This is a genomic window from Shewanella sp. ISS20 (assembly GCF_056522965.1).
This window is the reverse complement of sequence record NZ_JAWRZK010000001.1, coordinates 1,210,593-1,268,263: the sequence shown is the minus strand read 5'-3', so window position 1 is coordinate 1,268,263 and position 57,671 is coordinate 1,210,593. Positions and strand designations below refer to the sequence as shown.

Below are 57,671 nucleotides of genomic sequence, written 5' to 3'. Positions count from 1 at the left end.
AAGTGGCGCGCCATGTTATAGTCGCGTTGCCAATGATGGCGTTGCTTATTGGGAGAGGAATTGTATGTACAAAGTGTTGTTATCGTGCGGCATAGTGCTGTGTTTGTCGGCTTGCTCAAGCAAAGCGATTGCCCCCGCTTACTCGGTAACTCAAGCCGATTTTTTATTCATTGGCGCGACTAAGCCTAACGATCCAGAAGCCACGGTGACTGACGCGGGTTCTTATTGCTTACAAACTCGCGAACTGTGGAAAGAAGATGGTACTACCCCTGATGGGCAAATTATTTGGACTAAAGACAGTTTGCGTAAAGCTGTCCCTTGTAATTAATCGCTATTGTTAATGGTGTTGAAGCGGCTATGGCTCATTAACACTTAAAAAAATTGACGCTCCGATGAGCGTCAATTGGTTTTACTCGCCTGCAGCGGTGAATAAGGCGTATCTAAGTCTAGAACTAGATAAATGCTTAGGCCGCTAAGGCTTTAGTTGGCAGTGATGCCACTAAGGTGCGAGTCAAACGCCCAATTTCATCCCAATTCTTGGTCGCGATTAACTGACTATCGACAATCCATGAACTGCCGCAAGCCACTACATTATCTATCTTGAGATAGTCATTAATGTTATTGGCATTAATGCCACCCGAAGGCATGATGCTAAGTTGCTTAAATGGCCCGAGTAATGATTTCAGCATGTTAACGCCGCCTGAGGCTTCTGCTGGAAAGAATTTTAGGGCGGTTAAACCAAGCTCTAACGCTTGCTCAATACTGCTTGGATTGTTTATGCCTGGAATGATAGGCAAATCTATAGCTTGGCAGGCTTTAACTGTATTTGGGTTTAACCCTGGAGATACAGCAAAAGTAGCACCAGCATCTTTAGCGGCTTGCGCTTGCTCAGCAGTTAAAATGGTACCAGCACCAATTAACATATCTGGATAAGCGGTGCGCAGCAGCGCTATCGCTTCCACCGCAGCATCTGATCTAAAGGTAATTTCTGCCACAGGTAAGCCGTTATCATACAGTGCCTTACCTAATGGAATGATATCTTGGGCATCTTCAATAGCGATGACTGGAATAACTTGTAACTCGCTCATTTGCTGTATTAATTGTTGCATTGTCTTTCCTTAATCTTTCATTCAATACGGTTTATTTAATCAGGGCACCGGCTCAACCAATGCGCACAATGGGCTCGCGCGTGAGCAGGCCAAATTGAGAAATCACGCTGTCAGTGCTCACTTTTGGGATAATCGCGCCTTTATGCTGAATCACGCAGCCCGCCAGAGCGTGTCCCATGAGCGCGCAGGTCTTAGGGGGTTGCGCTTGCAAGTAACCACTTAAAAAACCAGCGTTAAAGGCATCTCCTGCCGAGGTAGTATCCACGACATGACTCACAGGGATAGTGGGGATAAGCTCAGCGCTAGGTGCTTGACTAAAGTCTTGATATAAACAGCCTTGAGCCCCCATTTTTACGACCGCCTTGCTAACCCCAGCTTGCTGTAAGCGGCTTAAGGTGGCATAGGCATCAAGATCGCCCCACAAGTGTTGTTCATCATCATCTGTGACTAATGCTAAGTGAGTAATGGCCAACACTTGCTCATAACACACCCTAGCTTGCTCTGGGCTTGACCATAATTTAGGGCGATAGTTGGTATCAAATACCAGCTCACAACCTTGTTGGCTGAGGCGTGTCAGCAGCGCAATTAGCGCCTCTTTATCAGCGTCAGGTAAAATCGCTAAACTAATGCCGCTTAAATAAATCACATCGCATTGTTCTAGGCTCTTGGCAACCTTGGCAAACTCAGGATGCTGCAACAAATAGCGTGCCGCAGACTGATTTCGCCAGTACATAAAGGTGCGCTCGCCTTGCTCATCCAATTGAATGAGATATAAACCGGGCTGACGCGTTTCATCTTGCAGTACTAACTGGGTATCGATGCCTTCTTGCTGCCAATGAGTCAGCATACCTTGGCTTAATGGGTCGTGACCTAAGGCGCTTACATATTGCACCTTAACTTTGCCTTGGCTGGCTCTGGCTAGATAAATAGCGCTGTTTAGGCTATCGCCACCAAAGGTTTGCATCATGGCGCCAAACGGCGCGCCATTAAGCTCAATCATGCATTCGCCAATGAGCGCTATGCGTTTCATGCTTGTGCTCCTAAGTGGGTCAGTTGAGGACGCTCAAAATACTGCTTGGCATTGTGATAACAAATGTTTTCCACCATTTGCCCCAATAACGCCATATCATTGGGCGCTTCACCGTCATGCACCCACTGGCCAAGCAAGTTACATAAAATACGGCGGAAATACTCGTGGCGGGTATAAGACAGTAAGCTACGCGAATCGGTGAGCATACCCACAAATTGGCTTAATAAACCTAATTGGGCTAACTGCTGCATTTGGCGCTGCATGCCATCTTTTTGATCGTTGAACCACCAACCTGAACCGAATTGAATCTTGCCCGCTATGCCTTCGCCTTGGAAGTTACCTATCATGGTGGCCAACATTTCGTTGTCCTTAGGATTTAAGCAATAGAGTATGGTTTTAGGCAGATTATCGCTCTTATCCATAGCATCAAGTAAGCGCGATAGCGGCAGGGCATAGCTTTGGTCGCCAATGGAATCAAAGCCCGCATCGCCACCAAGGCGCACTAACATGCGGCTATTATTGTTGCGCTGCGCCCCCATGTGCAGCTGCATTACCCAGCCAAGCTTGCAGTATTGCTCGGCGAGCCACACTTGCACGGCGGTTGAGAATTGCGCTACTTCGGTGTCAGTTAAGGTGTCACCGTTGAGGCGACGAGCTAACATGGCATCAAGGTTCGCTTCGGCAGGAATAGGCGCAAAACGCACTATTTCAATGCCATGGTCAGCGGCAAGGCAACCATGTTGATTGAAATGCTCTAAGCGGCGGCTTAACGCATCACATAAATCACTAAAACGCTGAATGTTAATGTCGGCCGACTCACCGAGCTTATGCATATAGTCAATAAAACCGTCATGCTCGATTTTAAAGGCGCGATCGGGTCGCCAGCTTGGCGCTACTTCAATATCAAAACTGCTGTCAGCGGCAATGGCTTTATGATGAATTAAGCTGTCAGCTGGGTCATCTGTGGTGCCCACCATCTTAACTTGCATCTGCTGCATTATGCCGCGCGCACTAAATTCTTCGGTGGCTAACAACTCATTGCATCTGTGCCAAATCGTTTCTGCTGATTGCGGGTTAAATAGGGTCTCGGTAATCCCAAATGGACGGCGCAGCTCTAAATGTGTCCAGTGATACAGAGGGTTACCTATGGTCTTAGGCACAGTATTCGCCCACGCCAGATACTTGTCATAATCACTCGCATCGCCAGTAATTAAGCGCTCGCTCACACCCGCGGTGCGCAGGGCGCGCCACTTGTAATGATCGCCTGCCAGCCAAATTTGGCTTAAGTTGTCAAAACGGCGGTTGTTGGCAATATCGGCAGGATTTAAATGACAGTGATAGTCATAAATCGGCATCTTAGCGGCATAGGTGTGATACAGGGTTTCTGCCGTGGTGTTTTGCAGTAAAAAATCGTCGCCTAAAAATGATTTCATGATAAGTCCTTGATGATCAGCGCGCTAAGGCATGAACTGTGGCTTTAGCACCTAAGTTCAGTAATTGCTGGTAGGCCGCTTCAACGGCATGAACGAAGCTTGGGTTTTGGCTAATCTCATGACCAAAAATAGCGTCGATAGCGAGCAGTGGCTTCACTACGCTGACATTGAGTCCATGCTCTTGATTAATGGCTTTAAATTGCGCCAGCATTGGGTCGCGCACATCTATACTATTGCCTTGCTCATCTTGACCGCTGACATAACGCATCCAGCCTGCTATGCCTAACGTCAGATGACGGTAGTGAGTTCCTTGCGCTAAGTGGAATTTGACGGAATCTATCATGCGCTGTGGCAGTTTTTGGCTGCCATCCATGGCGATTTGCCAAGTTTGGTGCTTAAGCGCTGGGTTCGTGAAGCGGGCAATTAACTGCTGCGCATAAGCCGCAATATCTGTGCCCTCAGGCATATTTAAGGTCGGCGCTTGCTCTAGCAGCATCATGTTTAAGGCTGCTTGACGTAAATCTGGATTAGTCATGGTATCGGCAATATGTTCATAGCCGCTGAGATACCCTAAATAGGCCAGCAAGGAGTGACTGCCATTGAGCATCCGCAGTTTCATTTGCTCAAAAGGAATCACGTCATCCACAAATTGTGCGCCATCGACGACATCCCAGTTAGGGCGACCGTTAACGAACTTATCTTCAATTACCCATTGTCTAAATGGCTCACAAGCGATAGCGCATGGATCTACTACCCCAAGTTGCTCATTAATTTGGGCAAACATCTCATCGGTAGCGGCCGGTACTATGCGGTCAACCATAGTGCAAGGGAAGGTCACATGGTCATTTATCCACTCGGCCAGTTGTGGGTCTAAAGCCTTGGCAAAGCCAAGCACAGCGGCTTTGGCCACATGACCATTTTCTTGAACATTGTCACACGACATCACAGTAAACGGCTGCAAACCTGCGTCGCGGCGCATTTTAAGGGCCGTGACTAGGTAACCAATGGCCGATTGCGGTGCATTAGGATGCTGTAAGTCATGTTGGATTAAGCTGTTGTTAATATCTAACTGGCCGCTGGCAGGGTCAGCGCAATAGCCTTTTTCGGTAATGGTTAATGACACTATCGAGACTTGTGGCTCAGCCATCTTGGCCAGAATGGTCTCTATACCATCAAGCTTAGGGTGCAGCGCTTCAGTCACTGCGCCCACGATTTTAAGTAAGCTGGCATCACTGCCTTTTTCTGCCACGGTAAATAAATAATCTTGTTGCTTTAGGCTGGCTAATAATTCTTCGCCGCCAAACAAGTTAACTTCACATATGCCCCAATCCGATTGAGTCTTAGCTAACATCTCACTGGTATACAGCGCTTGATGAGCACGATGAAAGGCGCCAAAGCCTAAATGGACTATGCGGCTTTTGAGCTGACTACGGTCAAAATTCGGCGTTACTACTGTTGCAGCTAATGGAGTATTGGCAATTGTTTTCATTTTTCTGTTTTCCTAACTGTTAGTTACCGTAGCCAAGAACTACACCAGGCAGCCATAGACTTAATTGGGGAATGTAAGTGACGGCCAGAAGCGCGAGCACCAGAGCGCCATAGAAAGGCAGCAGAGGTTTAATCACTTTATCGATAGAAATTTTGGCGACTGAGCAGCCAATAAAGAGGGCACTGCCCACCGGCGGAGTACAAATGCCAATGGCTAAGTTAAAGGTCATCATGATGCCAAAGTGCACTGGATCTATGCCTAAATCTAAAGCCACAGGTAAGAAGATAGGGGTGAAAATCAGTACCGCAGGCGTCATGTCCATAAAGATGCCAACAATCAAAAGAATGATGTTGATTAGTAGCAAGATCATCAAGGGGTTTTCAGACACAGCTAACAGCGCATCGGCAATCATGTAAGGGATGTCAGCATTCGCCATTGCCCAAGACATGCCCATAGAAGCACCAACCAGCAGTAATACGATAGAGGTGGTTACCGCTGATTCTAAAATAATCCCAGGTAACTGCCTAAATGACACTTCTTTATAGATGAGCACAGCGAGTATAAAGGTGTAGACCACGGCGATGGCAGAGGCTTCGGTAGCAGTAAAAATGCCGCCGATAATGCCGCCCATGATGATGAACACTAATAGCAATGAAGGCAGGGCTTTAACGGTAATGTCCCAAGCTTGCGCCATGGTTGGACGCGCAGCAACAGGATAACCGCGGCGTTTAGCAATAATGCCAGCCACTAACATTAAGCTTAAGCCCATGATTAAGCCTGGAATGTAACCGGCAAGGAACAAGGCGGCGACGGAGGTGCCGCCAGACACCAGTGAGAACACGATTAAGGTGTTGCTCGGCGGAATTAATAAGCCAGTGGGGCACGAGGTAATGTTTACCGCGGCGGAGAAGCCTTCATCGTAACCTTCTTTTTTCTGTAATGGCGCCATGGTGCCACCTACTGCAGCGGCTGATGCCACGGCAGAACCAGAGATTGAGCCAAACATCATGTTGGCCATGATATTCACATGAGCTAATGAGCCCGGTAAGCGGCCACACATGATTTTGGCTAAGTTAATCAAACGGGTGGCAATGCCGCCCTGATTCATTATGTTACCAGCCAAAATAAAAAACGGGATAGCCAGTAACGCAAAGTTATCTAGGCCAACGGCCATGCGCTGCGCCACCACAGTAATCGCGGTATCCCACGGCAAAGTCATGCCAATGGTTAGTAGTGATGATAAACCAATGGCGAAGGACACTGGAATGCCTAGCAGTAACAGCACAGCAAAGCTTCCAAACAGAGTGAGAATAATTTGCCAATCCATAATCTAATCCTTGTTATGTAAGCGATTTATGACTGCGCTTGCGGTTGTTTAATGAGGGTTATTAGGAAGTAGAGCGAATAGAAAATCATTAAGATGCCGCTGATAGGTAAGCATAAATATACATATCCCATGGACATATTCAGCGCCGGTGTGACTTGCCCAGAGGCCAAGGTATTGAGCGTTAACGTCATACCGCCATAGACTAAAACAATGGCGCTAAAGAGGGCGATGGCGATTTGAATTACGCCTTCTGCAATAGTTTTGCGCAGCCCCTTGAGGTGCATGGTCATAATATCAATCGCCAAGTGGCGTTTTTGACCTGTGGTATAGGCGGCGCCAATCATGGCCACCCACATAAATAGATAACGCGCTAATTCATCGGTCACAGTACTTGGCGCGCCGAGAATGTATCGTGAAGTAACTTGCCAGATCACGCAGCAGACTAAGAAGCACGACAGCGAGATAGTAAAGAGCGCGAGCCCTCGGTTGACAGCATTGACAACAGTTTGCATGACATCGATCCTTAACGTTCAACTGGTCAACCAATTATCGTTGTTGGTACCAATTTATTGGAGGAATTACGTTCGGTACGGATTATAGGCAGTGATAGCCGCTTAAAACAGTGAGCAAAGCCACAGCGTGACCAAGTTAACGCTCGCGATGGTCAATGTGTGATGCTGGTCAACCAATTTGACATTTTGCTTTGACGAATGTGCCAATGCTGGTCATTATTTTAGCGAATCAGGTTGTTCCCGTGGATTGGGATACCAATATGGAGATAGGATGATGGCCCGTAAACTCTTGTTAAGTGCGATAATTGGTAGCGTGTTTGCTATGACAGCCACAGGCGTCACAGCAGCGACCACCTTGAAGCTCAGTCACAACCACAGCCGCGATCATGCGGTGCATCAAGTGATGACTGATATGGCAAAAGACGTTAGAGATCAGACTGATGGCGAAGTTAGGATCCGTATCTATCCCGATGCACAATTGGGCAACCAAAGAGAATCCATGGAGCTGATGCAAAACGGCGCTCTAGATTTAGTGAAAAGTAATGCCGCTGAATTAGAAGCCTTTGGTCCTGCTTATTCGGCGTTTAACCTGCCTTACTTGTTTCGTGACAAAGATCACTATTATCAGATTAAGTCCGGCGAAATTGGCAAAGAAATTCTTAACTCTACAGCAGATAAAGGCTTTGTTGGCCTAACTTACTACGATGCCGGTGCTCGCAGTTTTTATTCCAACAAGCCAATTGTTAAGCCTGAAGATTTAAAAGGCATGAAAGTGCGAGTGCAACCTAGCCCAACCGCTATTGCCATGATTAAATCCTTAGGTGGCAACCCAACGCCATTAGCCTACGGTGAGTTATATACCGCTATGCAACAAGGGGTAGTCGATGCCGCTGAAAACAACATTCCCTCGTTTAGCTTGAGCCGCCACAGTGAAGTCTCTAAGTATTTCAGTATTGATGAACATACTATGGTGCCAGACGTTCTGGTGATTTCCACTAAGTCGCTGGCTAAATTAACCCCTGAACATCAACAAATTCTGATGACAGTGGCCGTTGAATCCGCTGAAAAAATGAAAGTGTTATGGGCTAAAGCGGAACAAACTGAGCAAGCTAAAGCAGAAAAATTAGGTGTGACTTTTGTGAGCACAGACAAAGAGGCGTTTGCCGCTGCGGTAGCTCCTATGTATCAGCAAATTCAAACCGATAATCCTGCTCTGCATCAGATGATTGAGCGCATTAAAGCAGAATAAACTCGGCAAAGTTTTAGGTGAAAGTGATCTATATCTATTACCCTGAGCGCTGTTGGCGGAGTAGAGTACTGACTGACTCCTATAGATCACTTAGTTAAAGGTTAGAAATCAGAATTATTATGAATGTTGAACCTAAAAGAGCCTACCAAGAAGTTGGATTGTTATTAAAGCAACAACTGCTTGATGGCCAATACAAAATTGGTGAGCGTCTTCCACCCGAACGGGAAATCGCTGAGCATTTAGGTGTCAGCAGAACGTTAGTGCGCGAAGCATTAATTATGCTCGAATTACAAAATTTAATTGAAGTCCGTAAAGGCTCTGGTGTGTATGTGCTTAATTTACGCAGCGCCGAGCAAGAGTCTAAGACGCCTATGAATGTTGCAGGCCCATTTGAAATGTTGCAGGCGCGGCAATTACTAGAAAGTAATATTGCTGAATTTGCGGCAAGGCAAGTGACGGCCTTTGATATTAGCGCCATGAAAAAAGCCTTAGTGTTAGAGCAGCAAGATTTGACTGGCCATAGCGAAGGTGAGGGCGATAAGGCATTTCATTTGGCGGTAGCGGCGGCGACTCAAAATAGCACCTTAATAGAATTGGTGGAGCAGTCGTGGCAATGGCGTGATAATAATCCTATGTGGCAAAAGTTACATACGCGCATTTCTGATAGCCAATATCAGAATGATTGGATTGGCGATCACCAACTTATTTTAAATGCCATTATGCGTCGTAATCCGCACGCTGCTAAAAAAGCCATGTGGCAACATTTAGAAAATGTGAAATTGCGTTTAATGGAATTATCTGATGTTGACGATCCTGATTTTGATGGTTATTTATTTGATTCTTATCCAGTCGACATTAAAGAGTAGCAATAAAAAGTAACTAGTAATAATTAACAGTGGCCACAGATAGTTGGCCACTGCTATCACATTATTCAAATGCAATTTTCTCAGTGATTAAGTCTTTCTGCAATGAACTATCCTGCAGGCGACTTATTGGTTGTTGATAAATAAAATTTGCACATATTATTAATTTTATATCGTAAATATAATGGTAGGAAATAATCATGGAACAAACATGGCGTTGGTATGGACCGAAAGATCCAGTTTCTTTAGATGATATTAAACAAGCGGGCGCAACCGGTATTGTTAATGCACTACATCATATTGCCAATGGCGAAGTTTGGCCGGTAGAAGAAATATTAGCGCGTAAGGCAATCATTGAAGCGAAAGGCTTAACTTGGTCTGTGGTTGAAAGTGTCCCTGTCCATGAAGAAATTAAAACCCACAGCGGTAATTATCAGTTATGGATTGATAACTATAAGCAGACTCTGATCAATTTAGCTAAGTGTGGCATAGATACTGTGTGTTATAACTTTATGCCCGTGCTGGATTGGACACGCACCGATTTAGCCTATGTATTGCCTGATGGTTCACGGGCGCTGCGCTTTGATCAAATTGCTTTTGCCGCTTTTGAGTTGCATATACTAAAGCGTCCTAATGCTGGTGATGATTATAGCGACGCCGAAAAATCGGAAGCGAAATCTTATTTTGATGCCATGACCCCTGAGCACATTGTGCGCTTAACAGCGACTATTATCGCAGGTCTGCCAGGCGCTGAAGAAGGTTACACCTTAATAGAATTTCAAGCTCAGCTTGACCGTTATCAAGCCATAGATAAAGATTGTTTACGCCACAATATGGCTTATTTCTTAAATGAATTAATGCCTATTTGTGAGCAATACGGCTTGCGTATGGCGGTGCACCCTGACGATCCACCGCGCCCAATTTTAGGTTTGCCAAGAATTGTATCAACAATTGAAGATTTAGAGTGGCTAACCACTGCTGTGCCATCAGCGATGAACGGCATTACCATGTGTACTGGTTCTTACGGTGTGCGCGGTGACAATGATTTAGTCAATATGATTAAGCAATACGGCCCACGTATTTACTTTACGCATTTGCGTTCAACTAAGCGTGAAGCAAATCCAAAAACATTCCATGAAGCGGCGCATTTGGACGGTGATGTGGATATGTATAAGGTAGTGCTTGAAATTGTACGAGAAGAAGCGCGCCGTCAAGCGGCCGGTGATAACCGTCGTATTCCAATGCGCCCAGATCATGGTCATCAAATGATTGATGACTTAAAGAAGCAAACTAATCCAGGTTATTCTTGTATTGGCCGCTTAAAAGGCTTAGCAGAAGTTCGCGGTTTAGAGTTAGGTATTAAACGCGCGTTATTTTCATAATAGTGATAAAGGCTGCCTAGGTAACTAATGCAGCCTTTTTCTTTTGACGTTTATTAATAGTTAGTTGTTATACAATCAATTGTTGCATCTATTTTATTTAATGCTGATGCGTTGTTTTAAAGCGTACCTCAAATTTGTCTAATGCTGTTTGTTTGCTGAATCCAATAAAACAGGTGCTATGTTTTTTTCGGTAAATCTTGCGGCGATAAATACTATTGCAGCCCCCTTGTTGCACTAAATAAAATCATAGCAGTTGTGTTTATTGTTTTCATAAAGGATGTGTCATGAATAAGCAGTTGTCATTATTATCTATAGCCATTGGTCTTGCATTTTCTTCTGCGTGTGTCAGCGCAAATCAAATCGAAAAAAATGCAGCAGATATTGCCGCCTTACAACAACAATTAAATACAGTGGCTGATGATATTCAATTCCATGGTTATATGCGCGCTGGTTTTGCGGTTAATGAAAATGGTTCGTCTGCAGGTAATGCCCCAATTAAAGCGGCTCACACCGATGGTTTTTATCGCTTAGGTGGCAGTGAAAGTAATTATGCCGCATGGAATTTAAGCAAGGGCTTTACGTCCGAATCGGGCGCGTGGGCTCGAGCCTATATTGGTTATGTGTATGAAGATAGAGATGCACGTCGCTGGCCATTTGATGGTCAGGGCGAAGCTAACTTTATGGAAAAAGCCTATGTCGAAATGGGCAACTTGGATTTCGCGCCAGAAGCGATTTTTTGGGGCGGACGCGTTAACTTCAGCCGCGATATTCATATGTTAGATTTGAAGTTATATGAAATCCGCTCACCAGGTGTGGGTGTGCGCGGCTTGAATTTAGGTGAGGGTAAGTTTGATGCCTTCGTGGTTGCCCATGAAGCCGATAACGATACCAAATACACCACGAGCGATGGTATCACCATTCAATATCAAGATGGTGCGCGCCCTGAAATCCTGACCTTGGGTACTGAATACACCATAGGTAACTGGTGGTTGACCGCAAGTGTACAATCCAATAGCACGCCAGTGACTTTCCAAGTGACTGATACTTTTGGCACCAAACATAAAAGCACGGCTGCAGAAACGGGCGTGAGCGCCATGATCCATTACACCCAACCAAGTTTCTTTGGTTTAGGCGAAGGCCAAACTAAGTATGCAGTGCAATATGCACAGGGCACCTCGGCGGCAATGTTAGGCCGTATTGGTGATACCAATTTATCAAACAAAGATGGTCAAAATTATCGTGCTTCGATTGATGGCCGCATTCAGTTTGAAAATTGGGAAGTAAACACCGTCGTGTTAGCGCAGCACAAGCAAGACCAACTGTTTGATGGCCATGAAAATACTTGGTACAGCGTTGGCGCGCGTCCAGCATATTATGTGACTGAAAACTTTGCGATGCAGTTTGAGGCTGGCTACAACTGGAGTGATTTCTCTAACGGTGTGCAATCCACTTCAGGTGGTTTAGCCACCTTTACCATAGCGCCAACGTTAAAGCTCAAGTCTATGATGTCAGCTCGCCCTGAAATCCGCTTGTTTGCCACCTTTGCTAAGGCCACTGGTGATTACAATGTTGGTAACATCGGCGGCTACAATGACCAGCAACATGACGCCTTTATATTTGGCGCCCAAGTAGAGACTTGGTTCTAAGTGCTGCCGCGCCTTCTACTACCAAGAGTGGGGAAGGCGCTAATCTCGTCAGTATGACCACCTTTGCGCTGCTTGAGTTCGGATGGATTGACATTTATCCTTGAACCGTTCCCTAAATGAATTTTTGCTTCAGATCCGGGATTTTTTTTATTAATCATTGACTAAATTTTCTGTATCCGCACTTATCATCACTTAGTAAATCCGCTCGAATGCTGGCCCTTTATTTTCCTGCTAAATCCATCTTTAATTAACAGATGACAAGGATGTAAGGATACCCGCTATGTGCCGATTTTTAACCTATTCAGGTCCTGCGACCGTAATGTCGCCCTTAGTGTTTCAAGCGATTAATTCACTGGTTAGCCAAAGTAAATACGCCCAAAAGCGCACTGTGCCCACCAATGCTGATGGCTTTGGTTTAGGTTGGTATCCGCTGCATGATGACCCCATTCCTGCCACCTTTGTGAATGTTGACCCTGCTTGGAGTAATCGCAACTTAGCTATGATTGCGAGCAAGTTGCACACTAAACAGTATTTTGCCCATGTGCGTGATGCATCCCGAGGTATGCCGGTCAGCCAAGCTAACTGTCATCCATTTCAACATATGCAGTATCTATGGATGCATAACGGCTGTTTAGAGCAGTTTGATTGCTTTCGGCGCACCTTGCTTAATAGCTTATCTGATAGAGCATTTAGCTTAATCAAGGGCAACACTGACTCTGAATACGCCTTTGCGCTCTTTATGGATAAATTAGAATTTAACCCGGCAGCTACGGTAAGCGATCTTGAAGCAGCAATGGTGGCGACCATAGATAAAATCATGCAAATCCGAACTAGTTGCGGCGCCAATAAAAACGCCTTATTGAATTTTGCGGTGACAGATGGGGTTAATACCTTAGTGACTCGCTTTGCTACATCGGCCAGCGCCCAACCTGCGTCATTATTTTTTGCTCAAGGCCAACTCAACACCGACGAGCAAGGCGTGAATCTAGTATCCACTGAAGATGCCAGTCAGCGCTGCGTGATAGTGAGCTCAGAGCCGCTCACTCACGATGAACACATGTGGCGCAAGGTTGAGCGTAATCATCTTGTCATAGTCACAGCGGAGCAACACATCAGTCAAAAGCCTATATCGTTGGCGTACCAAACGGAATAATGGTTAGTCCTCATTACATGACCGCTTCTGCTAGCAAATACGAATAACATAGTCACTAGCCACGTCTGAGCGCGGCTTATGGTCAGCTCTTTTGTCAGAGATGACTTATAGGCAAAACAGTATCCGCAGATGTTATTCATTTGCCTAGGTCTGTATCTAGTTATTGTCCAATGCCTTAAGTGGATATTAAGTATCTTTGTGATAAAAGGATTGATGTTGTTGTTTTTTTAGGATAATTTGATTTGGCTTGGCTTATAAGCAGCCAACACTGACTCATGTGTTCTAAGGACGGGGCGTGCCAATATCAAATCTTACTGCGACAGAACTACGCTTAATGTTTGCCGAAATGCTCGCCTATTGGCAGGGACAAGTTCGCAATAAAGATTTACAGCAACAATTTATCATTAGCCGCCAACAAGCCTACCAAGATTTTCAGAACTATCAGTGCCGCTTTCCAAAGCACTTAATCAAATCCTGTAATGGTTATCGTGTTGCTGAAGGGACAGTCCCACATTTCTATCCAACTGACTTAGGTAGCTACCTCCATTGGTTACTTATTAAAGAATTTAATGCTTATCTGCAGCAACCTTATCAAACAGGCACTTTTGCTTTAAACATCTCAACAAAGCAAGTATCCCTGCTAGTTGTCGCCGCATTTACTCATGGCATCGCTCATCAATTACGGGTAGGCGTGGGATATGTATCACTAGCTAATCCCGACAGGAATGGCAGAGTTTTGTATCCCCATACCTATGTTAAAACTGGTTTGCGTTGGCGTGTCATGGAGGCTGATATAGCCCGGCAAACCTTGATTGAACTGATATTGATTCCAGACCTTAAGCTTAGCCCTGAGCAGCAGGCTGTTATCGCTCATGATTATCAAATGCAGCTGGAGCAATGGGGAACCACATACGCGCGGCGATGGCCAATTACCTCCTTCTATATATCTACAAATTAATACTAACTACCTTGCTGGCACCCCAGAAGCGCAACAACTGGTGTTGGTTAACCGAACTGACGTTAAGCCATGGTTTTTTAATGGATAGTCTTAATCAGCACTTGAAAATTGGCAGCATAGGTAAAATGAGTTTACTTGAGGATTGTTACAGGCTTGCCAGTCAGTTTTTAATCACTAAAGTGGCAAGCAGCGCCATCACTAAATTAACAACAGAATACTGATTATGGATAATTTTTCACCCTCAGACTTAAAAACAATTCTGCACTCAAAGCGCGCCAACATGTATTACTTGGAATATTGCCGTGTGATGCAAAAAGATGGCCGTGTGCTCTACTTGACCGAAGCCGATAAAGAAAATCTCTACTTCAATATACCCATTGCCAATACCACTGTTTTGCTACTAGGGAATGGCACATCTATCACCCAAGCAGCCATGCGCATGCTTGCTCAAGCTGGCGTTTTAGTTGGCTTTAGTGGCGGAGGCGGCACGCCCTTATACATGGGGTGTGAAATAGAATGGTTTACCCCACAAAGTGAATATCGCCCGACAGAATATCTACATGGGTGGATGAGGTTTTGGTTTGATGATGATAAGCGCCTTGCGGCAGCCAAGATTTTTCAACATGCGCGGATTGATTACTTACAAAAAGTGTGGCGTTCAGATCGTGACCTAGCATTAGAAAAATTTAATGTGCAGGATGATGTAATAATGCAATCGTTGGCGACTTTTTATCAAAGAACCGATGCCGTCAGTAAACAATCGGAGCTATTACTCACCGAAGCACAACTGACCAAAGCCTTATACAAATACGCTGCCCATAATACTGGCAAAGACGGTTTTACTCGCCAGCACCAACCAGACAAAAAATGCACTGACAAAGCCAATGATTTTTTAAATCATGGCAACTACTTAGCCTATGGGCTTGCTGCCAGTTGCTTATGGGTATTGGGCATACCTCACGGCTTTGCCGTCATGCATGGCAAAACCCGAAGGGGAGCTTTAGTGTTCGATGTGGCGGATTTAATTAAAGATGCCATCGTGCTGCCGTGGGCGTTTGTTTGCGCTAAAGAAAACGCCACCGAACAAGAGTTTCGCCAACAAATACTGCAAGCTTTTACCGAGCATAAAGCGCTCGATTTTATGTTTGATACGGTTAAACACATAGCACTGCAAGATTACACAAAAGAAGACATTGAGGTGCAAGGCTTATGATGGTCACTTTTGTTTCGCAATGTGAAAAAAATGCACTCGCTAAAACCCGAAGGGTGCTCGACACCTTTGCCAACCGGATAGGTGACAACACCTGGCAAACCTTAATTACCGAAGATGGCCTATTAACCGTTAAAAAAATGCTACGCCAAACCGCCAGCAAAAGCACTGCGGTGAGTTGTCACTGGATGAGAAGTCGCGCACGCAGCCAGTTATTGTGGGTAGTAGGAAACAGATTGAAATTTAATGAACAAGGCATAGTGCCAGTGAATAGAACAGAAAAAGAGGTTTTGATGGATGTCATAACTGACAAACCAAAGGCTGGTGTACTTTACGCCAATACTAAATTACAGCCCTTAGCTGAGCATTTATTTGCAGTAGGTTATGTTGCTGAGCAACTACATCTGCAGTTATTTCCAGACAATACACAGCTTTCAATGACAAATTTTATTGCAGGTTGTTTGCATGATTTAGGGAAAATTGACCCTAAGTTTCAAGAGTGGGTCACTAATCCCAAAAAAAAGGACTTCATGGCCGAAGATGGCCAACATATTGATGATGCTAAATTTAGCTTCGACAAGCACCCAAGGCATAACGAAATCTCTCTGTTACTCTATCAATTACTCGATAGTCCAGAACTAAAATTTATAAATGTGCCAAATAAAGAACGACTCAAACACGCAATTTATTGGCATCATGCTAAACCATTTCGTAAAGAAAAAAGTGGTTTTGACACCTATAAAGACATCAGTAAAAAACTGGTGGCAAATCAAAAAGGGACAGATCTATCCGCCATAGTAGGTCAAGCTCAAACACTGCTTAAGCAGGTTATCGGTATTGATAAAAAATATCGATCTTTAGAAAGTTCATTTTTAGAAAAATCGCTTTTGCAAGAGGATATAACCGAGCTTGAGCATAAAATACCTGCATCCTTACATGTGCCCAGCTACAAAGAATATGAATTTGAAGATTCGGTATCGGCTAATAGCGCTAATGTTAAAGTCAATGCACTAAACAACATTGTGCGTGCTTGTTTGATCACTGCTGATCGTGCCATATCGGCATTAAGTGCAGCAGAGCTACACACTGCCATATTTGAGCGCCAGTTAGATCAAATAGTGACCGAGCTACTTGAAGTGGAAACCACACTTAGCTCTGATATTGATACTTGCTTAAGTGCCTTTTTCCCAATGAGTGAGCGCAGTAAAAAGCAACGCGATATCGCTACGCAACTAACCTCAGCTGAAGATATAGCAGTGCTCGCGGGGGCAGCAGGCTGTGGTAAAACCAAAATCGCCTTGGAGTGGGCTAAATTACAGGGCGCAAAACGGATTATTTGGGTTTGCCCACGCGTGCAAGTCTGCCAAGGATTGTTTTATGAATTGACCTCAGAGCAATACCTACCCAATAGCACTATAGAAATAAATACGGGTGAATTTAAATTCCATAATCAATGGGATAATCCTATTCCTGATGATGAAAATTTTTCCGGCGATATAGTGATAACCACCATAGATCAAATACTTGGCTCAGTAATAAGTCACACTAAAGCGAACACACTTATTGACTTTTTAAATGTGCATGTGGTGTTTGATGAGTTCCATGAATACGTCAATATGCCTGCTTTTAATTTGCTATTTGCAGAATTAATTGCCGCAAAAAAAATGCAACAAGATCAAGCTAAGACCTTATTAGTATCGGCAACACCGCATTATGTCTTTGTAGAGGATTTACTCGGTATTCACCCTGATGATATTAAAGTTATGCCATCGTTTAATCCGAGCCAGTATCAGATTGATTTTAAAATCTTTGATGATACAAATTTAAGCGAAACAAACCCGCTATTTGCTCAGCAAAGTGGTTGTACTTTCGTGATCAGTAACATGGCGCTAACGGCACAAAACAGTTTTATTGTAAATCAGCATAACGAGAATGCGGTATTACTACATTCAAAATTTATTAAGAGTGATAAGCATAAATGGTTTGGTGAAGTGTACGAGGCATACAAGCGCGGAGGTACTCGTAAATATGAAGTGCTACGCAGCGGACCTATTGTACAGGCGTCGCTTAATATCAGTTGTGATTATATGGTGGCCGAAATCACCAGTGCTGAAGATTGCTTACAGCGTTTAGGTCGTTTAGATCGCTTTGGTGAAAATAGTCACGTCAATACCTATACGTTAGCCGTTCCAGAATCCATCGCCAATGGCAAAGGTAAGAGTCCGGCGGCGGGATTTCTATCAAAAATGTATACCTTGAGTTCAGTTCGGGCTTGGTATCAGTTTTTACAGAATGAACTGGCAGGCAAGACTTTTACGTTGCCAGAGATTTATCAGCTTTATTTCGCATTTCATCACACAGAACGTAATCGAGGATTTATTGCAAGTGACTTAGTGGCCGCCCTAAAAAATAGTGTGCAACAAATCAACAATAAAGTGGTTGATCCTATTACCGTCCCACCAAAGAAAAGCAAAGATAAACAACGCACCAAGATCAGCAAAGTATCACTGCGTGGTGATAATCGGTTTGTGCAATTGGCAGTAGTAGATTTAACTCAAGCTAAGCCGGAATATATTGAATCTTACGCTTATTCAATTCCACTCGATGATATAAGTAATATCGACAATCTGACATACCCGACTAGTGCTATTTGTGGTTACGGCCAAAGCGATAAAGATTTACTATCCCACATGTTTAAAAAACATCACAACATTATGGGTGGCACGAGTAAAGCGTTTACCGATAAGATTTTACTCAATGAAGCGCGCGACCCAGAGTCACCGATTTATTTGAGTTACACCACTAATGATTTACTGCAAGTGGGCGGCGAAAGTGCTCGCCATCCTCATGCAATTTATTACGCCATTTGCGACAAACAAGCCATTGGCGCTATGTCCATTACACAAATTAATCAAACCACAGAAGATGAGGAATAAATTATGCAAAAAGTAACAGGGATTAAAAGTGTTGATTTTAAGATTAAAGCAGTAGGTCATGGTGTAGTAAATTGGAATGGGCCTACAACCTAACTGGAGATGATGGTAAAACAGTCGATAATCATACCTTGCCAAAATTGCGCGGCTATACAAACTTAACCGGTAAAGTGAAAGATGAAACTGGCTATAAATATAAAAAACAAGCAACGGACATTAATTTCAAAGAAACGCCACTGTATATAAGTCAGAATTGTATTCGCCATCATTTGTTTCGTGAACAAGCTTTTGATTTACATTTTGCAGGTGACAAAAACCTCAAAAATGTTCTCGCTTCAATTACTGGGTTGATCCGAGGTTATGTAGTTCCTGCAAGTCAATGTAAGCGCACCAGTCCACTATTGTTAGAAGATTTTGTTGATCAATTGGGGAATGGCAACTTTGAACAATATGGACAGGCAGGTGCTAGAGATAGTACATCATTTTTTTCAAAGACTACTTTTGGTGATACTGAATATATCTCTTATGGTTCTATCAGTATTGAACAGTTGCAGTTTATATCGTTGGATAAGAAGTTTGATCGTGCCGCAATGGTTATCAAAGAAGGCGAGGGTGAGGTTATTGCCGCTGAACTACAAAGCTATATTAAGTCACTTAATCCATGTTTAAACCCACGGGCTATTTTTCACGAAAATTACGTCAGAAGAGGAACTATATTCGAAGAGGGAGAGTGTGGCATTTTACTTAATGATGATGCAATCAAAGCGTTGGTCGCTGAAACATTAGATCGTTTAGCTAATTTGTCTATTCGTCAAGCGAAAGGTTATATGTATGTTGACGAAATTGCAGTTGATTATAACGATAGTCATAAAATGATGCGCATAAAGCGTGATGAATCAGAAATTATCAATGAACAACATACGCCATTTGCGCAGTATTTTTATGCAAAATAGGAGGTTGCATGAAAATAACCATAGAATATGACTCTAGTTGGCGTAATGCCTTTTTAGGTGGTTCAAATAATGAACCAGTGCCTAAAAAAGGTCGAGAGTTTTTAGGCTCAATGACGAGTTTAAAAAAGGAAGGCAATTTTAAGGTATGTGAAAATACCTTAAATACCGTAATGGGTATACTCAATCGTTTGATTGGTGACCAACGAAAGCTTTACCAGGCTCGAAGTAAAATGCACGAATCTGCTTATTACTTCGAAGCTCTTGAAGATAAAGTTAGCTTTATAGATAGGCCACAGTTGACTAATGAAGTAACATTTATTCGTAATATGAATGGCAGTACGGATCAGAATGCATTTACTGGAATGATCAAAGTTTCTGATCCTATTTTTACCTCTGAATATTCACAGAAATTTTGGGGAATATTGGCTTTAGATTTTACTCAGCTTTGTGATTTTATTATTATGCATACACAAGTTGCAGAGTATATTGAATTAAACCCGTTAAGCATTATTAGTCGCTTAGAAATCCTTAATCAGGAAAAAGCAGTAGAAAATAGCGGAGTTTTAGTTCAAGTGTTAAAAGTGCTAAATGAGAGTTTTCGAGATGTTGAATACTTAAATAGCAAGGGGTTAATTACACCCATCAGCATTTATTGCTCGGCGCTTTATCTTCAACTCGCCCGCTTAGAAGCCCATTTTAATATGAGTACAGCTAAGACGAAAGCTGGTGGAATTAGTGGAATATCAAAACGAGGGTTCACTAAAAAAGATTTTATGGATAGATATACCACCGGTCCCAAAAAAACAATTTGGGGTAACCCTTTTATCAAAAAGGAAAAGATAAAAGGACAGGGAGAAGTGACATCTATGCTGACCAAAGCCAGCGGGCAGTTGGAAATTAATATCGATGTGGATCGAGACAAAGCTCAAGAAATCAAAATGTTGATTGAAAATGCTGGGGTATCAAGCTTTTACCTGGGGAAAAAGGGACTGGCTTATGTTTCAAGCATTCGACTTTAGGAGCAATGATGGACGCATATATTGATATACGGCTGATGCCTGATGCTGAAATGCGTGAGGCAGAACTAAGTAGTAAAGTCTTTATTAAATTTCATAAAGCACTAGTGACGTTACAGAGCAATAAAATTGGTATTAGCTTTCCAGAAGCAAATATCAAGCTAGGGCGATTATTTCGTTTACATGGTGAAATGAGCGTACTGCATGATTTGCAGGGGTTAAATTGGTTAGGCCCTTTGGCAGGATATTGCAAGGTTACTACCGTTACTAATGTGCCAGACCAAGTGCAATATCGCATCATTTCAGTTAAACGCAGTAATTTAAGCAAAGCAAAGTTAACGCGTTTAATTGCCAGAGGTAGCATAGATAAAGACGGTGAGAAACGTTACAAGGTAAAAATGCTTAGCCAAGGGTTTGATAATCCATACCTTGATCTGTGTAGCAGTTCAACAGGGCAGGTGTACCGAAAATTCTTTGAGTTTAGTGATATTCAAGCTGAGCCAGTTGATGGGGAGTTTGATAGCTATGGTCTTAGCAAAACCGCTACAGTACCTTGGTTTTAACCCTTTATTTTTGCTCTTTAAAAATATACTTTAAATACAATTAGTTGCAACGGGTGGTTGTTAAGAAGGTAAAAAGATAATTTTTATCCTAACTGCCTGTTGTAACTTATTTTTATTGATTTATTCTATTGTTCACTGCCGCACAGGCAGCTTAGAAATTTGTGGCGATGAATATCGAAAGCATCGTTAAGTTCACTGCCGCACAGGCAGCTTAGAAAAAGGAGAGCCAAAAGGCGAAGGCAAGAGCGAAGTTCACTGCCGCACAGGCAGCTTAGAAATGGATAATACTGAACGGCAGCAAATGACCAGAGTTCACTGCCGCACAGGCAGCTTAGAAATTGAGTGGTTAGAGCATTTCCGAACGCCTGAAGTTCACTGCCGCACAGGCAGCTTAGAAAGATTGCTTTTAACGAGTTGTCACGGTGGACGTGTTCACTGCCGCACAGGCAGCTTAGAAAATCGTGTGTCGCGTCTATGTCTTTCATCACTTAGTTCACTGCCGCACAGGCAGCTTAGAAAACTTCCTGTAGCTTCATCTAATAGTTCAAGCCGTTCACTGCCGCACAGGCAGCTTAGAAAGAAACTGCGAGAAGAACCAAGGCGCAAACCTAGTTCACTGCCGCACAGGCAGCTTAGAAATGATATCGCGCATATACACTCGTTATATCGTTGTTCACTGCCGCACAGGCAGCTTAGAAAAAAAAACTTAGGTAATCATTAGCATTGCTAAAGTTCACTGCCGCACAGGCAGCTTAGAAAGTAAAGTTAACGGTAAAGCATTAACTGGTGACGTTCACTGCCGCACAGGCAGCTTAGAAAAACTTCACTATAGCTAGTTACATAACCTTTAAGTTCACTGCCGCACAGGCAGCTTAGAAATATCAGGTTAATTTATAAGTAAGGAAATTATAGTTCACTGCCGCACAGGCAGCTTAGAAATTTGGATTTGATAAAGAAAGGGGCTAGCTTTTGTTCACTGCCGCACAGGCAGCTTAGAAATGATGGGTCGGTTTTTTTGTGCCTGAAATAAAGTTCACTGCCGCACAGGCAGCTTAGAAAATAAACAAGCTCCTTATCTTTGTATTTATTAAGTTCACTGCCGCACAGGCAGCTTAGAAACACTCTTAGCGTTAAGGTTTAATGAGCGAGCAGTTCACTGCCGCACAGGCAGCTTAGAAAAGAGGAAAGCGATCCCATGGACAAAGAACAGTGTTCACTGCCGCACAGGCAGCTTAGAAACTGAAATGATTGAAAATGGTGATGATGAATATAGTTCACTGCCGCACAGGCAGCTTAGAAATCATGGGTTAGTGTTTTGGTTGTTGTATTAATGTTCACTGCCGCACAGGCAGCTTAGAAATTTTGAGTAGATACCGTTAGTAGGTACTTTAGGTTCACTGCCGCACAGGCAGCTTAGAAAATTGCTAGCAAAGGACTCAATTCAAGCTCTAAGTTCACTGCCGCACAGGCAGCTTAGAAATGGGTATTCTCACTCATTCAATGCACGTAATGGTTCACTGCCGCACAGGCAGCTTAGAAATGTTTCGGGTGCGGTAATCATAGTAACTTTAAGTTCACTGCCGCACAGGCAGCTTAGAAATTTCTTTTACTTACTACTTAACAAGGGTATCCGTTCACTGCCGCACAGGCAGCTTAGAAAAAAGAAAGCCATAGTAACTTTTATAAGTGTTGGTTCACTGCCGCACAGGCAGCTTAGAAAGGATGGGCAATGCTGACGCCGAAGATAGCAACGTTCACTGCCGCACAGGCAGCTTAGAAATACTAAGTGGTGAGTTTCGAATAGTTCTTTCATGTTCACTGCCGCACAGGCAGCTTAGAAAACGGTAAAGCTTTGGGTTTTTGGTTAGTAGTGGTTCACTGCCGCACAGGCAGCTTAGAAAATAGATGAAATTCACGATTATGAGTAGTGCTAGTTCACTGCCGCACAGGCAGCTTAGAAATTACGAAAAAGGATTGGTTACTGGTGGAATACGTTCACTGCCGCACAGGCAGCTTAGAAAGATGAGTAAGACGCTGGTTTGGAAGCCTCAGCGTTCACTGCCGCACAGGCAGCTTAGAAAAGATATGGTCATAGTCAGCCTTTGGCATGGCTGTTCACTGCCGCACAGGCAGCTTAGAAAGTGAAATATTGAGGTAGCCATTATCTAAAGACGTTCACTGCCGCACAGGCAGCTTAGAAATGGATTAATAAGCTGATAACCGAGTATCAAAAGTTCACTGCCGCACAGGCAGCTTAGAAATAAAACCTAAATAATGTGCGGATATGGTTGTTGTTCACTGCCGCACAGGCAGCTTAGAAAAGGCACCGAAGGAATTAGCAATACAGTTGCAAGTTCACTGCCGCACAGGCAGCTTAGAAATGCAACAGCATCATTTGCATGCTCAGCGGTGGGTTCACTGCCGCACAGGCAGCTTAGAAAAAGGCTAGCGCAGGCAAGCCGCGCATGAGCGTGTTCACTGCCGCACAGGCAGCTTAGAAAAGCTATAAATAACTGTCCTAGGTAAATCTGCCGTTCACTGCCGCACAGGCAGCTTAGAAATATCTGAGAAAGTACAGGCCGACATTACTACTGTTCACTGCCGCACAGGCAGCTTAGAAAGTCAATATCGGATGTTTTTTCTCCCTACTCTAGTTCACTGCCGCACAGGCAGCTTAGAAATTGAGTCTTACGTGAGCCCATTTGGAAACGCAGTTCACTGCCGCACAGGCAGCTTAGAAAGTGTCTATGGTGCCAATGAATACCCGCGCATGGTTCACTGCCGCACAGGCAGCTTAGAAACGCTTAACAAATTGCGCAAGACGAATGTGCTCGTTCACTGCCGCACAGGCAGCTTAGAAAAGTTTTGAAACCCTCAATTATTGAATAAGCAAGTTCACTGCCGCACAGGCAGCTTAGAAATTTAGCAGCAGACGCGCCAAAAATCAGGCTTGGTTCACTGCCGCACAGGCAGCTTAGAAAAATTCCCTGGGTTATGTCTTGCGCGTCCCGAAGTTCACTGCCGCACAGGCAGCTTAGAAATTTGGTACTGACCGATGGCTATGGCCGCAATTGTTCACTGCCGCACAGGCAGCTTAGAAACAGCGCTGATACGTGTTATCTAACTCATTCTCGTTCACTGCCGCACAGGCAGCTTAGAAATTCACTAATTGCATTTCACGCATCGAGTAATCGTTCACTGCCGCACAGGCAGCTTAGAAATGAACCAGTTGGCTTGCCCTCCCAGATATGGTGTTCACTGCCGCACAGGCAGCTTAGAAATAGCAAGTCAGATAAGCTAAGGATGGGCGAGCGTTCACTGCCGCACAGGCAGCTTAGAAAATTCAGGGCACGCTCTGAAGCTTCTCTAAGGTGTTCACTGCCGCACAGGCAGCTTAGAAACCCGCAAACTTGCTGCGGGGGCTTTCCCCCTGTGTCAGGATAGTTGTCGCCTCAGTTTTTAATACTATTGGACAGGAGGCGGAAGTTAGGTTTGAGTGAGACATTATCCTGAAGCGCACAAAAAAGCAGTCGTTAGTAAGTTGATGGAAAGCGGTTTATCATTGCGTCAGTTTTCACAGAGAGAAGGTATTAGTCTTTCTACTCTGTATGGTTGGCGGGAAAAGTATGCAGAGGCCGATTTCAGTTTGACAAAAAGTAATGAACCAGATGATTGGTCCGCGGAGCGGAAGTTTTCTGCGGTGATAGAAACGGCCGCAATGTCGGCAGTTGAGTTAAGTGAGTATTGTCGCAAGAAAGGACTGTTTCCTGAGCAAATCCAGCAATGGAAACTGAGCTGTATTTCAGGTAATCAGACCGAGGCACAGAAGCGCAAGCAGCAGGCACAAGAGCGTAAAGCCGACAAAAAACGCATTAAAGAGTTGGAGAGAGAGTTAAAACGGAAAGATGCAGCCTTGGCCGAAACCGCAGCTCTTCTGGTGCTCAGAAAAAAGTTAAATGCCTACTGGGGGGAAGACGAGGACAATTAACCACGCTCTCAGATAGGCAATACTATGTATCTTTGGTTGATGATGCTGTCAGCGCAGGTGCGAGAAAGCATAAAGCCTGTGCGGAAATCGGATTATCCCTACGCACATTACAACGATGGTTGGAAACGGGTTGTGTCAGTGCAGATAAACGGCCAGAGGCGGCCAGACCCGTGCCTGCTAACAAGTTAACAGAAGCGGAACAACAAGCCATATTAGACATCAGTAACCAGGAGCGATTTGCCAGCCTGTCACCCAGCCAAATCGTACCGATATTGGCTGATGAAGCCGTGTATCTGGGTTCGGAATCGAGCTTTTATCGTATCCTCAAAGCCCATAATCAGCTGAAACACAGGGGCAAGGCTAAACCTAAAGGGAGCATAGCAAAACCAAATGGGTTTACCGCTACAGGGCCTTGTGAAGTGTGGACTTGGGATATTTCGTATTGCCCCTCAACAGTCATTGGTCGGTTTTTCTATCTGTATATGATAATGGATATATTTAGCCGCAAAGTGGTGGGATGGGAAGTGCATGACAGCGAGTCGGGTGAGCATGCAGCCAACCTTCTGGAACGCACCTTATGGTCTGAGAAATGCGTCAATGAAAAGATTGTTTTGCACTCTGACAATGGCAGCCCAATGAAGAGTTTGACCATGCAAGCAAAGATGATGGAAATGGGAGTTGTTGGCTCACGTAGCCGACCAGGTGTCAGCAATGATAATCCTTACTCAGAATCCCTGTTTCGCACAGTCAAATACAGTCGTCGATGGCCGAGTGAAGGCTTTAAAACACTGGACGATGCCAGGGCCTGGGTCAGAGACTTTGTTCAATGGTACAACACTGAGCATCGTCACAGCAGGATAAAATTTGTCACCCCAGCGCAGCGACATAAAGGTGAGGATCAGGCAATACTGGCTAATCGTTCAGAGTTGTATGCAAAGGCAAGAACACTGAATCCAAATCGCTGGTCCAAAGAGGTTAGGAACTGGGATCATGTTGGCGATGTGGATCTAAATCCGGAGAGGAAAAAAGAGGCAGCTTAATAGCTCAAGCGACAACTACCTTGAAAAACACCGCTTTTGTTAGTGTTCACTGCCGCACAGGCAGCTTAGAAATTGGCAATATCCTGTTCTAGCGAGTCTTTGTTGTTCACTGCCGCACAGGCAGCTTAGAAATCTGGAGCGCTATCACTCCGACCGCAATCGGAGTTCACTGCCGCACAGGCAGCTTAGAAATGTCATAACCAGCCAGCCTAACCGCTGGCTTTGTTCACTGCCGCACAGGCAGCTTAGAAAGTCACGAGTCGCGCCGATAACGTGACCCACAGGTTCACTGCCGCACAGGCAGCTTAGAAAAGCATATGCGACACCATGATCAATAGCATTGCGTTCACTGCCGCACAGGCAGCTTAGAAATTTGCTATCAAAACCAACGCTTACCAATCCTTGTTCACTGCCGCACAGGCAGCTTAGAAAAGTGAGTAAGCAACTGGCTAGTGATTGTCTTAGTTCACTGCCGCACAGGCAGCTTAGAAAAATTCGTGACGCTATAGAAGTTAGGCGTGTCAGTTCACTGCCGCACAGGCAGCTTAGAAAATTAACAGTAACATCCTCTTTAACCATTTGCTGTTCACTGCCGCACAGGCAGCTTAGAAAATCCGCAATATTACCAAAGCCAACATTTAATTGTTCACTGCCGCACAGGCAGCTTAGAAAACTCTGTGCAAGATTGTCCAGTGAGTAAGCAAGTTCACTGCCGCACAGGCAGCTTAGAAAAAATTATGATTATGATATGTTAGCTAGTGTCAGTTCACTGCCGCACAGGCAGCTTAGAAAGTATCGAAATTGAACAAAGGCACCGTGGGTATGTTCACTGCCGCACAGGCAGCTTAGAAATGATACATGTTATCTAATAGCTGGGACTGATGGTTCACTGCCGCACAGGCAGCTTAGAAATGATGCCCATTCTCATAAAACTCACCAGTGATGTTCACTGCCGCACAGGCAGCTTAGAAACGACCCTATCCGTTTGAAATTGTTTATCATCGGTTCACTGCCGCACAGGCAGCTTAGAAATTAACAGAGACGCCTAGCACTTCTGAAGAGGGGGTCACTGCCGCACAGGCAGCTTAGAAATCTGCATAAATTCAAGTGCAAACTGTACAGCTGTTCACTGCCGCACAGGCAGCTTAGAAATGCACGACTTCAACTAGTGATTGCTCAAGTGTGTTCACTGCCGCACAGGCAGCTTAGAAATTCAATCCCTGAGTCTTTCACTTGCTTCTTGCGTTCACTGCCGCACAGGCAGCTTAGAAAGATGAGAATGTGGCGCCTTATACGCATGGATAGTTCACTGCCGCACAGGCAGCTTAGAAATTGCTGATGGTCATTCTTTTTGAAGCATTTATGTTCACTGCCGCACAGGCAGCTTAGAAATGTTGCTGGGTCAATAAATGCAACTCTGCCATGTTCACTGCCGCACAGGCAGCTTAGAAAATGCCGACGTGGGCACATTGGCTGGCGCTACGGTTCACTGCCGCACAGGCAGCTTAGAAAGACAGGCGCCCAGTGAAACCAACGCGACAAAAGTTCACTGCCGCACAGGCAGCTTAGAAAAATAGGTGGCTAGCGTCCGAGGAAAAGTACCGCTTCACTGTCGCTCAGTAATTTTTTGGGAGTCATTGCGGTAATAAACACAAACGCTAGAAAGCAAAAAGGCTCACTATGAAGTGAGCCTTTTCACAAGAATTTGGTCGGTATGAGAGGATTCGAACCTCCGACCCCTGACACCCCATGACAGTGCGCTACCGGGCTGCGCTACATACCGAAAACCAAATCAGTGGGCTGAGCCGCAACTGATGGCAAGAACTTTAGCAAGAGCCAGATAGCAGTGCAAGAACAAAATGCAATAAATTCAGTTAACTGGCTATTTTGCCACCGTCATTAATGTATGCAAAAATTAAGCTTAATGTTTGTATAAACGTCGGCCTTCGCGCATCACTTGGATAAGCTCTGGTGCGCTCAGTTTCTTATGTAATTGCTGCTGATAAGCTTTGTCGTAGATAGAATATTGACCATGACGATTAATTATCGTGATTTCAGCTGGCTGGTAAATCGCAAAAATTCGGTTATCACCAATATAAATCCATGGGTCTTGATTCGGGCTTAATAGTTTGCGCCCAGCAGTGTATTGCAAGCTGGCTTCATCACAGTTTAATACTTGCTGCATCAAGGTATTAACTAAGCCATGGTGACTGGTCGCATAGCTAATTTGCTGCGCAGGTTTACCAGCCCAATGGATGATCATCGGCACTTTGACATTATCAGGTGATAACTCGCGGTTTTCATCCTGATTTAGGCTAAAGACTTTGCCAGAAATACCAGTAATTATGACTAAGGTATTGTCATTGATGCTGGGTAACAGCGCCGCTAATTGCTGGTCAATAAAGTTAAGTGATTGACGGTATTGATTGAATAACACTCGCTCCGCGGCTTTTAGTTCAGTCGGTGGGCTCACTGTTGGTATACCAACAAAACCGACCGGTGTGTCATAGCTTTCTGGCGATGCTAAATCCACTAAGGCAAACCATGGGGTAGTTTCTTTGGCTTTCCAAGCCGAAAACGCGCTAAGGGATTGCAAGTCAGCATCAGCAATACTGGCGTTTGAGTCACTTTGATGCAGACTAAAGTCGTTAAATATGGCCTTAGGCTCAGGGGCATTCAGGCTTGGCGATTGCGCAAATAATCCGAGCTGGTAACCTGCGTGCTTTAAGGTTTGGGTCAGTAGCGGGCTCATATTTTGAAATTCAACGGCGTCTAAATAGCTGCCTTGTAAGCCATAAAGCAGTGAGAACATAGCGCTAGAAGAATCAACGCCACCACTGTAATGGTCTGTAAAAGCAATATTGTTAGCTGCATACTGATTTAAAAATGGCATAGTGCTTGGCGTAACAAAATCTGCGCGTAGGCCATCAATAGTAATCAGTAAGATATTAGGTTTAGTGGTCACATCGCATTGCAAGGCTTGCGCTGGATAGTGCAACTGAATATCTAGTTTCATATTGCGATTTCGGGAGTCATTTTCGATGCCGTGGCGCGCCATAAAGGTGCGAGCGGTGGCAGGGTATGACAAGGGGTAGGTTTGATCGTAACGGGTAATAGGTGTGACATCGGTAGCATCAGCCCAAATATGGATCACATGGCTGGCGATAAAACACAGTCCGACTAAGGCTACAACTTTAGGGCCAATATGGCGCTTTTGGATTTTATCGATACGCTTCCATAAGAAATTCGCCGCCGTTAACTCCAGTGCTAAAATGACGATAGGCGTCACTATATAGCTGGTGCCTTTGAGTAAGGAATGTAAGTCAACCCACGCTAAATCAAACACAAATGGACTAAGGTGCAGACCATAGTCATCAAAAATAATGGTGTCATATAACAAGATACATAAGCATAAGGTGGCCACAATGGCGCTATAGCCGCGTAATATCTTGGAATAGGGTAATAACAGGCTGATGGGGAACAACAGCACAAGATACACAATAAAGGCGAGGAAGCTGAAATGGCCTATGGTGCTAATAGCCAGATAGAGCCAGCCTAGCCAGGTATCGGGACTGCCAACAGTTTCAATGTAACGACTGCCGATAATCATCGCCAGTATGCCGTTAAAGAAAGCGAACCAGTGTCCCCAGTTCACTAGGCGGGAGACTTTATCTCGCACCAGCTGTTTTTGTCGCTCTACCATGATGCTCCAAGATCTTTATTTTGCTTGTGTATCTTATGCTGTAATTGCGTTATGTCGCCAGTTTTAGTTTGATTTAACTGACTTTTCTAACGCTTTGGCAAATTGCTCAGCCACAGTGCTGCGCGCTTTTGCTGCCACTTGAGTTTCTAACACGTGAGTCACGCAATTGCCTAACACCATCAGACGTAAGTCGGTCGGTGCTTGGTGCTTATCCATCACGGCCATAAGCTCGGCGATCAGAGATTCTACTTGGATGTTGGTGTATTTTGATTGAATAGCCATAGAAATAATTCACTTTAAAACGGTATAGCGGCATATAATAGCCGATTTACACGGCTATCACTATCAGGCTTATGAGTATTCAGATCGATCAAGCAATTATTCATGAAATTACCCAGGATGGCGCAGGCCAACTGAGTTGTCGTTTACGTCCCCAGCCGTTATTAAACGGACAGGCTGTGGCTCAGATGCTAGAAGAGCTGCACCGCAGTTACACCAGCAAAGCCGGCAAAGGTTTTGGTTATTTTGGTGTGCCTGATAATGATGGTGAAGCCAACCCAGAGTTTGCTGAAAAACTCGCCAGCTATCGCCAAGGCGAGACCGGATTTGTCGAGTTTAGCTCGGCAGCTGGGCAATTATTACAACAAGAATTATCTAAATACGATTTCAGTCATGGTGGCTTTTTACTGCTTGCCAGTTACGCCAATGTCGCGACTGAGTATTTATTTGTTGCCTTACTCAATGCTAAATCGTCAATGACAGTGCTTGATGATATGGAATTAACTCAGGTTGATTACTTAGATTTAAGCAATATGCAGTTGGCGGCCCGGATTGATTTAACCGAATGGCAAACGGATAAGGATTCTAAAAAGTATATTTCGTTTATTCGTGGCCGTGCGGGTCGTAAAGTGGCTGACTTCTTCCTTGATTTTATGGGCTGTGTGGAAGGGGTTAATCCTAAGGCACAAAACAAATCGCTGATGAATGCGGTTGAAGATTTTGTCGCTGGCAGTGAGTTAACTAAAGTTGAGCAGCAAGAATGCCGTAATAAGGTATTTGAATATTGCGCTGAGCGTTTTGATACAGGTCATGACATTGACATGAAAGACTTGGCCGATGAATTGGCTGATTCTGGCATGGATTCATTTTATGATTTTGCCAGCACTGGTGATTATGAACTTGATGATGCCTTCCCAGCTGATAAAGCTACCTTGCGCCAACTGAAAAAGTTTTCAGGCACAGGCGGCGGTATCACTCTCAGTTTCGATGGTGGCCATTTAGGTGATCGCGTCATTTACGACCCCATTTCTGACACCTTATTAATTAAAGGTGTGCCAGCCAATCTTAAAGATCAGCTCGATAGACGCAACCATAAAGGCTAATCACTTATAGTGAGCGGCTAACGCTAAAAACTATCGACATTGAATAAATAGGGCGCGGGTTGCCCTATTTATTTTAGTGAAGTAGCTATTCAAATAGGCTGGCTTGCTTGGGATTATGTTGATCCTGCGCTTGCACTGAGGCTAATTGCTCAAAATATTCAACCCAGACTTGATTACTGCGTGGAAATTCCCGTCTTAGGCACTTTTTAGCATGTTTATAAATACAGTCTGCATCACCAGTCAAGTGTGCGTGATTGAAGCCAAATTCAAGTAGCTGAAATTCTTGGGCGTTGACGCAATAAATCATGAAGCCGCGATCTCTTTTATAAGTCTTAAACTGCACAGCTTGTTGTGGTTGCATGCTAGCTAATTGCTGCTCGATAACATTCATTACTTTTGATATGTGGATCATGGCAAGCTCTACGTTAAAAAGGCGCTATGAATAGTGAACTGTGGGTGTGCTTTACTTATGTTTGTAAGAGCTTACCACTACTCGCGCAGCGGTTGCGTTAACTATGGTTTAGGCGCTCGATAACCATGCCACTAAAAGATAGCTGCGCCAAAGTTGCTGAAAAAATAACGCCGACAGTGATAGTCGGCGTTGTTATTCTTGCCGGTGTAAGTGCTTATAACACCTAAACCCTAATACTCACTTGGCGCTAATCATTGTCTTGTTGGGTTAAAAAACCTTCAAATTCCACTTCATACAATCTAAACAATACCAAGGTGACGGCAAAGATAATCGGGCCGTAAATTAAGCCAATTAAGCCAAATAATTGCAGGCCGCCGAGCAATGAGAAAAACAGCAATAAGGTACTCATGCCTGTATTGCCTTGCATTAGCCAAGGACGCAAGAAGTTATCTATTGAGCCTATGACGACTATGCCCCAAGCGATTAAGAACACCGCCCATTGCCATTCACCGATAAGGAATAAATAAATCGACGCGGGAAGCCAGATCATGGCGGTGCCGACAAAGGGAATGAATGAGGCGAAGGCCATCATGGTGCCCCAGAATAATCCCGGGAATCCCGCCAATGCCATAGCGATACCGCCGAGCATCCCTTGGGCTAAGGCCGTTAAAAACGAGCCTAATACCGCAGATTTAGCCACGGATTCTACTTCATTAAGAATTTGGTCTTCTTGTGAGCGTGACAGCGGGATGATATGGCGGATGTTATCTATGATTTTTTCTTGATCGCGCAGGAAGAAATACAGCACAAATAACATTAATGAGAAACTTAAAATAGTGTCTGTCAGGTTACCCACAATACTGGTGCTAGCCCCCACTAAGGTGCTGCTCATTTCCGTGGCTAGACTGGCCGCGCGCTGGGCAAATTCCTCAGGTTTAATGGTATCAAACGGCAACCATTTGTTGAGTAATTCAAAACCCGTTTGCACCCAAGGATGACTTAATAGCTCTTTAGCGCCGCCGCCCGTTAACCAGTGATAGGCGTTGCTCATAAAATTAACCCCTTGATCAACGATGGCAATAGCCACCAATAACAAGGGGATTAGCACCATCACAGTCAGTAAGGTGCAAGATAGGCTAGAGGCTATATTGGGGCAGTTAGGCATGAGCTTTAAAATGCGGCTATGCACAGGCAAAAATAGTAATGACACAATAAAGCCCAGTACTATTGAACCTAAATAAGGGGCCACTAATAAGTAACAGGCGTAGGTGGCAACAGCTAAGGCCAGCATTAATACCATATGCCGGGGTTGCAGTTTTAGGCTGTTTATCAAAACCGTGGCTCCAAAATGGGGAAAGAAAAAGGTTAAGCTTGGATTAAAACACGAGTCATTAGCGGCGACAAATAAAATCTAACTAATTGATTTTAGCTCAGCATCCTTCATGGGCTTAGGTTTGGCGGTTTGCTAAAACGACGGGCACTTGGGCTACTTAGGCCCGCTTAATCACGATGACTGCCGTTAACGGACTAACCAAGTCATACCGTCAAGTCATGCCGTGTTGGCAAGGCTCAAATTACTGGCATGAAAAACCGCTTGGCGAGATAAATCAACGCAGCCTTTAAGGCAAGCTAAAGGCTGCTAACGCGAGCAATGCTGGATTATTTTTTGAGCCATTGGCCACTACTGGTTTGCACATAAGTGCCGGCAGGGGCTGAGGCAATGGCTTTTTGAGCGGCAAGGGCGGCAACATCATCAACACCTATCCCATTTTGGCTGGCAATCTTACTAAAGGCGGCCAGTCGTTTTGCATTCACTTGCTGCATAATAGCTTCGGCGGCGGCGTTGGCGTTGACTACGCCTAGGTAGCCATTGCGCTGCTCACCTAAAAACCCTTCATTTTTGGCTTCGGTTAAATCCATCGCCCACACCGAGAAACTCATCATTAACGCCAACAAGGCGCTGCACATTGTTTTCATATTATCCTCGCACTAATAGAGTTGGTCATTTTTTAATAAGTCATCGAGCTGTTTATCGACCTTGATTTTAATATCGTGCTCGATTTTAACGTTGAGGTTAATAGTGATGGGCTTATCGGGCGGCTCTATTTTTACCGTCGGACTACAAGCCACGAGCGATAATAGGGCGGCAGCAGCCAGTGGCAGGTGCAGTTTCATTGGAGCTCCTTGCTGGGTTCAGCATTGATTTTTTGTTGCAACTCTTGTTCGAGTCGATTGCCTATTTGCAAACTCTCAATCAGCTTAAGCATATTTTCGCTTTGATGATAGTTGAATACTATCGGGCGCTGATAACTGGGGCTCCTCCCTTCTAAGTGAATCTTTAATTGCGCTTCGCCGTGATTATCCATCTCAAAGCTACTGGATAATTCGCGGTAATTTAGCTGTTTAAGCACATCTAGGGCAAAGGCGAGTTGCGGCTCGCTGCTTGCTAGTTGCTGAAATTTTTCATTATCTTGCAAGCTAATTTCACCGCCTGGGGGGCGCGCGGCTAAGCGTCCGCCGTTAATGCTGACCTTGCCATCTTGATAAAATGCTGGCAAGACGCCATCAATCCGGCCGCTGGCATGTATTCCTTGCAAGCGCTGTTTATCCATAATACGAGTTAAATCTAAGTCTTGTAGCAGTAGGTATAAACTGGCTTGCTGTTGATTGGTGACCACCACCGACGGGATGAGGACATCGCCACCTAACAGTTGGCCTTGTCCTTGTAATTCAGCTTTGGCTTGATTGCTATCAAGGCCGCCAAGATTCGCGGTTAGCTTACCGCTAAAATCAATGTTTTCAATCACAGTGAAAGGATTAATGGCGCTGGCACTGAGGGCGATATTGCAATCGATATTGGCACTCAATAGCGGTTGCAGCGCACCATGGAGCGTGCACGGCAGCTTAATCGTGGCGTTATCGATAGGAACATGGGCGATTGCGCCATTGATGTGATTAAGCTCAATGGCAAAGGTGTTGGTCAGGGGCTGATAAGGCGTGTGGTTGCCCCAAGTAAACGCGCCAGTAAAGGATAAATCGCCTTGTAAATTGTTGATTAATTCACGGCTAGCGCGGCTCAATAATGGCTGCCACTGTTTAAGGCTGGATTGATGCTGCCAGTCGCCAGTGACTTGCCACTCGTTACGGGCGGGATTGATGTTAAGTGCTTGCTGACTTGATACGCTCAGTGCATCTAATTGCCACAAGGCTTGGCTGCTTAATCGGGTGCGCGCGCCGCTGTGATAGTCAATGCTGGCATGCAGGCCAAGATGATTAATGGCATGCTGACTGACAATTTTATGTTGTTGGCGCGGCGCAGTCGTTGATAACAGTTGCGGGTGAAAGATCTCAGCATAACTTTGCCATAGCACTTGCTCTGTGACTAATCCCAGCTCAAATTGATGGGTTAATGTCGCATTCGGATAGGGGGTGAGATTGGCGTTAGCGTTATTGCCCGTGTCAGCAGCGGGCAATAATATCAATTGGCTCGATGGTAGGCTCAAACGCCAGCGTGGCACTAAGCCTTGCTTTTGATGTTTAAGCTGTTTTTCAATCATCACTGGGCCTAAATCAATTCTATGATAATTGGGCACTAAACTAACTGCAGCTTGCGACTGCAGGTTCAGTTGCCATTTAGCCTGAGCATGTAACTCTTCACCTTTAACGCTAAATTGGGTCGATTCCAATCCACTGACCTTATCCTGGGTAAGTAAGCGCTTATCAAGTATGTCTAACTCATTAATTTTAAGCTCTAAGGCCATCATGGCTTGACTATGCCACCAGTTAATTGCGGTTTGAGTTTGGCTGGCTGATATTTGGCTTGTGGGCACTGAGTTGATTGCTACCGGGCTTGTTGGCACAGGATTTATTGACGTTGAATTTATTGATGTCGGAGCAAAATTGCTTGCTATGGTCGCACCCAATGTACCGTTAATACTCATTTGTAGCGGCGTTATCAGGGCCTTAACCGTTAACGGCGCAATATGCGCTATCTGCCAATGGTTAAGGCTTGCCTCTGCCTGATAATTAGCGCTTAACTGCGGGGCTTGCCAGCGCAGTTGTGACAGCTTAGTCATTAGCCTAAATTCGGATTTGATGTTATCAGGGCTAGCACTGGTTTTGCCTATGGCAGCAGCCGTGTTGTTGGCGTCAGCAGCTAGTAGCTGCTGCAAACTTATGTCATCGACACTCACGCTATTCATTCCAGCGCCTGTCATTGGGGTATCCCATGTTAGCTGCCATGCGGCGATGCTAGAGGCTATGTCTAGCCAGGGGAGGCTAGTCGCGAGCCATTGCCATTCTGTCGGGAGCTGCTGATGTAACTCTGGCACCATATGCTGTTGTAGCCACAAAGCTAAGGCGTTATCTATTGCTCGTGGCAATAGCAGTTGCACACTTGCGGGCTCAATTTGCCAATCTAACGTTTGCCAATCCATGCTTTTTAAATCAATAGCAGAGGCTAATTCTTGCTGCGCCGATATCTGGCCGCTGAACTTTGCTATTGAAAATAGAACATCACCGCTTACAGGTGTTGGTGCTGGTGTTGATGGATCCGCTGGCTGCATCTTTAGTTGCATGAGTGATAGCGGCAATAGCTCAGCTAATTTTGTTATGAGGAGCTCACTATCAAGGCGATAGTTAAGCTCGGTTAATTGCAGTTGGCCTGTGATGCTAGGCTCATTACTCCCAAACCAATGGTTTAAGTCAGCATGGCTCGTCAGCATAACGCTCGCAACACCTTCGAGGCGCGCATCATCACCTTGCCACAGCCAAGGGCGCAATGCGCTAAGGGCGTTATTATCCTGCAAATATTCAGGGAAGCTGCCTTGATGGATTAAGAAGTTAACTTGCGCTAACAGACTGGCAAAGGATAGGTTGCTCTCTAAAGTTAGCCCCTTGTGTTGTTGCCACCTTAGGCTCAGGGTTGAAGGCGCTGCTTCATTGCCTCTGGGGTTAGCCATCGGCTTTACCATGAGATTAAGGGCGAGTGCATCATCTGTGACTTCGAGTTTATCGAGCATTAGAGTCAACTTACCTAGGCCAAGCTGAGCTTGATTAACCTTAATATCGATTGGCAATGGCAATGGCAATAAGGCTGTTGGCTGGAGTGGTGCTGATTGTGATGCTAAGGTGTTGGTTTGAAACCGTGCCATAACCTCAGTAACCATGGCTTGATTTAACTTGGCAGGCGCCTGGATAACAATATTGGCTGCGCTAACGCGGGGCCGCGCTTGGCTTAAATCGAGTTCAAGCTCATTAAGCCTAATGACAATTGCCTTATCGGACCTAGGGTGACTGCCATCTATGTTGATAATGCTGTCGATAGGGTAGTTGATAGGATTAGCGATAGCAGAATTGTTGATTGCATTATTCATCGCCTGAGGGCTGGTGGGCGTGAAAGCATGCTCAGGTAAGTCGATATGGATAGTGCTTGATGAGAGAGTCAATATTAGGCCGCCGCGCCAATGAATATCACTGCCTTGCAAGGACGCTAAACGGATAGCGTAGGGGGTTAATTCATGGTTAATTAAAGCGCTTAACCAGGTATCGCGTTTAAGCCAAGCCCACAGCATTAGGCTTAACAACACCAATATGAGCAGACTTGTAATGAGTAAGGCGCGGCGTGTTTTGACTGGTTCACAAGGAGTTGCGGCCTGAGTATCGGCACCGGCAGAGGTGGAAGGCGGGTTGTTATCTGCGTGCGGTTTCATGGCTCGTGACTTATGCCTCATGACTTAGGTGTAGTTTTAGATTGATGGCGGTTGGTAACTACTTATCTGTATAGACTTTATCTGCATAGGCTCTATCGGTAAAAGCACTATCTTTAAAAGCGATATGGGTGTTATTGATAAATTATGTCAATGAATGACTGCTGAGCGTAGGGCGGGGTCAACCTAAGGTAACCCCGCCGCGTTGTCAGTTTTTAAGTGTATCGCTTATTGCCAATAAATTTCAGTCGTGAGGCAATGAGTTTCACCAGCGGCCAACATGACTTTATCCTCTAACACGTTAGCGGCTTCCAGACAGACCATAGTTAAATAGTCATCATCATTAAAACGACTCAACCAAGTGGATTTTTCAATCCATGGATTCCACAGAACGGCCGATTGACTATTTTTGCGTTTAACGACGATAGTGCCATTGGGGGTATGCAGTAATTGCTGTGGCCCAAGCTTGGTATAAACTCGGTCGGTTTCTTTATCAAAGCTCACAGTATCGCCTTGCTGCTGATAAGGTCCCTTAGCAAATTCAATATACTCAGAGCCGCTAAAACCACTGGCTTGTAATTGGTGAATATCATCAATGGCAAAATAGGTATGTAGCGCTTGGGTGAAGGAGACAGTTTCAAGGCCAGTATTGTGATTAATTAAGCTCACTTTTAAGCGCTCACTTAATTCAAACACCATAGACACTTGGGTGTCGTGGGGCCAATACTGCTTATCTTGCTCATTGATAGTTAATACAAAAGTAAGCTTAGCAACGTCTTTTTCTACTTCAGCACTTTGCAAGTTCCATAAGCGCGTGCGGGCAAAGCCGTGTTGTGGCCAATTTGGCGTGGTATTCATGCCAAACCACGGCCAGCACACAGGTACCCCGCCGCGAATACCATTGCCAGCTTGGTAATCATCGGCGCTCGATACCCATAAAATCGGCGCTTGACCTTTAGGTTGAAATTGATCAATTTGCGCGCCTTGCATAAAAATACGAGCGCTACACAGAGCTGTGTCGATATCGACATACTCTAAGCCATTGGCATGGGTTTTAGTTGTGATTGAAGCCATTAATTGTCCTTAATAATCATGTGCATTAGCTGAGGCTAAAAAAAAGGAGTGCTTAAGTTTTAATGAATTGCACTAATAAATTGTTGGCAGGCAATGAGTGTATTGACTGTAACATTAAGCCGTATGACTGAGCTAGTTGTGAAACCTCATCTAAGCAGCGCACACCGCTACTTGGATCACGGCGTTGTAAAAATTGATCAAATTGTTGATTCGACTCGCAAGTGTGGGCGCCATGGCGCTTAAACGGGCCGTAAATTAACAATTGCCCTTGCGCGGGTAAGTGTACCGCGGCTTGCTGAATAAAGGTTTGACCACTGCACTCGTCCATAATATGCAAAGTATTGGCGCTATAAATCGCATCGACAGTCGCCATGGGCGGCCAGTGATTGACATCTAACACCCAAGGCGTAGGGAGATTATTACGCCCTTCCTGTGCTATGCGTAGCTCATGCTCTACACGGCGAGTGAGGCCATCAATATACTCAGTTTGCTCTGTGCATTGCCACTGAATATGGGGCAAGGCGGCACTAAAAAATGCGGCATGTTGACCTGTGCCACTGCCAACTTCTAGCACAGCAGTACAATGGCCTAACATAGGCGCAATCACGGCTAATATGGGCGCTTTATTATTTTCACAGCTGTGCGAGAAGGGCAGTGTCATTCGCTTAATCCAGCGCTTGCTCGGATAAAATCACAGCTTCGATACTGGCCGGATGAACCTTAATACACAAGTTACCTTGCTTAAACGCTATGGTGGGATTGACTAAGCGTTCGTGTTCTCCTTGCGGCGAGCTCAATTTCACCTTGATGGCGGTTTCACCGTTAAGTATGCGGGCAATACTTGGCACTCGCGCAATCAAGGCTTCACATAGCTCTTGAGTGGTGGTGGCTTGGCAAGGCAGCACTAATTCGATGTGCTCCCAACCTTCAGCGGGATATTGTTTTTCACCAGGGTATGGCAGTTCAATACAATCAATTATTTGCTGATTAAATGGCAGGCCGTCATCTAACTTAATGATAATGATTGGCCGGCCATTGATGATATTGTTGGATAAGATTTCGCCTTGGCTGGCAACATCTAAATGTAACTGGCACGCCTTATCAAAATCATTGACGCGCAGCGCCGCGTGATCGCAATGCAGCGTTAAGGAGTCAAGTCCCAGCTCTTGACTAAAGGCGGTGATTTGCTGGCTAAAGGCGGGCCAGCTTTGCAGTAGTTGCTTAAACGACATAACTTCCTTAAGGGTAAATTTCTATGGGGGTTCCAACATCCAGAATTCGCCACAACTCATCCATTTCTTTGTTGGTGACAGCAATGCAACCGTTGGTCCAATTATATTGCTGTTGCTCTAGGGGCGATAATTTGGAGTTGGGGTTCTCGCCGTGGATCATAATAAGGCCGCCGGCACTTAAGCCTAAGGCACGGGCACGAATTTTATCGGCATCATTAGGGTAGGAGATATGAATTGAGCGATAAAAGGCGCTATCGGCTTTTTTATAATCCAAAATATAGCGGCCTTCTGGCGTGCGCTCATCACCTTCATTGAGTTTGTGACCCACAGGGTTATCACCAAAGGCAACGTGGTAGCTTTTGACAACTTTACCTTGATGCAGCAATTGCATTTTATTGGCAGATTTGGTGACCTTGACGAGATCAACCGCAATCGCTGCTGAGACTGCATGACTAGCTATCAATAATGTCACCGCCAACCCTATCCTAGTGGCAACGCTGAACCATGGTTTATCCACAAACTCATTCCCTATATGTATTAGCAAAAGCCTATCATACGCAATTATAAGCTTTTGTTCATCATACTGAATGATGCCATTAAGCACTTTTTTATCGTAAGGAATTATCTCAATTTAATGCCATGGTGAGCGAGGTATAGCCTTGCTTGCACTATTTAGTGCGGGCGTCTTGGGTACTTAGTGGTGGAGTTGCGCTGATGTTTAACCGTGGGGTGCGTTCAATCTATCGATGGGGAGTACAGATTTGAGGGGGTAGTACTAGGTCAAACTAATCCTCTTGGCTCAGCACTTACATGCCGAACCAAGAGGGCTGTCACACACCCTTAGTCTTCGCTGACTGGGGTCGAGTTTTCAGCTGGCGCATCAGTCGCGACAGCTTGCGCCGCTTCCATTTTGGCGCGCTCAGCTTTAGAGATATATTTAGCTTTCAGGCCGCCTTGGACTGGATGCTCTTTTTGGTTTTCACGTGCTTTAGTACGCTTAGCCATTTTCTTGATGATTTTCTGCTTTTTATTCATGTGCTCAATTACGCGGTTGGGACTGAACCAATAGCTCTAGTATGACTATTGTTCGCCAAGGCGGGCGAGTGTATCTAAAATTGGCCGCCTTAGCAAAAAATTAGCGTCAACCCGCCGTGGTAAACACAGTGATCTTCCCCTGTGACTTGACGTATACTCGCCATCCGCAATTTTTGGATACTAGCTATGTTAACTGCCATTACTTTTTTTGAGCGTTTTGAAGCCGATATATTAAGCGGCGCTAAGATAATTACTCTTCGCGATGAAGCGGAATCCCATGTCGCGGTTGGGCAAATTTTGCCTGTATCAACCTTTGAAGCTGGGCGCTGGTTTTGTGATATTGAGATTTTAGCTGTGAGCCCGATTACTTTAGCCCAACTGACTGATGTAGAAGCGGATGCTGAGAATATGACCTTAGCAAAATTGCATCAGGTCATTGGCGAGATTTACCCAGGGCTTGATCAATTTTATAAAATCGAATTTCGCTGCTTAACACCGCGCTAGTGGCTATGCACCACTAGTGTGGGATTAACGGCTATATTGCTCTCTATCGGCGGTGGTGGCGCTTTCATTGCACTCACCGCGGATTTCGCCGCGATCGCTTGTTATTAAACGATTCAATTCTATGTAACCTTCACGACAATACTGGGTCATTTCTAAGGTTTTAACTAAACCAAGTTCAGTTTGTTCTGTGACTAAATCCCGTAATTCTTTGGCATTATTGGCCATGATCAGCGCTTCTTTGCGGCTGGTGGGCTTTATATACTCATGGTTTGAGCTCGGCTCAGTAATTTTCAATGTATAAACAAATACTTTAGTGCCATCATCCCCAATTTGAGTTTGCATTTGATCGCGGATCTTGCCAGCATAATCTTCGAGCAAGCTTGACGATGATTGACAGCCGCTGACAGTTAGAGCGGCGGCTATGCATAGCCATTTTAGCGGTAATGTCGTCATTCTTAAGTTAGCCTAATATCAATATTAGCCATGAGTTTAACGGCAAAACTATTGAATTTCATTAATTTTTGCTAAGTCATCGTCAAGGGGCACATAAATGCTTAATTACTGGCAAACGCTCTGGTCATCTCTTGACTGGCACTGGCAATTAAGCGATGTACTTGCCGCCGTGACTTGGCTGGTGTGGCTGGTTATTGTGTGGCCGAAGGATGATGTTTATCAGCTTAAGGGCAATTCTGGGCTGCGCCAGCGCTTATGGGGGATCACTTTAGTTATTTTTGGATTATGGGCACTGGATGCCAGCATACATCCACAATTGCATCTGCATTTTTTGGCGCTAACGACGTGTATGTTGATGTTTGGTTGGCGGTTGGCCACCTTTGCATTAATTATCCCAAGCCTCATGTTTAGCCTGCTGGTATTAGAGCAACCTTGGCAATTTTTTGCCTATAGCTTAGTGGGTGTGTGTTTGCCTTTATGGTTTAGTTTTGTGTTTTATCACAGATGTTTTCACTTATTGCCGCACCATTTATTTATCTACATTTTCTGCGGGGCATTTTTAAATTCAGCCCTCACCATCTTAGTGCACATGCTGCTGTGGTCTGGCTGGCTGTTGCTGACCAGCGATATCCCCTTAAGCGACATCATAGATAATTACTTATTAGTGGCGCCGCTATTAATGTTCCCCGAGGCACTGCTTAATGGGATGGTGATTACTTTAATCGTGGTGTACCGCCCACAGTGGTTATATGACTACAGTGATAGAACCTATTTATGGCAAAAATAACCGGCACTTTTAGGCGGTGTGGCCATAAACAGCCAAGCAGATGTCAATTAGGGGGGAGTGGAGGTTTCACTCAAAACAGTGCCAAGGCTTGGCACTGTTTTCTATAAGGCAAAACAGCATAAGGCAAATCAGCTGACTTAGCGGTTAAAGGCTAAAGCACAGAGGCTGGATTGAAGCCAATAGCTAGTTAGGCGTAGTGTTGCTGCAAATACTTAATGATATCGCCAGACTCGTATAACCATTGTTGTTTGCCGCCTTGTTCAATGCGTAGGCATGGCACTTGCAATTTACCGCCTTGCTCAGTCAAGGTTGCAGCCACATTCGCTTGCTTAGCATTTTCAAGGCGAATGTTCAGTTGCTGGCGATACATTTGGCGGCGCACTTTAACGCAAAATGGGCACGCTGGATATTGGAATAAGGTTAAGGCGGCGGTAGCCTTATCTATCTGTTGCTGCGCATCTAAGCTGCGGCTAATTTTTTTAGGCTTAAAAACCGCATTTGCCAATAAAATCAACTTGCCGAGTAAAAATCTGATTAACTTCACCCATTATCTCCCTGTGTTTTTTGGCCGTAGTCTACCTGAGACCTAAGGAAGCGAACAGGACTTTAACCAATGCGTTGATGTACTTGTGAATGTTGGGTGATTGAATACACTCAATAGAGCAGCACTCGCTTGTTTGGAGCCTACCCCGTCATGAAAAGGTCATATCCATGAGTATTTTTTACCTAGATGGTAAGACATTTGAAGCTAGAAGTGGTGAGACTGTGCTCGATGCATTGTTACGCCATGAGTATCCTGCGAGTTATTCCTGTCGCAAAGGACGCTGTCGCAGCTGTTTATTAAAATGCGTGGGCGGCGATTTAGCGTTAATGGCTCAGCGCGGCCTTGAAATTGAATATAAGCAAGAAGGGCTTATTTTTGCCTGTCAGTGCATTCCTTCCCACGGTTTAGCCTTACAAACCGGTAATTCAGAACAGCTGTATATAGCGGCGCCCATTATTGCGAAAACCTTCTTGAGTGAAAACGTCATAAAACTGGTGCTCGACGTCAGTGGCCCTAAGCGCTATCTCGCTGGGCAGTCGGTCAATCTTCGTTTAAACAATGGGATAGGGCGAACCTTTGCCATAGCTAAAGCTCAAGATAACACTTTAGAGTTCCACATTCGCCGTAAACGCAATGGTAAATTCAGTGATTGGCTGTTTTATCATGCTAACAACGGCGATGAATTATTCTTGCAAGGGCCTTGGGGACACTGTCATTACTACCCAGGATTACCCGATGATATCTTAGTGTTAATTGGCGGTGGTACTGGACTTGGGGCTGTGGTGGGGATTGCCGAAGAGGCACTAGAAAGAGGGCACAGAGGGGAGATTTATTTATATCACTATGGCCGCAATTTGGATGATTTATATCAGCATAAATATCTTTTGCAACGTATGTTGATGCATAAAACCTTTTTTTATCAGGCCTGTGTCGGCGCTGAAAGCGAGAAATCGCAAGTGGATGGCAAGCGGGTGCGTTTAGCTGATCCCATAGAACTTGTGGCTGGGCGCCATCAATTCTCTCGGCAATTTCGAGTCTTTATTTGCGGTGAACCTAAGATGGTGTTGCGTGGGCAAGAGCGGATATTTTTAGCTGGCGTGCCGATTGAGCGCATTCATGTGCTGTCGTTTGATTATCGTGAATTAAGAAAGCGGCCAAGGACATGGGGATAGTACTGCCTGATATAGCCTCTTGTTAGTGCAAGTAAAATCCCTACAATATGCCCTATGTTATTTATTGAAGGGACAAGATTTTGTCTAAAAGTACCATTACCAATCTCATTTGCTTGTTGTTGACAGTTATTGGTTATGTCAGCGAGCAAGCTATATTGCTAAGCATTGGCTTATTTGCTTTGTCTGGGGCGGTAACGAATGCGCTTGCCGTGCATATGTTATTTGAAAAAGTGCCAGGCCTTTATGGCTCAGGCGTAATACCTGCGCGCTTTGAAGAGTTTAAGCGCGCCATTAGTGAATTGATGATGCAGCAGTTTTTCACTGATGAGAATATCGATAAGTTTTTATCAAAAGGCGCGGGTTCTGCCTCCATGCTCAATTTGACGGGCGTGATTGCTAAGGTTGATTTAAACCCAGCCTTTGATGCCTTAGTGACCACAGTGGAACAATCTTCATTTGGTGGCATGCTGGCCATGTTTGGCGGCAACGAGGCATTAGTGCCGCTACGCCAACCTTTTATTGAAAAAATGCAGGCATCCTTGACTGAAATAGCCGCCAGTGACAACTTTCAGCAGTTATTAATCAATGAATTAGAACAGCCTGAAAAAATGAGTGGTTTCAAAGTGCAAATTCAAGAGATTATCGAACAACGCCTGAATGAACTGACACCACAAATGGTCAAGGTCATGGTGCAAAAGATGATTGCCGCTCACTTAGGTTGGTTAGTGATCTGGGGCGGTGTATTTGGTGGCGTGCTGGGGTTATTCGCCGGACTTATTCAAAGCTAAAGGAGATAAGGTCATATGGCGCAACATCATAGTATTAACTATTTAGAAATTCCGGTGCGTGATATGGCCTTGGCCAAAGCCTTTTTTACTCGAGTCTTTGGCTGGCAGTTTACCGACTATGGTCCTAAATATTGCTGCTTTAATCAGGTTGGCATAGATGGCGGTTTTTATGAAGATGCCTTGTGTTTTAACTTAGCCAAAGGGTGCCCGTTAATCGTGCTTTATAGCCGCGACTTAGCTAAAACCGAGCAGTCGATTATTGATGCGGGTGGTGAAATCACTAAAGCGGTGTTTAGTTTCCCTGGCGGGCGCAGATTTCATTTTCTGTGCCCCAATGGCAATGAGTTTGCTGTGTGGAGCCAATAACTTAAGTTGGTAGCAAATATCTAAAACCTGATATGTGTGGCCTGATATCTAAGTCCTGATATCTAAGTCCTGATGTCTAGGGGCTGACATGTAAGAACACGTCAGCCCTCAAGCCACTATATTAGCTCTGAACCTGCAGCTGTTGCAGTTGCTTGTCATGCCATGCTGACAACAGTAATAACGCCATGATGGCGCCAAATAAGGCAAATCCCATGTCTGATTGGGTATCCCAAATATAGCCTTGGGTACCCAAAAACGCGTCAGCACCTTCGCCTGTGGCAATGGCTACCCACCATTCAATCAATTCGTAAAAGGCACTGAATGCCAAGGTAAAGCACACGATAAAGAAATTGCCCCACGCCTTAGTGCTAAACACTTGTTGGCGCCAGCAAATTTCGCGAGCCAGCATGACAGGCACAAAGCCTTGGGCAAAATGGCCCAGTTTGTCATAGTTATTGCGACTTGAATGAGTGAGCTCTGCTATCCAATCAAATAATGGTACTTCAGCATAAGTGTAATGACCGCCCACCAGTAAAATGATGCAATGCAGTAATACTAAGACATACAGTAACGGCGTTAATGCAAAGCGCTGCCGAGTGCTTATCAACACTAAAGCGCCAATCACAGCGGGAGCGACTTCCAACACCCAAGTAAAGCGGTCAAAGGGTTGATAGGCTGACCAAACGAATACAATCATGAAGGTTAGCATCCAAGCAATGGCTGCTGGGGTCATCTTGGTGGCTGTTGGCATACTCACTCTCACTAGTGATCAATTGGTAATAATTAATTCTATTGGATTTACAGTGTCTTGCGTATTGAATTTTTATTGCTACTTTTTTTGCATTCATGTAGCCCTATCTTGTGCCATAAAAAAGCCCTGAATTAATCAGGGCGTTGGTTATTGTTAACAGCTGTCTTTATGGTGCTAGCTAATCACTAGCACTTAATCACCTAAGCCTTAGTCGCTTGGCATCAGTCGCTTAGCCTTAGTTACTTGGCATTAGTAACTTGGCATTAGTAACTTGCGGTATGCACTTCACGTACTGAGCGACCAGACGGATCTATAATGCCTTGCAAGCTAACGTCCCACGCTAATGCTTCAGGAGTTGAGCAGGCCACTGATTTCCCCCAAGGCACAGTTTCGGCGGCGCTTGGCAGCGGAAAATGCTGCTCAAAGAAACCACGATAGAAATAGGCTTCTTTGGTGGTTGGCGTGTTGTAAGGAAAGCGGAAGTGAGCATTTTCCATATCTTTATCAGACACTTTGGCTGCAGCCACTTCTTTTAAGCCATCAATCCATGAGTAGCCCACGCCATCGCTGAATTGCTCTTTTTGACGCCATACCACAGATTCTGGCAGTGCATCAGCAAAGGCTTCACGCAAAATATGCTTCTCTATCTTGCCCTTGCCAGACATCTTGGCTTGCGGGTTAGTGCGCATGGCAACATCAATAAATTCTTTATCTAAGAAAGGTACGCGCGCTTCTAATCCCCAAGCGGCCATCGCTTTGTTGGCGCGCAGACAATCAAATAGATGCAGTTTATCAAGTTTACGTACTAACTCTTCATGGAAGGCTTCAGCATTAGGCGCCTTATGAAAGTAAAGGTAACCGCCAAACAGTTCATCGGCGCCTTCACCCGACAACACCATTTTGATCCCCATCGCTTTGATTTTACGCGCCATCAAATACATAGGCGTAGCGGCTCGAATGGTAGTGACATCATAGGTTTCTAGATGATAGATAACATCACTAATAGCATCTAAACCTTCTTGGAAAGTGAAATGGATTTCGTGATGAATTGTGCCTATGGCGGCCGCGACCTTTTGCGCGGCGGCTAGATCCGGCGCGCCTTGCAGACCTACGGCAAATGAATGCAATTGTGGCCACCAAGCATCCGATGCATCGTTATCTTCAATGCGATGTTTAGCATAGGTTTGAGTAATGGCTGAAATGACCGATGAATCTAAGCCGCCAGAGAGCAGCACACCATAAGGCACGTCAGACATTAATTGCCGTTTAACCGCCGCTTCCAGCGCTTGCCTGATTTCTTGGCTGCTAGCAGCATTGTCAGCAACTGCCTGATACTCCATCCAATCACGCACGTAGTAGCGCACTGGCGCTTGGCCTGATTGCTGATATTGACCTGGAGCAAACTCGGCCACATGGCTACATACTGGCACTAAGGCTTTCATTTCTGAGGCGACATACATGTTGCCAGCGCTATCATGGCCAGTATAAAGCGGGATAATGCCCATATGATCGCGGCCAATCAGATAACTACCTGTGCGTTTGTCGTATAACACAAAGGCGAAAATACCGTTGAGCATGTCTAAGAATTCGCAGCCATATTCTTGATATAACGCCAAAATAACTTCGCAGTCTGAGTTGGTTTGATAGCTGTATTTATCGCCGAGATCTGCTTTCAATTGCTTGTGGTTATAGATCTCACCGTTTACCGCTAATACTAAGCTGTTGTCTTGGCTGTAGAGTGGCTGAGCGCCATGCTCAATGTCCACAATGGCTAAACGTTCGTGGGCCAAAATAGCGTGATCGTCTTGATAAATCCCAGACCAATCGGGTCCGCGGTGACGTAGGCGTTTTGACATTTCTAACGCAATAGGGCGCAGGCTATCAGCATCAGTTTGAATATCAAGAATGGCAAAAATAGAACACATGGCGAACTCCAGCTCAAAGTAATTTAATATCAAGGCGTTGATATAATGTCGATAACTAGAGTCTGCCACCGACTGCTGCGATGATCAAATATGGTTTTTGAGATTTTCTCGTTATTTAGGCGTTTTCACTGAATATGGTCGCGTTATTTGTGCACTTTGATTTTAGTATAATCATTGTTTTGTTTATTTTATTATTGATTGTGTAATTGGGGGGTTGGTTTTTGCGGGTGTTTTAATGAATTGATGCTTAGGCGTATTTTTTTGCTTAAACATAAAAAAAGCCGCTAATCGGCTTCTTTTTGAACGTTTGTGTCGGCATGACACAGCAAACACTACTGACTCGCTAAGTTTAAGCTTGTTTAAACTACGTCAATATCGGCCGCGCACTCAAACACATGGTTCGGCCGGAAAGGTTCTTTATCAATATCAGCTAGTTGACTCACGCCAGATGTAACCAGAATAGTTTCAAGTCCAGCTTGAAAGCCTGCCAAAATATCGGTTTTCATGTTGTCACCCACGATCACGGTATTTTCTGAATGAGCATCTATGCTGTTAAGCGCCGAGCGAATAATCCAAGCGCTGGGTTTTCCCACATAAAAAGGTTTTTTGCCACTGATGCGCTCAATCGGGGCGCACAATGCGCCGCACGCTGGGCTGTAATCTGGGCCGTTAGTATCAGGATTAGTCGCAATAAAACGCGCACCATTAGCCACAAAGCGCGCTGCTTTATGGATCATGTCCCAGTTATAAGATTTGGTTTCACCCACAATCACGAAATCAGGGTTGATATCGGTAATGGTAAATCCGGCTTTATAGAGTTCATGGGTGAGGGCGCCTTCACCTATGACAAAGGCCTTATCGCCGTGCTGGTGGGTCAAGAAGTCGGCGGTGGCCATGGCCGAGGTATAAAAACAGGTTTCTGGGACTTCAATGCCCACGGCTCCCAGTCGATTTTGTAAATCTTTGCCGGTTTGTACTGGGTAATTGGTCAGAATAACGAGCGGATTTCCTTGTTCAAGCAAGCGGTGGATAAAGCGGTCGCTGCCAGGTATTAAACGATTGTTGTGCAACAGCACGCCATCGATATCACAAATAACACTTTTCATCAGTTACTTCCGGTAAATAAACCTATGGTCAATGTAGAGGAATTAGCCTGCGGATGGAATGAATTTAGGATGAAAATGGACATAAAAAACGGCCATATAGGCCGTTTTTTTCAAGTCGAGGAGTTTAGTCTGGCGCGTAACCATTAACACCTATGAGCTTATTATCAAGATAAGCTTGGCCATCAATGAGGCGCAGGCGGTCTTGACTGAACCATTTAACCACTAATGGGTAAATGGCATGTTCTTGCTCATGGACACGCTCAGCTAGCACTTCAATGCTGTCTTCTGGGTACACAGGTACTTTGGCTTGCAAAATCACTGGGCCGGCATCTAAGGCTGGAATGACAAAATGAACACTACAGCCATGTTCAGTGTCGCCTGCATCCATAGCGCGCTGGTGAGTATTCAGCCCTGGGTGACGAGGTAACAATGACGGATGAATATTGATCATACGTCCTTGATATTTAAGCACCAACTCTTCACCTAAAATCCGCATAAAACCAGCCAGCACGATTAAATCAGGCTGATATTTATCAATCGCCACCATTAAGCGCTGGTCGTATTGTTCGCGGCTTTCATCGTCATGGACCAGTACGCAACTAGTATCAATCTCATGTTGATGCGCGCGTACTAAACCATAAGCATCGGCTTGGTTACTGATGACGCCGATAACGTCGGCATTGAGATTATCAAAACAACCATCAATAATGGCTTGAAGGTTAGTACCTTGGCCAGAAATGAGTACCAGGATGCGACAGCATGATTCCATTAAAGGATCTCCACTTGCTCTTCGTCGTTATTGCGCTCGGCAATGGTGCCGATACGCCAAGCAGTTTCACCGTGGGCAGACAATAGAGAGAGCGCTTCATCCACTGCTGATTCTGGCAACGCGACTATCATACCGACACCACAGTTAAAGGTGCGGTACATTTCGTATTGCTCAATATTACCAGCGTCTTGAATCCAGTTAAATATTGCTGGCCACTGCCAAGATTTACCGTCAATTACGGCTTTGCAGTGTTCTGGCAATACGCGCGGAATATTCTCCCAAAAGCCACCACCAGTGATGTGTGCCATGGCGTGAACGTCAGATTGCTCGATTAATGCTAATAACGACTTTACATAAATTTTTGTTGGTTCCAACAAGTGCTCAATCAGCGGTTTGCCAGCAAGCAATTGTTGGGGCTCGGCTTGGCTCACTTCTAACACTTTGCGGATTAACGAATAACCGTTAGAGTGAGGGCCGCTTGAGGCCAAAGCGATTAAGGCATCGCCCGCTGTGACCTTAGACCCATCAATGATATCAGCTTTTTCTACTACACCGACACAGAAACCTGCCAGATCGTAGTCATCACCTTCATACATACCAGGCATTTCGGCGGTTTCACCACCAATCAGTGCGCAGCCAGATTGCTGACAACCATCGGCAATACCATTAACGACAGCTGTCGCTGCCGCAACGTCCAATTTACCCGTGGCGTAATAATCTAAAAAGAATAAAGGTTCAGCGCCTTGAACGATTAAGTCATTGACACACATAGCGACTAAATCAACGCCAACGGTATCATGCTTCTTGAAATCAATGGCTAAGCGCAATTTAGTACCAACACCATCGGTGCCTGACACTAGCACAGGCTGCTTATACTTAGTGGGGAGCTCACAAAGGGCGCCAAAACCGCCAAGATTACCGAGAACTTCGGGTCTGTGGGTACGCTTTACGGCAGATTTGATGTTAGTGACTAGGGCATTTCCGGCGTCGATATCTACACCGGCATCTTTATAACTCAGTGGGGTCGGGGTGCTCACGGCGATCCTCTTGGGTACAAGTGATAAGAGTGTTCTTATGCGGGCATTCTAGCATTTTGCTCATGGGCATAACACCCGCGCACTTTCCCTTGTGGCGAACGCTGATTATGCAAATTATGCAAAATCAGCCTGTTTTTATTGCGGTTTGGTGAATAATGTCGACTTGGTTCACGATTTTGCGATATTGACCAAGTTTATGTTTATTCCTACAGGTAAATTGTCTAATATCCACCAAATTTGCTTTTTAAAACGTTGTAACGCCTTAAGCTCAAGCGTACAAATGCAGTAATAGCGAGTTTCAGCGCATTGAAGAGTCAAGCTGACTGGTTAGCTTGACAATAAAAATTAAGCAGGAGAAAACAATGAAAGTTGTCGAGGTTAAACATCCACTGGTTCGCCATAAAATTGGTCTGATGCGTGAAGGTGATATTAGCACTAAGCGTTTCCGTGAACTGGCGGCGGAAGTTGGCAGCTTGCTGACCTACGAAGCGACTGCTGATTTTGAAACTGAAAAAGTCACTATTGATGGCTGGAACGGTCCTGTTGAAGTCGATCAAATCAAAGGTAAAAAGGTTACTGTAGTACCTATTTTACGTGCGGGTCTTGGCATGATGGACGGTGTACTAGAGCACATTCCTAGCGCGCGTATCTCAGTTGTTGGTATTTATCGCGACGAAGAAACCTTAGAGCCAGTGCCATATTTCGAGAAGCTGGCTAGCGACATGAATGAGCGTATCGCCTTAGTGGTTGACCCTATGTTGGCAACTGGCGGCTCTATGATTGCTACCTTAGATCTGCTCAAGAAGCGTGGTTGTTCTTCTATCAAAGCCTTGGTATTAGTCGCTGCACCTGAAGGTATTGCTGCCCTTGAAAAAGCCCACCCAGACGTTGAGCTTTACACTGCCTCAATTGATAAGTGCTTAAATGAAAAAGGCTATATCCTGCCAGGTTTAGGCGATGCGGGTGATAAGATTTTCGGTACTAAGTAAGTTACTTGCCGTGTTCTAGCTATTACTAGCTAGCTAACGCATTGAATAAAGGAGCCCATAGGCTCCTTTATTGTTATTCAAAAATCCTCTAGCATTAGCGTAAGCCTATGTGCTTTTATAGACTCAAGATCTAACCTAGCCGTTAAATGGCAACAGCCAATCTGGCAACCTCACAATTAATGACTTGAAATAAGGACATTTCAAATGAACATCAAACTGATATCTATGCTTGTGATTACTGGATTATCAAGTTTTTCTGCCCATGCTATCAATGATAAATACCGGCAGCAGCTTGAGCGTTCAGGCTGTACGCAGGTTTCTGAAATGCAAGGTTGTGATCTCAACAAAACCCAAGCTGAAAATGCCAAGGCGGGATTTGTAAGCGATGCACCTTTGCATGATGCCAAGGTCGAAAACACGCCATATCACGCGACGGGTAAAATCACTTGTGCCATGGGGGATGCAAAGCTTGGTGCCGCGCAGTGTGAATTTGGGGTAATTCGCGGTAAATCAGGTCATGCCGAGGTTCATATCACGCCACCTGGAGGTTTCGAGCGTATCTTAAGCTTTGCTGGAGATAAGGTCACCGCCGCCGATTCCACAGTTACAGCCACTAAGAACGGCGATGAATGGCTCATCAAGATCAATGATTACGAGCAATATCAAATACCAGAGGCCGTGATTTACGGTGGCTAACAAAGGGCATATCATTTATCAAATACCTATGCCTTTTAATAATAGCTAATTTCAAATCCCTCATAACTTCAGTTCTTCTTCAATCAGTTTAACTACCTGATGGGTAGTGGGTGCCTAAAGGAAAATTTTATAGTCTCAAGAAATTTGACCATATGAGACTCAATTTAGTTAATAGTCGAAAGGAGTTTTTTCGTGTCAATCTCGCAGAGATTGAGAGTGAGGTCAGAAAGGTATCACCTGATGCAGAATTTATTGAAACTGCAGAAGCTAGAGATTATCGTGAGTCTAAGAGCATTGTCGAACAACGGGATAATGTGAAAAATACAACTGATCTTATCGACATTTTCCCTGAAGCTATTTGATAAGTACGTTGCAAACGATTGTTTTACTGGTGTTTTATTTTTTTGATCCCGTTCGCAGTTAATATGTGATGCGCTTGTAAGCTGGTTAAGTAGTGTTATTGAAAAACAATTTGTTAGCTTCAATACAAAGGAGCCCATAGGCTCCTTTTTTGCTTTTGAGTCATAGCCAAAAATAATCCCTGATTGCTAAATCGGATGCTGAACGTTAGCTTAATCACTCGTTAACCTTGGCCACTAACGCTAAACATAGGCGCAGCCTAAGGATGGTTTATATGAATTGTCATCAGCACGATTATATTGAAATCGCCTGTTTATACGGTTACCCAGTGAAACTCACCCTCAAAAATGCTGAGGTGATTGCAGGTGTTGCGCTAGATACTGTGCGTAATCTGGCTAAGCAAGAATGCATCAAGGTAGAGGTCAATGGCAGCGACTGCTTAGTGGTATTAGATACCTTAGCCATCCTTGAAGTGACTGTTGATAATCCGCATTTTACGCGCGTGAGTTTTGACTCTTAACTAAAGCCCAAGCTAGCGCTTGGGCTCATTCTCATTTTCAAACTTAGTCAGTGCATTAGCCCAGTAGTGATGGATTATTCTGCCACAAGGAGTAGCTCAGGATGGCGGCAAAACTGACCCAGAGAAAATAGGGCAGTAGTAATAAGCCGGCGACTTTATGGACTCGGTAGAAGGCCATTAAGGTGGCCAGAATTAGGCCAAGTAACATTAAGATATCCACGAAGGCGAATAGGCCTAAATGCCACGCAAAAAATAGCCAACTCCACAGCACATTCACTCCCAATTGCACCACAAATAACCCTAAGGCTAATTGCTTATGGCGCGCCTGTATTTGCGCTGTTGCGTTAAGGCTGTGGGTGGACTGCGCATCTTGTGCAAGCGCATGTGGCTCAATGCTTAGCGCACTTGATTGACGCCATACCAACCAGGCGGCAATGGCCATGAAGGTAAATAAAGTGGTCCACATGGGGCCAAATACCCAAGCGGGCGGCGCCCATGCTGGTTGCAACAGTTCAGCATAAAAGGCTTTAGCTTGAATAGAGGCAATGGCGCCGAGCGCGGATGCGCCATAACTTAATAGCAACCAAGCGATGAGGCCTATCACTTGCTTACGCGCCGATAATGGTGTCATTTCATACCCTTATGTTAGGTAGCTGCATCCTTAACATACCTTAAAGCAACACGGGAGCCAAAGGCTCCCGTGAGGTATATCTACAATCGATTGGTGCTTATAACACCATGGCCGCTATCCAGCCAAACACCAGTAACGGAATGTTGTAGTGGATAAAGGTTGGGATCACGCTATCGCGCATATGATCATGCTGGCCGTCAGCATTCAGACCTGCGGTCGGTCCTAAAGTTGAATCTGAAGCTGGCGAGCCCGCATCACCGAGCGCCGCTGCTGTGCCGACTAAGGCAATAGTGGCTGGCACTGAGAAGCCAAAACTTAACGCCAATGGCACATAGATGGTGGCGATAATGGGAATGGTTGAGAATGATGAGCCAATGCCCATAGTAATTAACAAACCGACCACTAACATCAGTAACGCCGCCATAGGCTTGTTGTCACCAATCAATAATTCAATGGCATCAACTAGGGAACTCACTTCACCTGTGGCTTTAATCACAGCGGCAAAACCTGCCGCGGCAATCATGATAAAGCCAATGTTAGCCATCATGCGCACACCTTGGTTAAAAATGTCTTGATCGGCTACATGCCTAAGGGCGCCACTGGTAGAGAAGATCATAAAGCCCACTAAGGCGCCAAAGATCATCGAATCCGTGTAAAGCTGCACGGCTAACGTCGAGATAATCGCGACAAGGGCAATGGCGATACTTTTAGGATGGATTTTTTCTTCAGGCTCTGCGGTTAATACTTGCTGCTCATTGTATTCGCGCGGGCGACGATAACTAATGAAGATGGCAATCAATAAACCAGTGAACATACCTAAGGCTGGCAACATCATAGCGCTTGGGATTTGCGCCAAGGTGGCATTCAAGCCATTGCTATTAAGGTTAGCTAACAAGATATCGTTAAGGAATATGCCACCAAAACCAATTGGCAACACCATATAGGTAGTCACTAAACCAAAGGTCAGCACACAGGCTACTAAACGTCTATCCAGCTTTAGCTTGGTCATTACATGCAGTAATGGCGGCACCAAAATAGGAATAAAGGCGATGTGTATGGGTAAAATATTTTGGGATGACACAGCCATCGCCAATAAAATTAGCAGTAAGGTCCAACGCACCACATTAGTATTTTTGGCGGAGGGTGCATGGCCTAATGAGCGAATGACTTTATGGGAAATTAAGGTGGTTAAGCCTGAGTGGGACAGAGCTACGGCAAAGGCACCTAAGAGGGCATAACTGAGGGCGATTTGCGCGCCGCCACCTAGACCTGTGTTAAAGGCTGAAATGGTTTGATGTACATCTAATCCACCAATTAAACCAGCAGCCAAGGCACTAATGGTTAATGCGATTACCACATTAACTCGCGCTAGACTGAGGGCTAGCATTAAACAAACTGCAATAACGACTGAGTTCATGATAATTTCTTATTGTTAGCGCTAAAAAAGTTAATCTTGACGGCAAGATGCCTGACTGTCCAGCATTTCAATGGCTAGTTTGATAATTTACAACATAACTATTACTGACAGTTCTGTTGATGATAATTGTCTGTAAAGTGTACGTGCGGTATGTGATTAAGGTGTTTTGCTGTTGTGAATTAGTGTGGTGCGGGTTGACTGTGGCGGCTTGTTGCTGCTTATTATTGCGGCTTATTGTTGTGGAGGATGGCAATTGGTAACTGTAGTTTGTGCCATGAATCGGGCGGGGCGCTTTATGGCAGCGCGGCGGTTTTTAATTCCTCCCGCAGCCGAAGCCGCAGGAGGTCATCAATATGACTTATAAGCTGTTTGCGTGCGCTTAGCTCGCCGCATGATCTGCCGTGGTGGTAGCTGCAGTGTCAGCAGGAGCTTCGATGGCAACTTCAGTTTGCACATTGGCTTCAGCATCGGCAACCGGCATCGGCCAACCGCCAAGGGCTTTCCAACGATTAACTATGTAGCAAAATAGCTCGGCCGTGCGCTCAGTGTCGTACAAGGCTGAGTGTGCTTCTTTATTATCAAAGGCAATGCCTGCCATTTTACAGGCCTTAGCCAGCACGGTATGACCGACAGCTAAGCCCGCCAAGGTTGCGGTATCTAAGGTCGCAAACGGGTGAAAAGGGCTACGCTTTAAATCAATGCGCTCAATGGCAGCAGAAACGAAGCCATGATCAAAAGCGGCATTGTGCGCCACAATAATACTGCGATGACAACCTACAGCCTTTTGCGCTTTTTTAACTTCTTTGAAGATAGTTAAAAAGGCTTCTTTTTCGCTAATAGCACCACGTAACGGATTGGTAGGGTCTATGCCATTGAACGCTAAGGCTTCAGGTTCTAAATTAGCGCCTTCAAAAGGTTCAATATTGAAATGCAAAGTTTTATCAATGCTGAGTTGGCCGTCTTTGTCCATAGCTAGCATGGTGACAGCAATTTCTAAGAGTGCATCTGTCTTGGAATTAAAACCGGCGGTTTCGACGTCAATAACAACGGGAAAGTAACCACGAAAGCGGTTTTTAAGTAAGTTTGCGTCAAACGAATCACTCATAGTAAAGCCTGATAAAAAAACGGAGGGCTATTATGCGCAAAGAGGCCTTGAGTGTCATGCGCAAATGCCCAAATTTTAAGCTAAAGAAGTGAAAAAAAATGCCGATAGTCCAATGTAAGTGATTTTAGGAGCTATTACATGAGAGTGAACGCCCATATAGTTGCGCCCATAGCCTTGGCCGTATTGCTATCGTTTCCGGCGAACAGTGAACTTAGGCATTATGTGGCGAGTCTCGATGAATCGACTTGGATGCTAAGCCGCAGCACGCCGATTGAATGTCGACTTGAGCATGAAATCCCAGCTTATGGTAAAGCTGTGTTTACTAGTCAAGCGAGTAAAGAGCTCAATCTGTTATTCACTTTGGACATGTTGAATAAACCGGATGAAGCCACTAAGGCCAAATTAATGAGCCGCCCGCCGTCGTGGCGCCCAGGGTTACAGCCCAAGCAAATTTCACAGCTGACTTACCACAGATACTTTAATGGCGAAGTGCCCAAAACGGCGGCGTGGAATATGCTAACCGAACTTGAGCGCGGGATGGAGCCGACCTTTTATTATGCAGACTGGCACAATGATAATAATAATGTCGCCGTCGGCTTATCGGCGGCCAACTTTAAGTACAAATATCGCCAATTTAAACAATGCTTGGCGGGATTACTGCCTTATAGCTTCGATGATATTGCTTTTACTGTGCTCAATTATGAATTTGACAGCACCGAATTGAACGCTTTTTCAAAGCAGCAATTAGCTCGCATTGAAGAGTATTTAAAGCACGATCCTAAGGTTGATTTAGTGTTAGTGGATGCTTATACCGATAGTTTCGGTGGTCGCGGCATCAATGATAACGTGTCAGTGTCACGCGCCTCGACAGTTAAAAAGTTTTTTGTGGCGCAGGGTATTGAGGCCAAACGTATTTCTACTTTGGGCCACGGTGAGCGGCGTCATGTCGCAAATAACGATTCTAGTGAAGAGCGGGCGCGCAACCGCCGTGTGGTCATTAGGATAAGTAAGCCGTAATCGGGCGTCAATTGTGATGACTAAACCTTGCCATGCAAGGTTTTTTTATGAATGTTGCAGATAAAAAAAAGCCCACTTATTTCTAAGCGGGCTGCAAAAATTAGTATTGCAATCAACAAATTGAAGGAAGGAAGTCAAGCATAAGAACCAAATAACATTAACGGGTCACACCCATTAATCAAGATTCTTCGTTTCCAATATCCATAAGCCTATGGACACTTCCTGAAAACTGGCGCCATTGTACGGTTCTGAATAAATACAACAAGCAAGAAAAATTGGCCAAGAACATTAGAAAAACTAATGGCTGCAAAGGTGATCTTGTTCACTAAAGTCG

The 57,671-nt window shown here is 44.9% G+C and carries 53 protein-coding genes, 1 tRNA gene and 2 CRISPR repeat arrays; of the genes, 25 read left to right on the top strand and 29 right to left on the bottom strand.

Translation table 11 applies throughout. The features are described from left to right. Window positions 1-64: 64 nt before the first annotated feature. The gene (locus tag AC1HDP_RS05795; RefSeq protein ID WP_140932899.1) at window positions 65-328 is read left to right on the top strand and encodes a hypothetical protein; all 264 of its coding nucleotides are present in this window, start codon (window positions 65-67) and stop codon (window positions 326-328) included. A gap of 136 nt (window positions 329-464) precedes the next feature. Here the strand turns inward: AC1HDP_RS05795 and AC1HDP_RS05790 are convergent, their stop codons facing one another. Genes AC1HDP_RS05790 through AC1HDP_RS05765 form a run of 6 tightly spaced genes read right to left on the bottom strand, consistent with a single transcriptional unit; the run spans window position 465 to window position 6,900 of the window. Continuing rightward, the gene (locus AC1HDP_RS05790) at window positions 465-1,109 is read right to left on the bottom strand and encodes a bifunctional 4-hydroxy-2-oxoglutarate aldolase/2-dehydro-3-deoxy-phosphogluconate aldolase (RefSeq protein ID WP_479638007.1); all 645 of its coding nucleotides are present in this window, start codon (window positions 1,107-1,109) and stop codon (window positions 465-467) included. Between the two features lie 52 nt (window positions 1,110-1,161). Further along, window positions 1,162-2,139, bottom strand: coding sequence for a sugar kinase (locus AC1HDP_RS05785; RefSeq protein ID WP_479638006.1), 978 nt, complete (start codon window positions 2,137-2,139; stop codon window positions 1,162-1,164). Further along, window positions 2,136-3,572, bottom strand: coding sequence for a glucuronate isomerase (uxaC, locus tag AC1HDP_RS05780; protein ID WP_479638005.1), 1,437 nt, complete (start codon window positions 3,570-3,572; stop codon window positions 2,136-2,138). The genes AC1HDP_RS05785 and uxaC overlap by 4 nt, the downstream gene beginning before the upstream one ends. 16 nt (window positions 3,573-3,588) lie before the next feature. Then, window positions 3,589-5,061 carry a fructuronate reductase gene (locus tag AC1HDP_RS05775; RefSeq protein WP_479638004.1) on the bottom strand — a complete coding sequence of 491 codons (1,473 nt, stop codon included), beginning with the start codon at window positions 5,059-5,061 and terminating at the stop codon, window positions 3,589-3,591. Between the two features lie 19 nt (window positions 5,062-5,080). Then, a complete protein-coding gene (locus AC1HDP_RS05770) occupies window positions 5,081-6,388 on the bottom strand; it encodes a TRAP transporter large permease (RefSeq protein ID WP_479638003.1) in 1,308 nt (435 codons plus the stop codon). Between the two features lie 26 nt (window positions 6,389-6,414). Next, window positions 6,415-6,900 carry a TRAP transporter small permease gene (locus tag AC1HDP_RS05765; protein ID WP_479638002.1) on the bottom strand — a complete coding sequence of 162 codons (486 nt, stop codon included), beginning with the start codon at window positions 6,898-6,900 and terminating at the stop codon, window positions 6,415-6,417. A gap of 271 nt (window positions 6,901-7,171) precedes the next feature. On the opposite strand from AC1HDP_RS05765, the gene AC1HDP_RS05760 reads away from it, so the two are divergent. The 13 genes from AC1HDP_RS05760 (at window position 7,172) to AC1HDP_RS05700 (ending at window position 25,854) form a co-directional block, all read left to right on the top strand. After that, a complete protein-coding gene (locus AC1HDP_RS05760; RefSeq protein ID WP_140932892.1) occupies window positions 7,172-8,149 on the top strand; it encodes a TRAP transporter substrate-binding protein in 978 nt (325 codons plus the stop codon). 119 nt (window positions 8,150-8,268) lie between these two features. Next, on the top strand, window positions 8,269-9,015 hold the full coding sequence (locus tag AC1HDP_RS05755; RefSeq protein ID WP_479638001.1) for a GntR family transcriptional regulator: 747 nt from the start codon (window positions 8,269-8,271) through the stop codon (window positions 9,013-9,015). 197 nt (window positions 9,016-9,212) lie between these two features. Further along, on the top strand, window positions 9,213-10,394 hold the full coding sequence (gene uxuA, locus AC1HDP_RS05750; protein ID WP_479638000.1) for a mannonate dehydratase: 1,182 nt from the start codon (window positions 9,213-9,215) through the stop codon (window positions 10,392-10,394). A gap of 284 nt (window positions 10,395-10,678) precedes the next feature. Then, window positions 10,679-12,040, top strand: a complete 1,362-nt coding sequence (locus AC1HDP_RS05745) for a carbohydrate porin (RefSeq protein ID WP_479637999.1) — start codon at window positions 10,679-10,681, stop codon at window positions 12,038-12,040. Between the two features lie 280 nt (window positions 12,041-12,320). Then, a complete protein-coding gene (locus AC1HDP_RS05740; protein WP_479637998.1) occupies window positions 12,321-13,193 on the top strand; it encodes a class II glutamine amidotransferase in 873 nt (290 codons plus the stop codon). 295 nt (window positions 13,194-13,488) lie between these two features. Then, window positions 13,489-14,151 (top strand): BrxR family helix-turn-helix transcriptional regulator, encoded by a 663-nt coding sequence (locus AC1HDP_RS05735; protein ID WP_479637997.1) that lies wholly within the window; start codon window positions 13,489-13,491, stop codon window positions 14,149-14,151. A gap of 80 nt (window positions 14,152-14,231) precedes the next feature. Next, complete coding sequence (locus AC1HDP_RS05730; RefSeq protein ID WP_479637996.1) at window positions 14,232-14,372, top strand: hypothetical protein; 141 nt, start codon at window positions 14,232-14,234, stop codon at window positions 14,370-14,372. A 2-nt stretch (window positions 14,373-14,374) separates the two neighbouring features. After that, window positions 14,375-15,364 carry a type I-F CRISPR-associated endonuclease Cas1f gene (gene cas1f, locus AC1HDP_RS05725; protein ID WP_479637995.1) on the top strand — a complete coding sequence of 330 codons (990 nt, stop codon included), beginning with the start codon at window positions 14,375-14,377 and terminating at the stop codon, window positions 15,362-15,364. After that, complete coding sequence (locus AC1HDP_RS05720; protein ID WP_479637994.1) at window positions 15,361-18,297, top strand: CRISPR-associated endonuclease Cas3''; 2,937 nt, start codon at window positions 15,361-15,363, stop codon at window positions 18,295-18,297. Before cas1f ends, AC1HDP_RS05720 begins: the two co-directional genes overlap by 4 nt. Window positions 18,298-18,368: 71 nt before the next feature. Continuing rightward, window positions 18,369-19,247 carry a type I-Fv CRISPR-associated protein Cas7fv gene (gene cas7fv, locus AC1HDP_RS05715; RefSeq protein ID WP_479637993.1) on the top strand — a complete coding sequence of 293 codons (879 nt, stop codon included), beginning with the start codon at window positions 18,369-18,371 and terminating at the stop codon, window positions 19,245-19,247. 8 nt (window positions 19,248-19,255) lie between these two features. After that, entirely contained in the window at window positions 19,256-20,266 is a 1,011-nt protein-coding gene (cas5fv, locus tag AC1HDP_RS05710) for a type I-Fv CRISPR-associated protein Cas5fv (RefSeq protein ID WP_479637992.1), read from the top strand. Between the two features lie 8 nt (window positions 20,267-20,274). Beyond that, window positions 20,275-20,826: a type I-F CRISPR-associated endoribonuclease Cas6/Csy4 gene (gene cas6f, locus AC1HDP_RS05705; protein ID WP_479637991.1), complete on the top strand. Its 552-nt coding sequence runs from the start codon at window positions 20,275-20,277 to the stop codon at window positions 20,824-20,826. Between the two features lie 130 nt (window positions 20,827-20,956). After that, window positions 20,957-24,227: direct repeats of the CRISPR family, unit length 28 nt; unit sequence GTTCACTGCCGCACAGGCAGCTTAGAAA. A gap of 95 nt (window positions 24,228-24,322) precedes the next feature. Continuing rightward, a protein-coding gene (locus AC1HDP_RS05700) for an IS3 family transposase (protein WP_479637392.1) occupies window positions 24,323-25,854 on the top strand; the annotation gives its coding sequence in 2 pieces (ribosomal slippage) (window positions 24,323-24,767 and window positions 24,767-25,854; 1,533 coding nt in all). Between the two features lie 44 nt (window positions 25,855-25,898). After that, window positions 25,899-27,426: a CRISPR direct-repeat array (repeat unit 28 nt; unit sequence GTTCACTGCCGCACAGGCAGCTTAGAAA). Window positions 27,427-27,560: 134 nt separating this feature from the next. Here AC1HDP_RS05700 and AC1HDP_RS05695 read toward each other — a convergent pair. The 3 genes from AC1HDP_RS05695 to AC1HDP_RS05685 form a co-directional block, all read right to left on the bottom strand. Then, a tRNA-Pro gene (locus AC1HDP_RS05695) sits at window positions 27,561-27,637 on the bottom strand. A 138-nt stretch (window positions 27,638-27,775) separates the two neighbouring features. Further along, entirely contained in the window at window positions 27,776-29,557 is a 1,782-nt protein-coding gene (locus tag AC1HDP_RS05690) for a DUF3413 domain-containing protein (protein ID WP_479637990.1), read from the bottom strand. A 63-nt stretch (window positions 29,558-29,620) separates the two neighbouring features. Further along, a complete protein-coding gene (locus tag AC1HDP_RS05685) occupies window positions 29,621-29,839 on the bottom strand; it encodes a YejL family protein (protein WP_140932880.1) in 219 nt (72 codons plus the stop codon). Between the two features lie 71 nt (window positions 29,840-29,910). Between AC1HDP_RS05685 and yejK the strand changes: the two genes are divergently transcribed. Further along, window positions 29,911-30,939: a nucleoid-associated protein YejK gene (gene yejK / locus AC1HDP_RS05680; RefSeq protein ID WP_479637989.1), complete on the top strand. Its 1,029-nt coding sequence runs from the start codon at window positions 29,911-29,913 to the stop codon at window positions 30,937-30,939. A gap of 85 nt (window positions 30,940-31,024) precedes the next feature. On the opposite strand, the gene AC1HDP_RS05675 is transcribed toward yejK, so the two are convergent. From AC1HDP_RS05675 to AC1HDP_RS05630, 10 genes are all read right to left on the bottom strand, one after another. After that, window positions 31,025-31,351: a hypothetical protein gene (locus AC1HDP_RS05675; protein WP_479637988.1), complete on the bottom strand. Its 327-nt coding sequence runs from the start codon at window positions 31,349-31,351 to the stop codon at window positions 31,025-31,027. 247 nt (window positions 31,352-31,598) lie between these two features. Next, window positions 31,599-32,684: an AI-2E family transporter gene (locus AC1HDP_RS05670; protein ID WP_479637987.1), complete on the bottom strand. Its 1,086-nt coding sequence runs from the start codon at window positions 32,682-32,684 to the stop codon at window positions 31,599-31,601. Between the two features lie 326 nt (window positions 32,685-33,010). Then, a complete protein-coding gene (locus AC1HDP_RS05665) occupies window positions 33,011-33,328 on the bottom strand; it encodes a YdbL family probable chaperone protein (protein WP_479637986.1) in 318 nt (105 codons plus the stop codon). A gap of 12 nt (window positions 33,329-33,340) precedes the next feature. Further along, on the bottom strand, window positions 33,341-33,526 hold the full coding sequence (locus AC1HDP_RS05660) for a YnbE family lipoprotein (RefSeq protein WP_479637985.1): 186 nt from the start codon (window positions 33,524-33,526) through the stop codon (window positions 33,341-33,343). Then, window positions 33,523-37,062: an intermembrane phospholipid transport protein YdbH family protein gene (locus AC1HDP_RS05655; RefSeq protein WP_479637984.1), complete on the bottom strand. Its 3,540-nt coding sequence runs from the start codon at window positions 37,060-37,062 to the stop codon at window positions 33,523-33,525. Before AC1HDP_RS05655 ends, AC1HDP_RS05660 begins: the two co-directional genes overlap by 4 nt. Before the next feature lie 225 nt (window positions 37,063-37,287). Continuing rightward, on the bottom strand, window positions 37,288-38,133 hold the full coding sequence (locus AC1HDP_RS05650) for a D-hexose-6-phosphate mutarotase (protein WP_479637983.1): 846 nt from the start codon (window positions 38,131-38,133) through the stop codon (window positions 37,288-37,290). Window positions 38,134-38,185: 52 nt separating this feature from the next. Next, a complete protein-coding gene (locus AC1HDP_RS05645; protein ID WP_479637982.1) occupies window positions 38,186-38,794 on the bottom strand; it encodes a DUF938 domain-containing protein in 609 nt (202 codons plus the stop codon). 4 nt (window positions 38,795-38,798) lie between these two features. Further along, entirely contained in the window at window positions 38,799-39,365 is a 567-nt protein-coding gene (locus tag AC1HDP_RS05640) for a VOC family protein (RefSeq protein ID WP_479637981.1), read from the bottom strand. A gap of 7 nt (window positions 39,366-39,372) precedes the next feature. Beyond that, window positions 39,373-39,849, bottom strand: a complete 477-nt coding sequence (locus tag AC1HDP_RS05635; RefSeq protein ID WP_240778922.1) for a L,D-transpeptidase family protein — start codon at window positions 39,847-39,849, stop codon at window positions 39,373-39,375. Between the two features lie 356 nt (window positions 39,850-40,205). Further along, entirely contained in the window at window positions 40,206-40,400 is a 195-nt protein-coding gene (locus AC1HDP_RS05630) for a DUF2986 domain-containing protein (protein WP_479637980.1), read from the bottom strand. Between the two features lie 186 nt (window positions 40,401-40,586). Between AC1HDP_RS05630 and yqfB the strand changes: the two genes are divergently transcribed. Further along, window positions 40,587-40,904, top strand: a complete 318-nt coding sequence (yqfB, locus tag AC1HDP_RS05625) for a N(4)-acetylcytidine aminohydrolase (RefSeq protein WP_479637979.1) — start codon at window positions 40,587-40,589, stop codon at window positions 40,902-40,904. Window positions 40,905-40,928: 24 nt separating this feature from the next. Here yqfB and AC1HDP_RS05620 read toward each other — a convergent pair whose 3' ends face one another. After that, window positions 40,929-41,357: a hypothetical protein gene (locus AC1HDP_RS05620; protein WP_479637978.1), complete on the bottom strand. Its 429-nt coding sequence runs from the start codon at window positions 41,355-41,357 to the stop codon at window positions 40,929-40,931. 97 nt (window positions 41,358-41,454) lie between these two features. Between AC1HDP_RS05620 and AC1HDP_RS05615 the strand changes: the two genes are divergently transcribed. After that, the gene (locus tag AC1HDP_RS05615; RefSeq protein WP_479637977.1) at window positions 41,455-42,144 is read left to right on the top strand and encodes a hypothetical protein; all 690 of its coding nucleotides are present in this window, start codon (window positions 41,455-41,457) and stop codon (window positions 42,142-42,144) included. A 187-nt stretch (window positions 42,145-42,331) separates the two neighbouring features. On the opposite strand, the gene AC1HDP_RS05610 is transcribed toward AC1HDP_RS05615, so the two are convergent. Beyond that, window positions 42,332-42,688, bottom strand: a complete 357-nt coding sequence (locus AC1HDP_RS05610) for a glutathione S-transferase N-terminal domain-containing protein (RefSeq protein WP_479637976.1) — start codon at window positions 42,686-42,688, stop codon at window positions 42,332-42,334. Between the two features lie 167 nt (window positions 42,689-42,855). On the opposite strand from AC1HDP_RS05610, the gene AC1HDP_RS05605 reads away from it, so the two are divergent. The 3 genes from AC1HDP_RS05605 to AC1HDP_RS05595 all read left to right on the top strand — a co-directional run bounded on the left by AC1HDP_RS05605 (window position 42,856) and on the right by AC1HDP_RS05595 (window position 45,014). Further along, entirely contained in the window at window positions 42,856-43,860 is a 1,005-nt protein-coding gene (locus AC1HDP_RS05605; protein ID WP_479637975.1) for a 2Fe-2S iron-sulfur cluster-binding protein, read from the top strand. An 80-nt stretch (window positions 43,861-43,940) separates the two neighbouring features. Beyond that, complete coding sequence (locus AC1HDP_RS05600) at window positions 43,941-44,648, top strand: DUF445 domain-containing protein (RefSeq protein ID WP_479637974.1); 708 nt, start codon at window positions 43,941-43,943, stop codon at window positions 44,646-44,648. Window positions 44,649-44,663: 15 nt separating this feature from the next. Beyond that, window positions 44,664-45,014, top strand: a complete 351-nt coding sequence (locus tag AC1HDP_RS05595; RefSeq protein ID WP_140932864.1) for a VOC family protein — start codon at window positions 44,664-44,666, stop codon at window positions 45,012-45,014. A 121-nt stretch (window positions 45,015-45,135) separates the two neighbouring features. Here the strand turns inward: AC1HDP_RS05595 and AC1HDP_RS05590 are convergent, their stop codons facing one another. From AC1HDP_RS05590 to purM, 5 genes are all read right to left on the bottom strand, one after another. Then, on the bottom strand, window positions 45,136-45,765 hold the full coding sequence (locus tag AC1HDP_RS05590) for a DUF2238 domain-containing protein (RefSeq protein ID WP_479637973.1): 630 nt from the start codon (window positions 45,763-45,765) through the stop codon (window positions 45,136-45,138). A gap of 263 nt (window positions 45,766-46,028) precedes the next feature. Further along, window positions 46,029-47,690: an asparagine synthase B gene (gene asnB / locus AC1HDP_RS05585; protein WP_479637972.1), complete on the bottom strand. Its 1,662-nt coding sequence runs from the start codon at window positions 47,688-47,690 to the stop codon at window positions 46,029-46,031. 359 nt (window positions 47,691-48,049) lie between these two features. Then, the gene (locus AC1HDP_RS05580; protein ID WP_140932861.1) at window positions 48,050-48,796 is read right to left on the bottom strand and encodes an HAD-IIA family hydrolase; all 747 of its coding nucleotides are present in this window, start codon (window positions 48,794-48,796) and stop codon (window positions 48,050-48,052) included. A gap of 124 nt (window positions 48,797-48,920) precedes the next feature. Continuing rightward, window positions 48,921-49,565 (bottom strand): phosphoribosylglycinamide formyltransferase, encoded by a 645-nt coding sequence (purN, locus tag AC1HDP_RS05575; RefSeq protein WP_140932860.1) that lies wholly within the window; start codon window positions 49,563-49,565, stop codon window positions 48,921-48,923. Continuing rightward, window positions 49,565-50,602, bottom strand: coding sequence for a phosphoribosylformylglycinamidine cyclo-ligase (gene purM / locus AC1HDP_RS05570; RefSeq protein ID WP_479637971.1), 1,038 nt, complete (start codon window positions 50,600-50,602; stop codon window positions 49,565-49,567). Before purM ends, purN begins: the two co-directional genes overlap by 1 nt. A 362-nt stretch (window positions 50,603-50,964) precedes the next feature. Between purM and upp the strand changes: the two genes are divergently transcribed. From upp to AC1HDP_RS05550, 4 genes are all read left to right on the top strand, one after another. Continuing rightward, window positions 50,965-51,591 carry a uracil phosphoribosyltransferase gene (upp, locus tag AC1HDP_RS05565; protein ID WP_479637970.1) on the top strand — a complete coding sequence of 209 codons (627 nt, stop codon included), beginning with the start codon at window positions 50,965-50,967 and terminating at the stop codon, window positions 51,589-51,591. 204 nt (window positions 51,592-51,795) lie between these two features. After that, a complete protein-coding gene (locus AC1HDP_RS05560; RefSeq protein WP_479637969.1) occupies window positions 51,796-52,287 on the top strand; it encodes a hypothetical protein in 492 nt (163 codons plus the stop codon). A 110-nt stretch (window positions 52,288-52,397) separates the two neighbouring features. Further along, window positions 52,398-52,649, top strand: coding sequence for a hypothetical protein (locus tag AC1HDP_RS05555; RefSeq protein WP_479637968.1), 252 nt, complete (start codon window positions 52,398-52,400; stop codon window positions 52,647-52,649). Between the two features lie 272 nt (window positions 52,650-52,921). Continuing rightward, the gene (locus AC1HDP_RS05550; RefSeq protein WP_479637967.1) at window positions 52,922-53,167 is read left to right on the top strand and encodes a Rho-binding antiterminator; all 246 of its coding nucleotides are present in this window, start codon (window positions 52,922-52,924) and stop codon (window positions 53,165-53,167) included. A gap of 55 nt (window positions 53,168-53,222) precedes the next feature. Here the strand turns inward: AC1HDP_RS05550 and AC1HDP_RS05545 are convergent, their stop codons facing one another. From AC1HDP_RS05545 to rnt, 3 genes are all read right to left on the bottom strand, one after another. Next, window positions 53,223-53,798: a TspO/MBR family protein gene (locus tag AC1HDP_RS05545; protein WP_479637966.1), complete on the bottom strand. Its 576-nt coding sequence runs from the start codon at window positions 53,796-53,798 to the stop codon at window positions 53,223-53,225. Window positions 53,799-53,895: 97 nt separating this feature from the next. Next, complete coding sequence (locus tag AC1HDP_RS05540; RefSeq protein ID WP_140932855.1) at window positions 53,896-55,215, bottom strand: Na+/H+ antiporter family protein; 1,320 nt, start codon at window positions 55,213-55,215, stop codon at window positions 53,896-53,898. Window positions 55,216-55,594: 379 nt separating this feature from the next. Further along, on the bottom strand, window positions 55,595-56,320 hold the full coding sequence (gene rnt / locus AC1HDP_RS05535) for a ribonuclease T (protein ID WP_479637965.1): 726 nt from the start codon (window positions 56,318-56,320) through the stop codon (window positions 55,595-55,597). Between the two features lie 138 nt (window positions 56,321-56,458). On the opposite strand from rnt, the gene AC1HDP_RS05530 reads away from it, so the two are divergent. Next, entirely contained in the window at window positions 56,459-57,337 is an 879-nt protein-coding gene (locus tag AC1HDP_RS05530) for a flagellar protein MotY (protein WP_140932853.1), read from the top strand. Window positions 57,338-57,671: the final 334 nt, after the last annotated feature.

What these genes read in the sequence shown, in the direction of transcription:
- AC1HDP_RS05605 (WP_479637975.1), top strand. Translation starts at nt 42,856, where the DNA reads ATGAGTATTTTTTACCTAGATGGTAAGACATTTGAAGCTAGAAGTGGT.
- AC1HDP_RS05580 (WP_140932861.1), bottom strand. Translation starts at nt 48,796, where the DNA reads ATGAAAAGTGTTATTTGTGATATCGATGGCGTGCTGTTGCACAACAAT.
- uxaC (WP_479638005.1), bottom strand. Translation starts at nt 3,572, where the DNA reads ATGAAATCATTTTTAGGCGACGATTTTTTACTGCAAAACACCACGGCA.
- cas1f (WP_479637995.1), top strand. Translation starts at nt 14,375, where the DNA reads ATGGATAATTTTTCACCCTCAGACTTAAAAACAATTCTGCACTCAAAG.
- AC1HDP_RS05675 (WP_479637988.1), bottom strand. Translation starts at nt 31,351, where the DNA reads ATGATCCACATATCAAAAGTAATGAATGTTATCGAGCAGCAATTAGCT.
- AC1HDP_RS05530 (WP_140932853.1), top strand. Translation starts at nt 56,459, where the DNA reads ATGAGAGTGAACGCCCATATAGTTGCGCCCATAGCCTTGGCCGTATTG.
- AC1HDP_RS05690 (WP_479637990.1), bottom strand. Translation starts at nt 29,557, where the DNA reads ATGGTAGAGCGACAAAAACAGCTGGTGCGAGATAAAGTCTCCCGCCTA.
- AC1HDP_RS05595 (WP_140932864.1), top strand. Translation starts at nt 44,664, where the DNA reads ATGGCGCAACATCATAGTATTAACTATTTAGAAATTCCGGTGCGTGAT.
- cas5fv (WP_479637992.1), top strand. Translation starts at nt 19,256, where the DNA reads ATGAAAATAACCATAGAATATGACTCTAGTTGGCGTAATGCCTTTTTA.
- AC1HDP_RS05665 (WP_479637986.1), bottom strand. Translation starts at nt 33,328, where the DNA reads ATGAAAACAATGTGCAGCGCCTTGTTGGCGTTAATGATGAGTTTCTCG.
- AC1HDP_RS05685 (WP_140932880.1), bottom strand. Translation starts at nt 29,839, where the DNA reads ATGGCTATTCAATCAAAATACACCAACATCCAAGTAGAATCTCTGATC.
- AC1HDP_RS05755 (WP_479638001.1), top strand. Translation starts at nt 8,269, where the DNA reads ATGAATGTTGAACCTAAAAGAGCCTACCAAGAAGTTGGATTGTTATTA.
- AC1HDP_RS05630 (WP_479637980.1), bottom strand. Translation starts at nt 40,400, where the DNA reads ATGAATAAAAAGCAGAAAATCATCAAGAAAATGGCTAAGCGTACTAAA.
- yejK (WP_479637989.1), top strand. Translation starts at nt 29,911, where the DNA reads ATGAGTATTCAGATCGATCAAGCAATTATTCATGAAATTACCCAGGAT.
- AC1HDP_RS05765 (WP_479638002.1), bottom strand. Translation starts at nt 6,900, where the DNA reads ATGCAAACTGTTGTCAATGCTGTCAACCGAGGGCTCGCGCTCTTTACT.
- AC1HDP_RS05650 (WP_479637983.1), bottom strand. Translation starts at nt 38,133, where the DNA reads ATGGCTTCAATCACAACTAAAACCCATGCCAATGGCTTAGAGTATGTC.
- asnB (WP_479637972.1), bottom strand. Translation starts at nt 47,690, where the DNA reads ATGTGTTCTATTTTTGCCATTCTTGATATTCAAACTGATGCTGATAGC.
- AC1HDP_RS05655 (WP_479637984.1), bottom strand. Translation starts at nt 37,062, where the DNA reads ATGAAACCGCACGCAGATAACAACCCGCCTTCCACCTCTGCCGGTGCC.
- cas6f (WP_479637991.1), top strand. Translation starts at nt 20,275, where the DNA reads ATGGACGCATATATTGATATACGGCTGATGCCTGATGCTGAAATGCGT.
- AC1HDP_RS05785 (WP_479638006.1), bottom strand. Translation starts at nt 2,139, where the DNA reads ATGAAACGCATAGCGCTCATTGGCGAATGCATGATTGAGCTTAATGGC.
- rnt (WP_479637965.1), bottom strand. Translation starts at nt 56,320, where the DNA reads ATGAGTGATTCGTTTGACGCAAACTTACTTAAAAACCGCTTTCGTGGT.
- AC1HDP_RS05720 (WP_479637994.1), top strand. Translation starts at nt 15,361, where the DNA reads ATGATGGTCACTTTTGTTTCGCAATGTGAAAAAAATGCACTCGCTAAA.
- uxuA (WP_479638000.1), top strand. Translation starts at nt 9,213, where the DNA reads ATGGAACAAACATGGCGTTGGTATGGACCGAAAGATCCAGTTTCTTTA.
- AC1HDP_RS05760 (WP_140932892.1), top strand. Translation starts at nt 7,172, where the DNA reads ATGATGGCCCGTAAACTCTTGTTAAGTGCGATAATTGGTAGCGTGTTT.
- AC1HDP_RS05745 (WP_479637999.1), top strand. Translation starts at nt 10,679, where the DNA reads ATGAATAAGCAGTTGTCATTATTATCTATAGCCATTGGTCTTGCATTT.
- AC1HDP_RS05740 (WP_479637998.1), top strand. Translation starts at nt 12,321, where the DNA reads ATGTGCCGATTTTTAACCTATTCAGGTCCTGCGACCGTAATGTCGCCC.
- AC1HDP_RS05770 (WP_479638003.1), bottom strand. Translation starts at nt 6,388, where the DNA reads ATGGATTGGCAAATTATTCTCACTCTGTTTGGAAGCTTTGCTGTGCTG.
- yqfB (WP_479637979.1), top strand. Translation starts at nt 40,587, where the DNA reads ATGTTAACTGCCATTACTTTTTTTGAGCGTTTTGAAGCCGATATATTA.
- AC1HDP_RS05550 (WP_479637967.1), top strand. Translation starts at nt 52,922, where the DNA reads ATGAATTGTCATCAGCACGATTATATTGAAATCGCCTGTTTATACGGT.
- AC1HDP_RS05620 (WP_479637978.1), bottom strand. Translation starts at nt 41,357, where the DNA reads ATGACGACATTACCGCTAAAATGGCTATGCATAGCCGCCGCTCTAACT.
- AC1HDP_RS05645 (WP_479637982.1), bottom strand. Translation starts at nt 38,794, where the DNA reads ATGACACTGCCCTTCTCGCACAGCTGTGAAAATAATAAAGCGCCCATA.
- upp (WP_479637970.1), top strand. Translation starts at nt 50,965, where the DNA reads ATGAAAGTTGTCGAGGTTAAACATCCACTGGTTCGCCATAAAATTGGT.
- AC1HDP_RS05640 (WP_479637981.1), bottom strand. Translation starts at nt 39,365, where the DNA reads ATGTCGTTTAAGCAACTACTGCAAAGCTGGCCCGCCTTTAGCCAGCAA.
- AC1HDP_RS05545 (WP_479637966.1), bottom strand. Translation starts at nt 53,798, where the DNA reads ATGACACCATTATCGGCGCGTAAGCAAGTGATAGGCCTCATCGCTTGG.
- AC1HDP_RS05790 (WP_479638007.1), bottom strand. Translation starts at nt 1,109, where the DNA reads ATGCAACAATTAATACAGCAAATGAGCGAGTTACAAGTTATTCCAGTC.
- purN (WP_140932860.1), bottom strand. Translation starts at nt 49,565, where the DNA reads ATGGAATCATGCTGTCGCATCCTGGTACTCATTTCTGGCCAAGGTACT.
- AC1HDP_RS05795 (WP_140932899.1), top strand. Translation starts at nt 65, where the DNA reads ATGTACAAAGTGTTGTTATCGTGCGGCATAGTGCTGTGTTTGTCGGCT.
- AC1HDP_RS05540 (WP_140932855.1), bottom strand. Translation starts at nt 55,215, where the DNA reads ATGAACTCAGTCGTTATTGCAGTTTGTTTAATGCTAGCCCTCAGTCTA.
- AC1HDP_RS05590 (WP_479637973.1), bottom strand. Translation starts at nt 45,765, where the DNA reads ATGCCAACAGCCACCAAGATGACCCCAGCAGCCATTGCTTGGATGCTA.
- AC1HDP_RS05775 (WP_479638004.1), bottom strand. Translation starts at nt 5,061, where the DNA reads ATGAAAACAATTGCCAATACTCCATTAGCTGCAACAGTAGTAACGCCG.
- AC1HDP_RS05615 (WP_479637977.1), top strand. Translation starts at nt 41,455, where the DNA reads ATGCTTAATTACTGGCAAACGCTCTGGTCATCTCTTGACTGGCACTGG.
- AC1HDP_RS05660 (WP_479637985.1), bottom strand. Translation starts at nt 33,526, where the DNA reads ATGAAACTGCACCTGCCACTGGCTGCTGCCGCCCTATTATCGCTCGTG.
- AC1HDP_RS05730 (WP_479637996.1), top strand. Translation starts at nt 14,232, where the DNA reads ATGGATAGTCTTAATCAGCACTTGAAAATTGGCAGCATAGGTAAAATG.
- AC1HDP_RS05560 (WP_479637969.1), top strand. Translation starts at nt 51,796, where the DNA reads ATGAACATCAAACTGATATCTATGCTTGTGATTACTGGATTATCAAGT.